Source organism: Micromonospora wenchangensis, from assembly GCF_002210435.1.
Classification (GTDB): Bacteria; Actinomycetota; Actinomycetes; order Mycobacteriales; family Micromonosporaceae; genus Micromonospora; species Micromonospora wenchangensis.
In genome coordinates, this window is sequence record NZ_MZMV01000014.1 from 1 (window position 1) to 57,101 (window position 57,101).

Consider the following 57,101-nt stretch of genomic DNA (forward strand, 5'->3'; position numbering starts at 1 on the left):
CCGCCGGTGACGGCGAGGAACCCGCCGAGGCCGACGGCGAGCACCAGCGCGGTGACCGCCAACCGGGTCAGGTCGCGCAGCCTCGACACCCAGACGGGCGGGGTGGAGGCTACGCGGATCACCCGTCCAACCTATCCCCGACCGGCCGTCCGCGCAGCGGCGGTGACCCGACCGGATGAGTGAGTCGGGCCACGGTGTGCCGTGTGGACGGACCACTCCCACCAGGGATACGGCCGCTGACCTGCGCCTGGATGCATCGACGGGAATGAGAATGCCGACAGTTTCCGGCCGGTGGGTCCGGGCAATTCCGCCGACGGCGCGACACCCCCGCCGCGCCGGACCGACAGACCGGAGGAGACACCATGGGAGTACGCCGTCAGGTCGTCACGGCCGTCGCGGTCGCCACGGCGGTGCTGGCCACCGCCGTACCCGCGCAGGCCGCGCCGACCGCCGTCGACACCGGACCGCTCACCCCGGTGGCCGACGTCGACGTCGAGCGTTACGCGGGTGACTGGTACCAGGTCGCCGCCATCCCGGCGATCTTCGAGATCCAGTGCTACAAGAACGTCACGGCGCGGTACGACGTCCAGCCCGACGGCACCATCGGGGTCCGCAACGCCTGCCGCACCATCGTCGGCACCACCAGCACGGTCACCGGGCGGGCGCGCAGCGAGAACCCGCCGGCCGACTCGGCGTTGACCGTGTCCTTCCTCAAGCTCGGCGGTAGGTGGATCTACCTGGGCGGGCCGAACTACGTGGTGATCGGGCTCGATCCGGACTACCGGTGGGCGGTCGTCGGCGACCCGGACCGCAGCAGCGGCTTCGTCCTCTCCCGGGAGCCGGCGCTGACCGGGGCCCAGACGGCGGCGGCGAAGGCGGTGCTCACCGCCAACGGCTACGACCTGTGCGACTTCCGCACCACCCGGCAGGACGGTGGCGGCGGAGCCGGCAGCTTCTGCTGACCGTCCACCCTCGACGGCCCGTCCCCGCCGGGGCGGGCCGTCGACGTGCGCCGGGCCGGCGGTGTCCGGACCTACCGGGCGGGCGGCGTCCGGGGCCGGACCGGGAGCGTCCGGGGTGGGCCGGCGGCGTCCGGGGCGTGCCGGCGGCTCAGGACTCGGCGTCGGCCGGGTCGGGGCTGAAGAGGGCGAGCAGGGCACCGACCTGGCGGTCGGCCTCGGCGGGGTGCCGGAAGTGGCCGCTCGGGTTGAGCGTGTACTCGTTGCGCCGGCCGACCCGGGTACGCCGCAGGTAGCCGCCGGCCTCCAGGTCGGCGACGATCGCCTGGGCGGCCCGTTCGGTCACCCCGACCTCGTCGGCGACGTCGCGGAGGCGGGCGGTGGGGTTGCGGGCGATGGCGAGCAGCACGTGGCCGTGGTTGGTGAGGAACGTCCAGTTCCGGGTGCTCGCCGTGCCGCCTGTCGCCATGACGGTCATGGTATGGCCCGTTCCTGGGAGACCCGTCGTCGGCCGCCCCGACGGGCCGATCCCGGTGGGCCGGGTCGGGCCCCACGGGTCGCCCGCCGGTCCGGTGCGCGCCCCGGGTCCGACACGCCGTCGACACCGCACCGACCGACGCCTGAAACGTGTATCACGAAATCTTGACGTACCTTTAGCTGCGTGTGACCGTGGGGACACGGCCGTCGTCGCCGCCGGCCGGCGTGACCAGGTGCGATTCCGGACCGAGGTGAGGCAATGGCCCCGATCACTCCGACCCAGGCGTTGGCCGAGTTGCAGGCCGGCAACAGGCGTTTCGTCGCCGGTGTGCCCCGCCATCCCAACCAGGACGCCGGGCACCGCGCCGCCGTCGCCGACGGCCAGCATCCCTTCGCCGTCATCGTCGGCTGCTCCGACTCCCGGCTCGCCGCCGAGATCATCTTCGACCGGGGTCTCGGCGACCTCTTCGTGGTCCGGACCGCCGGGCACACCGCCGGGCCCGAGGTGCTCGGCAGCGTCGAGTACGCGGTGACGGTGCTCGGCACCCCGCTGGTGGTGGTCCTCGGGCACGACTCCTGCGGTGCCGTGCAGGCGGCCCGGGACACGGCCCGTACCGGCACCCAGCCCCCGGGGCACCTCTACTCGGTGGTCGCCGCCGTCGGGCCGAGCCTGCGTCGCGCGGCCCAGCAGGGGGTGCACGACATCGACGGGATCGTCGACATCCACATCGCGCAGACCGTCGAGGTGCTGCTCGGCAACTCCCCGGTGATCGCCGCCGAGGTGGCCGCCGGCCGGTGCGCGGTGGTCGGCATGTCCTACCGGCTCGCCGCCGGTGAGGTCCACCAGGTCGCCCCGGCCCCCGAGCCCGCCCCGGCGTCCGGGCCCACGGCTGCGGCCCCCGCGCCCGCCGCCGCGGTGCCGGCACCGACCGTGCCGGCCGGTGCCGCGCCGGAACCCGTCGCCTCCTGACGCGCACGCGCGACGAGGGCCGCCCGGCTCAGCCGGGCGGCCCTCGTCGTGACCGGGCCCGATCAACTCGATCGAGCCGGTGGTGCGGCCGCTACAGCAGTGACACGTGGACGTGGTCGGTGTGGTTGGACGGCCCCGAGTACGAACTCCAGCCGTTGGCCGGGAACCAGATCTGCCGGTTCCAGATCACGTAGTAGATACCCAGCCGGTCCGAGTTGCGGATCAGGAACGCGGCGAGGTTGTTGCCGTACATCCGGGTGTCGTTGTTGTGCCACGGGGCGAACCCGCTGTTCTGCAACGACCAGTCGCACGCCCTGCCCTTGGGGTGCTCCCACGGCCCGCCGGGGCGGTAGCAGCCGACGAACCGGTTGAATCCGGCCCGCTTGACCTCCTTGTACATGTGCAGCGTGCGCGGGGTGATGCACCCGGACGTGGTCGGGTCGTTCTCGCTGCACGACTCCCCGCGCCAGTCGCCGTTTGCGGTCTGGCCGGGGGCGACGCGGGCCACCGGGGACGTCGCGTCGACCAGGCCGCCGGTGAAGCCCCGGCCGCCGACCAGGGCCAGCGCCTTGTCGGCCTCGGTCTTCTTCTTGGCCATCAGGTTGGCCTGCTTCTGCTGCTCACGGACCTCGGCGTCGACGGCGAGCTTGGCCTGCTCGGCCCGGTTCTTGACCTTGTTGACCTCGGCCAGCTTGCCGGCGTTGACCATGTTCAGCTCGTCCAGGGCGGCGGCCCGGCGGACGAAGGCGTCCGGCGCGTCGCTCTCCAGCAGCGCGGCGACCGCGCCGACCCGACCCGTCCGGTACGACTGGGCGGCGATCTCGGTGACCTGCGGGGCCAGCGCCGCCAGCTCCTGCTCCGCCTTCTCCACCTCGATGGCGTACTCGAGCTGGCGCTTCTTGGACTTCTCCAGCCGGGTCTTCGCCGCCGAGTACTCCCGGTTGGTGGCCTCGATGACGTCGGTGAGGAGCTTCGGCTCGTCGTCCTCCTCGTGCCCCGAGGGGGTGGGCGCGTTGGGCGCGGCCATCGCGGGGGCGGTGGCCGGTCCGGCGACGATCGCCAGGGCGGCGAGTACGGCCACTGCCGGCGTCAACCAGCGGTGTAGGGGTGCCGTCACAGTTTTCCCTTCCGTCGACCGCCGACCGGGTTAGCTGACGGGTTCGGGACGGAAGTGGCCCCTACCGCTGGCGCGGATTCACCCCAGGTGCTCGGTTCCCCGGCTCGCCGCACGGCGATTGGGCGGTGGCACCGCTGGCGCCGGTGGGCGCCTTCGGCGGTGACCGGCAGCGAGGTTACCCGAGAGTCGTACCGGGGATCTACGCCCGCAACCCGACCAAATGAGTATTTTCCCGATAGCGAGGGGTAATCAGTGACGCGACCGACAGCCCTGACCTCGCTTCCGGTGACGCAACGCAGTGTCACCATGCGGCGTCCGTGCTCCTTTCCGGGTCTGGCCACCGTGCGGGGGCCGGGGTGGACGGTTCGCCGTGCCGGGGCGCGCTCAACGCCTCCAGCGCCTCGGCACGGTCGGGGGCGGGACGTGGGGTGGGCGTCGGTCCGGCCGTACCGGCGTCGGCCGGTCCCCGCCCGGCGGTCACGACCAGCGCGGCCAACCCGGTGGTCAGCGGCACCGCCGCCACCAGGCCGAGGGTCGCCACCGCGCTGCGGACGATCTCCTGGGCCAGGAACTCGCTGGTGAGGATCTGGCTCACCGGGCGGCTGTCGGCGGTGAGCAGGAGCAGCAACGGCAGCGACGCGCCCGCGTACGCCAGCACGATCGTGTTGACCGTGGACGCGATGTGCGCCCGGCCGACCCGGGTCGCCGCCCGGTAGAGCTGCAACCGGGACAGCCCCGGGTTGGCGTGCGCCAGCTCGGTGACGGTGGCCGACTGGGTGACCGTGACGTCGTCCAGGACACCGAGCGAACCGATGATGATCCCGGCCAGCAGCAGGCCGTGCAGGTCCACGTCGCGTTGGTACATCGACAGCGTGGTGGCCTCCTCGCTGCCGTACCCGGTCAGGTGGGTGGCGGCGGTGGCCAGCGTGCCCAGCACGCCGGTCAGCACCAGGCTGCCCAGCGTGCCCAGCACCGCCACCGAGGTCTGCGCGGTGATCCCGTGGGTCAGGTACAGCACCACGAACATGATCAACGCGGCACCGGTGACCGCGATCGGCAGCGGCGCGCCTCCGGCGGAGATGCCCGGCACCACGAAGGTCAGCAGGATGGCGAAGCTGGCCCCGAGACCGGCCAGGGCGGCCAGCCCGCGCAGCCGGCCGAACGCCACGATCGCCGCCGCGAACAGGGCGACCAGCCAGAGCAGCGGCATGCCCCGCTGGTGCTCGGCGATGTGGTAGCTGCTCGCCGACGGATCGCTCGGGTCGACCAACGCGACCAGCACCACCTCGTCGCCGACCGCCACCGTCGGCGCTCCCGGCCCGGACGGCACCGGCGTCTGCACCTCCCGGCCCGCGTCCGGCCCCTGCTCGACGGCGACGGTCACCGTGCCGCACGGCCCGTCGGCCACCCCGGAGGGGCCGTCGGGGGTCTGCGGCGCGGGCGGGCACGCCTCGGTCACCACCCGGGTCACCGTGCCGTGGTGGCGGGGCACCTGGTCGCCCTGGTCGATCTTCGGGGTCTCGCCGGGCCAGAGCACCAGCGTGGCGATCACGGTGACCACGATGAGCGGCACCACCGTCATGACGAGGAGCCGCCGCACCCGCGGCGGGGTGGACGGAGCGGGATGGGTGTGGTCGGCGCCCATGTGTGCGAGTTCTCCCAACGATCCGGGACGGGATACGTGTCAGCCGGCCAACCGGTTCACCACGGGCGGCGGGTCGTCGTCGGACGATGGTAGCCACCACCCCGGCCCGCTCGCCCGGTTCGCCCTGCCCACGGTAGGTCGAGGGGGGAAGGTGGAGGTCATGGGACAGCACCGGCCGGCCCCGGCGGCCAGCCCGCACCCCGGCCATCCGGGGCCACCGGACCACGCCGACCACGACCCGGCGACGTTCCGGCATCGGTTCCTGGTCTGCCTGGCGCTGACCCTGCCGGTGGTGGCGACCGACCGGATGGTGCTGGCCTGGGTCGGTCACCCGCTGGAGTTCCCCGGCCGTGCCCTGGTCGGGCCCGTGCTCGGCTCGGTGGTCTTCTGGTGGGGCGGCCGGCCGTTCCTGACCGGGGCCGTCCGGGAGGCCCGCGCCCGCACCCCGGGCATGATGCTGCTGGTCGCGATGGCGATCAGCGTCGCGTACGCCGCCTCGGTCCTGACCTTCCTCGGCGTCTTCGACCTGGACTTCTGGTGGGAGCTGGCGGCGCTGGTGACCATCATGCTGCTCGGCCACTGGCAGGAGACGAAGGCGATCGGTCAGGCCCGGGGGGCGCTCGACGCGCTGGCCGCGCTGCTGCCCGACGACGCCGAACGGGTCGGCGCGGACGACGTCGTCGAACGGGTGCCGGTGACCGGGCTGCGCGAGGGCGACGTGGTGCTGGTCCGCCCCGGCGGCCGGGTGCCCGCCGACGGACGCGTCGTGGCCGGGGCCGCCGAGCTGGACGAGTCGATGGTCACCGGCGAGTCCCGGCCGGTGCCCCGGTCGACCGGCGACCGGGTGGTGGCCGGCACCGTCGCCACCGACCAACCCGTCCGGGTGCGGATCGAGGCGGTCGGCGAGGCGACCACGCTGGCCGGCATCCGCCGCCTGGTCGACCAGGCGCAGCGGTCCGGCGGGCGGGCGCAGGCGCTCGCCGACCGCTTCGCCGGCTGGCTGTTCTACGTCGCCACCGGCACCGCCGTGGTGACCGCGCTGGTCTGGACCGCGCTCGGCGAACCGGACCAGGCGGTGGTGCGGGCCGTCACCGTGCTGGTGATCGCCTGCCCGCACGCCCTGGGCTTGGCGATCCCGCTGGTGGTCGCGCTCTCCACCGCCCTCGCGGCCCGCTCCGGGGTGCTGGTCCGCGACCGGCTGGCGCTGGAGCGGATGCGGACCGTCGACGCGGTGCTCTTCGACAAGACCGGCACCCTCACCCGGGGCGAGCACGTGCTGGTCGGGGTGGCCGCCGCCGACGGCACCGACCGGGACGACGTGCTGCGGCTCGCGGCCGCAGTGGAGGCCGACAGCGAACACCCGCTGGCCCGCGCGATCGTGGCGGCCGCCGCCGACCGGGGCGGGCCGCTCCCGGCAACCGGGTTCCGCGCGCTGCCCGGCCGGGGCGTCCGCGCCGTGATCGACGGTACGGAGTACGCCGTCGGCGGTCCGGCGCTGCTGCGCGACCTGGGCCGGGACCTGCCGGGCGACCTGACGGTGGCGCAGCGGGAGTGGACCGGCCGGTCGGCGGTGGTGCTGTACCTGGTGCGTCTGCCCGACACCGTCGTCGGCCTGCTCGCCCTCGCCGACCAGGTGCGACCGGAGGCGCGGGCGGCGGTCGACGCGCTGCGGGCCGAGGGCGTCCGGACGATCGCGATGATCACCGGGGACGCCCGGCCGGTGGCCGAGGCGGTCGCCGCCGACCTGGGCTTCCGACCCGGGGTGGACGAGGTGTTCGCCGAGGTGCTCCCGGCCGACAAGGACCGGCAGGTGGCCGGGTTGCAGCGGCGCGGCCTGCGGGTGGCGGTGGTCGGTGACGGGGTCAACGACGCCCCGGCCCTGGCCCGGGCCGACGTCGGCATCGCCATCGGGGCGGGCACCGACGTGGCGGTCGAGTCGGCCGGGGTGGTGCTCGCCTCGTCCGACCCGCGCGGGGTGGCCGGTGTGCTGCGGCTGTCCCGGGCGGCGTACCGGAAGATGCTCCAGAACCTGGCCTGGGCGGCCGGTTACAACGTGGTGGCGTTGCCGCTGGCCGCCGGGGTGCTGGCCGGGGCGGGGATCACGCTGGGCCCGGCGGTCGGCGCGGTCCTGATGTCCGCCTCCACGATCGTGGTGGCGCTCAACGCCCAACTGCTGCGCCGGGTACGCCTCGACACCGGGTGACCCGTACCGGCCCGCCGGCCGGCCGGTGCGGCTAGCGTGGAGCCGTGCGGCGGGCGGGTACGGCGACGACGACCGGGCGGTGGCTGCGGCTGCTCCTGCTCGTCGGCACGCTGCTGGGGCTCTCCGCGATGCACACCCTCGGCCACGACACGCACCTCGCCGGGGGTGACCCCGTCGGCCACGACACCGCGACCGGCGGCCCGCACCGGTCCACCGCCGGGCACGACGCCCCGGCCGACCGGTCGTTGCTCCGCGAGCCGGTGCCGGCCGTCGGGGGCTGCGGGGACGGGTGCGCGGCGGCCCTGCCCGGCGGGTCGCCCGACAGCCCGTCGACGGCGTGGAGCGTCTGCCTGGCGGTGCTCGGTGCGTTCACGGTGACGGTGCTGGTGCTGCTCCTCGCCGTACGGTCCCGGCCGGCCGGGGTGTCCCGGCCGCCGTCGCGGCCCCGGGAGCCGCGCGCCCCGCCACCCCGCCCGCTCGGGCTCCGCCTCGCCACGGTGTCGGTACTGCGCAGATAGGACGCCCCGACGTGGCTCCGCCGCGTCCAGCGTCCCTGTCCGTCGTATCGAAAGGTCTGTCCGTGTCCACTCGTCGTTGCGCGCGCCGTGCCGTCCTGGCCGGCGTCGCCCTCAGCACCGTCGTCGCCCTGTCCGCCTGCGGTGGCGACCATTCCACCGACGGCGGCCACGGCCGCCCGGCCGCGTCCGCCGCCCCGGCCGCCTCCGCGTCCGTCGGGGTCGACCCGGCCGACGTGACGTTCGCCCAGATGATGATCCCGCACCACCAGCAGGCGGTACGCATGTCGGAGCTGGCCGGGAGCCGGGCCGCCGATCCGGAGGTGACCCGGCTGGCCGGGCGGATCCGGGCGGCCCAGGCCCCGGAGATCGCCACCATGACCGGCTGGCTCACCGCCTGGGGCCGACCCGTCCCGGCCGGCAGCCCGGCCGGCGGTCACCTGCCCGGGATGGACCACGGCATGCCGGGGATGATGTCCGACACCGACCTGGCCCGGCTGGAGGGGGCGACCGGTCGGGACTTCGACCGTCTCTTCCTCACCCTGATGATCGCGCACCACGAGGGGGCGATCACCATGGCCCGGCAGGAGTTGGCGGACGGCCGGCACGCCGGGGCCCGGGCCATGGCGCAGCAGATCGTCGCCACCCAGCAGGGCGAGATCGACACCATGCGGAAGATCCTCGCCCGGCTCTGAGCCCGACTCCGATCCTGCGCGGGCGGGCCGGTCCCGACCGGTCCGCCCGTCTCCGCCGGCGCGGGCGGTCAGCCGCGTTTCATCAGGCGGCCGACGGCGGCCATCATCTCGGCGGCCATCTCGTCGGCGCGGCCCTCGGCGGCCCCCTCGTGCATGCAGTGCCGGGCGTGGCCGTCGAGCAGCCCGAGGGCGACCTTGTCCAGGGCGGCCTGGACGGCGGAGATCTGGGTGAGCACGTCGATGCAGTACCGGTCGTCGTCGACCATCCGCTCGATGCCCCGGACCTGCCCCTCCACGCGGCGCAGCCGCGCGAGCAGCTGGTCCTTGCTGGCGGTGTAGCCCCGGACCGGGGTGCTCGGTGTGGTCATGGCGACCACGATAGCGTACCCCTGGGGGGTATGCTACGGTCGCAGGACGACGTACCCCTGGGGGGTATGTTGGACGAGTGGAGGGGAGAGCCGCATGATCACGAACTACCAGGTGACGGGCATGACCTGCGGGCACTGCGTCAGCGCGGTGAGCGCCGAGGTGGGTGCCCTCGACGGCGTCACCGACGTCCAGGTCGACCTGGCCTCCGGCCGGGTCGCCGTCACCAGCGACGGCCCGCTGGACACCGCGTCCGTACGGGCCGCCGTCGACGAGGCCGGCTACGACCTCGTCGAGGCGTGACGGTCCGGGGCGTGAACACGCCGACCAGGCTGGGCGGCTTCGCCCTCGCCCTCGCGGTGGTGTTCGGCGCGGCGTACGGGGTCGGCCAGCTGACCGGCCCCGTCACCCCGCCCGCCGAGACCCGCCACGACCCCGCGCACACCCCGGAACCCGTCCCCAGCACCGTCGTCCCCGAGCCCACCACCGACCCGACGCCGACAGTCACCGGCGGGGCCGGTCACACCCACGGTTGACCGGAGGTGCCGCGATGACCCCGACCATCCAGAACCCGCCCGCCGCCCCCCACCTGATCGAGCTGGCCATCGGCGGGATGACCTGCGCCTCCTGCGCCGCCCGGATCGAGAAGAAGCTCAACCGGCTCGACGGCGTCGAGGCGAGCGTCAACTACGCCACCGAGAAGGCCACCGTCCGGTACGCCGACGGGGTCACCCCGGACGACCTGATCGCCACCGTCGAGAAGACCGGCTACACCGCCGTCGTCCCGCCGCCGCCCGCCCCCGCCGGCACGGAACCGGCCGGTGCGCCGGTCGACGAGTTGGCCGCCCTGCGGACCCGACTGCGGGTGTCGGCCGTGCTCACCCTGCCGGTGATCGTGCTGGCGATGGTGCCGGCCTGGCAGTTCACCTACTGGCAGTGGCTGTCGCTGACCCTGGCCGCCCCGGTGGTCGCGTACGGCGGGCTGCCGTTCCACCGGGCCGCCTGGACCAACCTGCGGCACGGCGCGGCGACCATGGACACCCTGGTGTCGCTCGGCACCCTGGCCGCGTTCGGCTGGTCGCTCTGGGCGCTCTTCCTCGGTGACGCCGGGATGCCCGGGATGACCCACCCGTTCCGGCTGGACGTCGTCCGCACCGGCGGGGCCGGCAACATCTACCTGGAGACCGCCGCCGGGGTGACCGTGTTCCTGCTGGCCGGCCGCTACTTCGAGGCCCGGTCCAAGCGGACCGCCGGGGCGGCCCTGCGCGCCCTGCTCGAACTCGGCGCGCGGGACGTCGCCGTGCTGCGCGGCGGCACGGAGACCCGGGTCCCGGTCGACCAGCTCGTCGTGGGCGACCGGTTCGTGGTGCGGCCCGGCGAGAAGATCGCCACCGACGGGCGGGTCGACGAGGGCACCTCGGCGGTCGACGCCAGCATGCTCACCGGCGAGTCGGTGCCGGTCGAGGTCGGGCCCGGTGACCAGGTGGCCGGTGCCACCGTCAACGCGGGCGGCCGGCTGGTCGTCACCGCCACCCGGGTCGGTGCGGACACCCAGCTCGCCCAGATGGCCCGGCTGGTGGAGGCGGCGCAGACCGGCAAGGCCGCCGTGCAGCGGCTCGCCGACCGGATCTCCGGGGTCTTCGTGCCGGTCGTCATCGCACTGGCCGTCGGCACCCTGGGCTGGTGGCTGGGGGCCGGGGGCGGTCCGACCGCCGCCTTCACCGCCGCGGTGGCCGTGCTGATCATCGCCTGCCCGTGCGCGCTCGGCCTGGCCACCCCGACCGCGCTGCTGGTCGGCACCGGGCGCGGTGCCCAGCTCGGCATCCTGATCAAGGGGCCGGAGGTGCTGGAGTCCACCCGGCAGGTCGACACGGTGGTGCTGGACAAGACCGGCACGGTCACCACCGGCCGGATGACCCTGGTCGACGTCCGCCCCGCCGAGGGGCAGGACCGGGCCGGGCTGCTCCGGCTCGCCGGGGCGGTGGAGGCCGGCTCGGAGCACCCGATCGCCCGCGCCGTGGCGGCCGGTGCCGCCGAGGCCGGAGAGCTGCCGCCGGTCACCGGGTTCGCCGCCACCGAAGGGCTGGGCGTCACCGGCACCGTCGACGGCCACGACCTCGTCGTCGGGCGGCCGAGGCTGCTGCGCGAGCGGGGTCTGGACGTACCCGGGGAGGTGGTCCGGGCGGTGGCCGAGGCGGAGGCCGCCGGGCGTACGGCGGTGGTGGCGGGCTGGTCCGGGCGGGCCCGGGGGGTCCTCGCGGTCGCCGACGTGGTCCGACCCGACAGCCGGGAGGCGGTCGCCGGGCTGCGCGCACTGGGCCTGACCCCGGTGCTGCTCACCGGGGACAACGCGACCGTCGCGCAGGCGGTGGCCGCCGAGGTCGGCATCGACCGGGTGACCGCCGAGGTGCTGCCGACCGACAAGGTCGACGCGGTACGCCGGCTCCAGGCGCAGGGTCACACGGTCGCCATGGTCGGCGACGGGATCAACGACGCCGCCGCCCTGGCCCAGGCCGACCTGGGACTGGCCATGGGCACCGGCACCGACGTGGCGATCGAGGCGTCCGACCTGACCCTGGTCCGGGGCGACCTGACCGCCGCGGTGGACGCGATCCGGCTCTCCCGGCGCACCCTCGCGGTGATCAGGGGGAACCTGTTCTGGGCGTTCGCCTACAACGTGGCCGCCCTCCCGTTGGCCGCCGCCGGGCTGCTCAACCCGATGATCGCGGGGGCGGCGATGGCCTTCTCGTCGGTCTTCGTGGTCGCCAACAGCCTCCGTCTGCGCCGCTTCTCCACCGCCACCCTCCACCCCGGACGATCGAGTTGATCAGGAGGTTCGCGTCACCCGCGAGCCGGCGGGTGACGCGAACCTCCTGATCGACGGGCCGGAGCCGGTGGCGGGAGTGTTTTGGGGACGGGAGGTGGGGGTACCTGGGTGGCGTCGGAGGAAATGCTTAATTCGGGAGGCTCTCATGGGGTTCGACGACAAGATCGGCAACACGACCGAGAACACCGCCGGCAAGATCAAGGAAGGCGTCGGCCGGGCGACCGACAACGAGCGCCTCGAGGCCGAGGGCCGCAACGACCAGGCCAAGTCCAGCCTCAAGCAGGCCGCCGAGAAGGTCAAGGACGCCTTCAAGAGCTGAACCGCACCACCGTCACGCCGGACCGACCTCGTCGGGCCGGCGTGACGCGTGTCCGGGCCCGCCGGTGCCCGCCGATTCGATTTCCCGCCCGCCCGTGCGGCATCGTGTCGCGGTACGGCCGTCACACCGAACGGGGAAAGTCGATGCATCGCCGCTCCGCCACCGCACTCACCCTCGCCCTCCTCGCCGTCCTCGCCACCGGCTGCTCGGACGGTGGAACCGGCACCGGCACCGACGCCGCACCCGGCCCGTCCGCCACCGCCGGCACCGGGGAACCCACACCCCAGGCGGCGGCCACCACCGCCCCGGAGAGCGCCGCGCCGACCACCGGCACCGCCGCGAACACCGCCCAGGTCTGCCGCGCGGTCGATCAGTTGATCATCGACGGCAGCCGGCAGATCACCGCCGACTCGGCCGACGCCACCCGGGAGGAACTCACCCCGGAACAGCTCAACGGCAAGCTCAAGGGGCGGCTGAGCCGGCTCGCCGACGACGTCCGCGCGCAGGCCCGCAAGGCGCGCGACGACCGGATCAGGAAGCTGGTCGAGGAGACCGCCACGAAGATCGACGCCGGGGCGGCGGCCAAGAGCCCGGCGAGCTGGATGGGCACCGACTTCGTCGACATCCCGCCCCGGCTCACCCGCGACTGCCACGTCTGAGCCGGCGCCACGGCTCAGGCGACAGCTCAGCGTCGACCGGTCAGCGGGCGGGACGGCGGCGCGCTACCGGCGAGCGAGGCCCGGTCGGCGGCGGAGGTGCCGGACTGCCAGCCCTCGGCGTCCCGCACGGTCAGCCGGGCCCGGGTGACGCCGGGGAAGAGGGTGTCCATCCGCTCCCGGACCGCGCCGGAGCGGGCCGCGAGCACCGGCAGCAGCCGGTCCGCCCCGGTGTCCCGCGCCGCCTGCCGGTCCGCCGCGTCGGTCGCGGCCCGCAGCCGCTCACCGATGCGGCTGGCGAAGGCGTGCAGGAAAGCCTCGTCGTAGGCCTTCGTCCGCCGGCCGCCGCCGCGCCGTTCCCGCCGGCCGCGCAGCATCGCGGCGGTGGCCTGCACCAGCAGCGAGGTGTGCAGCAGTTCGACCGCCTCCAGATCGGCGGGGAAGCCGAGCACGGTGGCGAAGCCGAGATCGTCCGACCAGACCGACTCGCACCGGTTCGCCGCCGCCACCTCCTGCACCAGCAGCGCCTTCGCGCCCGCGTACGGGGCGTCGGTGCTGATCCGGACCCCGCCGGGCTGGTCCGGGTGAGCGGCCGTCGACTCGACCAGCGCCCGTTCCAGGCTGTGCCGGGCGATCAACTCCTGCGCCTTCCCGGTGAACGCCTCCGCCTCGGCGGGGAAGGTGGTGGACTCCGCCTTGGCCAACAGCGCGCGTACCCGGTCGAGGACGCGGGAGCCGGACGGCCCGGGCGCCCCGGTCACGGTCACGGCACCGACGCCGCCGGGCGGTGGGCGCAGCACCGCGACCGGCGGCAGGCCGGCCAGCAGCGCCAGCACCTCGACCGCGTCGCGCAGCGCGGCGATCCGGTCCGTGCCCTCGCGGGTCGCCCAACCGCCCAGCCAGCCCGCGTCGTCGTCCCAGCGGACCCGGGCGTCCAGGGCGGTCAACTGGTCGTCCCACCACTGCGGCACCGGGCCGGGCTGGGCCGCCCGGTCGGCGGCGAGGGCGTCGACGACCAGCCGGCCGGGGCGTGCGCCGAGCCGGCGGGCCACGATCCGGGCCACGTCGGCCGGTTGCCAGCCCCGGGGCCAGAGCCGGTGCACGGCGGCGACGAGCCGGCGCAACAGCGCGGCGTCCACCGCCGCCGGCCCGGCGGGAACGTCCCGGCCGCCGTCGTCGTCGGCCTGCGCCGGGGCGCTGCCGACCACCAGCCGGTCCAGCTTCCGCTCCGCGTCGCGTACGTCGGTGCCGCGCACCGCCGCGACCGCGGCGGTGATGAGGGCGTCGGCGTCCGGCACCTGTGGTCCTTCCTCGGGGACGACGGCCGGGTGGTGTCCGGATCGTCGGGAGTGTCTGCCCGGCAACGGTACCCGGGCCCGGATTGCCCCTGCCCGCCACTCATCCGTTCGTCGCCCGCGCCCGTACTCCTGCCCGGAGTGGACCCGGGTGGACCAGGAGGCGAACGGTGAGCACCCTGACGGTGAGCGAGTCCGTCGACCGTGGCCGGCACCGGGGGCGACGGCGGGGCGTGACCCCGGCCGGCGTCCTGACGGCGGTGCTGGTGGTGGCCGGGCTGGCCGCCGGCGGCGCGGTGGTGGCCCAGCGGCAGGGCGTCGACCTGGGCGCCCTCGTCGGCGACGTACGGCGGGAACCGCTCCGGCCGGCCAACGCGGCGGTGCCGCCCGGGGAGCAGGTGCCCGCCCCGCTCTCCTCCGCCGCGCCCCCCGCCGCCAGGCCCGCGCCGGTGGCGCTGCGCTATCCGCAACGGGGGACCGGCACCTGGCGGACGGCGACCGCCCAGGGTGCGGTGGCCGGGCGCGGCGGGCAGTTGCTGCGCTACCGGGTGGCGGTGGAGGGCGGCATCGACGACGTCGACCCGGAGCGGTTCGGGCGGGAGGTGGCGGTGGTGCTCGCCGACCGTCGGGGCTGGACCGCCGACGGCCGGTGGCGGCTGCAACGGGTCGGCGGCGACACCCCGGCCGACTTCACCGTGCTGCTGACCACCCCGGTCACCCGGGGTGAGCTGTGCGGGGACACCTCCGACAGGTACACCTCCTGCCGCAACGGTGACCGGGTGGTGGTCAACGTGGCGCGCTGGGCCCTGGGCGTCCCCGACTTCAGGGGTGATCTCGGTACTTACCGGGCGTACGTGCTCAACCACGAGGTGGGGCACCGGCTGGGCCGGGGGCACGAACGGTGTCCGGCGGCGGGCGGGCCGGCCCCGGTCATGCAGCAGCAGACCCTCGGCCTGCACGGCTGCCGGCCGAACGCCTGGCCGGTGGTGGGCGGCACCCTGCTCACCGGCCCGTCCGGCGAGTACGACGACCCGATCCCCACCGACGACTGACCCCGGCCGCCGGGCGGGCGTCGATCGGCTCGGGTGGGCCGATGATGCGCTGTCCCGGGCGGGCGAAGGCGCATCATCGGCCCTGTTGCTTCGCGTCCCCGTCCGCTCAACGGCGGGGGAAGGACGCCCAGATGTTCTTGGTGCGGTCGGTGGCGTACCAGCCGACCTTCAGCGAGACGGCCATGGCGATCTGGAGCCCGCGGCCCCCGGCGCCCATCGGGCGGGTGTCGGACAGTTCGGGGATGGTGCTGAGGTCGTGGTCGGCCACGTCGAGGATGAGCGAGTCGTCGACGGCCAGCAACCGGACGATGGTCGGCGGAATGCCGTGTTTGAGGGCATTGGTGGCGAGTTCGGTAGCTACCAGGACGATCAACTCGGGGACCTCGTCCATCCGTTGACCGTCGAGAAGTTGCTCACCGGTGAGGGCCTCGTGCAGAGAGGCGCGCAGGGTGCGCAGATCGGCGGGGTCGGCCAGTTCCCACCGGCGCAACTCGGCGGCCTGCGGCGGGGGCGGCGAGGTGAGAAGCTGTGCCATGATCCCGGTTTACCCTGCGTAGCGGTCTGCTATGCCCGCCCCCGGTGTCGGGGATTCGTCGCCACGCCACGCCGCCCGCCGCAGGCGCGCGGGGTGTGCTTCGGGCCACTGTCGAGGGTGGTCTGCCAGGCAGGAACGGGTGGGGTCACGGCGTCCCGCCGGGCATCGCGGAAATCATCCGATTCGGGGCCTGCGTCAGCCCCTGCGGTCGCGTAAAGTCCGCAAACTGAACGGGCCATGTCGGCGACGGAACGCCCCGCGAACGGGTGCCCGTCCGCACGGTTGGGCGCATCCCCGCGCCGGCTCACGGACCGCCTCAGGAAGAGCCATGACCGCCAGTACGAAGACCCCCAAGGTGACCGTCGTGGTCCCGGCGTACAACTCCGGGCCGCACATCGAGAAGCTCGTCACCTCGTTGCTGGGCCAGTCGCTGCCCGCCGGTGAGTTCGAGGTCATGTTCGTCGACGACGGCTCGACCGACTCGACCGGCCCCCGCCTCGACGAGCTGGCCGCCGCCCACCCGCACTTCCGGGTGCTGCACATCGACAACTCCGGCTGGCCGTCGCGCCCCCGCAACCTCGGCGTCGAGCACGCCCGGGGCGAGTACGTCTTCTTCGCCGACGACGACGACTGGTTCGGCGAGGAGGCGCTGGAACGCCTCCACGCCTGCGCCACCGAGCACGACGCGGACCTGGTGGTCGGCAAGATGGCCGGGCACCGCCGTTCGGTGCCGCGTGAGCTGTTCCGGCGCAACCGGTTCGACGCCACGCTGGAGAACTCACCCCTGATCGACAGCCTCACCGCGCACAAGCTGTTCCGGCGGTCCTTCCTCGTCGAGCACGGGCTGCGGTTCCCCGAGGGCAAGCGCCGGCTGGAGGACCACGTCTTCGTCACCCGGGCGTTCTTCCTGTCCAAGCGCACCTGCGTGCTGGCCGACTACGTCTGCTACCACCACCAGCGGCGGGTCGACGCCGGCAACGTCACGGCCACCGCGCTGGAGCCGGCCGGCTACTTCGTCAACCTGCGCGAGGCGCTCGACATCGTCGACGAGCACACCGAACCCGGCCCGCTGCGCGACCGGTTGCACCGGCGGTGGCTGCGCAACGAGATGGTCTCCCGGTTGCGCGGCCGGCGGCTGCTCAACGCGCCCGCAGACTGGGTGGACCAGCTCGTCGGCGAGGCGCAGCGGACGATCCGGGACCGGTTCGCCCCGGGCGTCGCGGCCGGCCTGCCGCCGCTGCAACGGATCATCACCCGGCTCGTCGAGCAGGGACGCACCCCGGACCTGCGCCGGCTCGCCGAGTGGGAGGCGGCCGTCCGGGCCGTGCCCACCGTGCGGCGGGTCGAGCGGGACGCCACCACCCTGACCGTCACCCTCACCGCCGAGCTGTTCTTCGGCGACCGGCCGCTCACCCTCACCGCCGACGGCGAGCAGCGGCTGCTGGTGGTGCCGGTGGACGACGTCCCGGCCGACCTGCGGGACGCCACCGCCCGGATCAAGCAGTCCAAGCTCGACGTGATCGCCCGGCGGCGGGACACCCGGGAGGAGTTCTTCGTGCCGGTCACCGGCACCGTCGAACTGGTCCCGGCCGCCGACGGCGAGCTGCGGCTGGTCCAGCGGGGCACCGCCCGCCTCGACGTAGGGGCGCTCAACGGCGGCCGGAGCAGGGGCACCTGGGACCTCAAGGCCCGGGTCACCTGCTGCGGCTGGACCGAGGACGCCGTACTCCCGGTGGCGTTCCGCTGCGCGACCGACGGGGCCCGCCCGGTTTCAGTGCCGTACCTGGGCAGCCTGCGTTTCCGGCTGCGGCGGGCGGTGGCCCGCCGGGTGCCCGAGTCGATCCGGCGGGTCATCCGCCGCTGACCCGGGCCGCCCCCGTAGCGGGGCGCGGACCGGCACCACCGTGACCACCGTCACCGCGACGGTGGCCGGCGTGAAGAACCCGTCAAGAAACCGTGGCCCCCCGTCACGGTCGCGTTATGGACCCTGTCCCGCCGGACGACGGCGCGTTGTGATTGCCCGGCGTGGCCGGTAGGCGGTCACGCGTACCCGTCCGGTTGGGGGAGTCCGCGTGTCTGACGTGGTGTTCGTGCTGGTGACGGTGGTGCTGTTCGCGGCGCTCACCCTCGTGGTGAGGGGCGTGGAGAAGCGGTGAACGCCGTCAACGCCGTCGGCCTGGTGCTGGCGATCGGTCTGGGTGTGTTCCTGGTCGTCGCGCTGCTGTTCCCGGAGCGGTTCTGATGACCACGGGGACAGCCGGCGTCGTCTTCGTGGCGTCCCTGGTGGTGGCGCTCGTCGTCGCGTACCGCCCGTTCGGTGACCACCTGTACCGGTCGGTCACCGGCACCCGTCGGTCCCGGCTGGAGCGCGGGGTGTTCCGGCTGGTCGGGGTGAACCCGGCCGCCGAACAGTCGTGGGGCGTCTACGCCCGCAGCGTGCTCGCCTTCTCCGCCGTCTCGGTCCTGTTCCTCTACGCCCTCCAGCGGTGGCAGAACCACCTGTGGCTGTCGCTCGGCTTCGACCCGGTGGTGCCGCACGGTGCCTGGAACACCGCGGTGTCCTTCGTGACCAACACGAACTGGCAGTGGTACGCGGGCGAGTCGACCATGGGGCACCTGGTGCAGATGGCCGGGCTGGCGGTGCAGAACTTCGTCTCCGCCGCGGTGGGCATCGCCGTGGCGGTGGCCCTGATCCGGGGCTTCGCCCGCAGCCGCACCGGCGAGGTGGGCAACTTCTGGGTCGACCTGGTGCGGATCGTGCTGCGGGTGCTGCTGCCGGTCGCGGTGCTCGGCGCACTGGTGCTGATGCTCGGCGGCGTGGTGCAGAACCTCTCCGCCGGCACCGACGTGACCACCCTGACCGGCGGGGCCCAGAGCCTCCCCGGCGGGCCGGTGGCCGGCCAGGAGGTGATCAAGGAGTTGGGCACCAACGGCGGCGGCTTCTACAACGCCAACAGCGCCCACCCGTTCGAGAACCCCACCGCCTGGACGAACTGGGTCGAGCTGTTCCTGATCCTGCTGATCCCGTTCAGCCTGCCCCGGGTCCTCGGCCGGATGGTCGGCCAGCAACGGCAGGGCTACGCCGTCGTCGCGGTGATGGCCGTCCTGGCGCTCGGCAGCATCGCCCTCACCACCGGGTTCGAGCTGGCCGGGCAGGGCGCCGTGCCGCAGGCGGTCGGCGCGGCGCTGGAGGGCAAGGAGGTCCGCTTCGACGTGTCGGACTCGGCGACGTTCGGGGCGGTCACCACGCTGACCTCGACCGGTGCGGTGAACTCGTTCCACGACTCGTACACCGCGCTGGGCGGGATGATGACGTTGGGCAACATGATGCTCGGCGAGGTCGCCCCCGGCGGCGTCGGTGCCGGCCTGTACGGGCTGCTGGTCCTCGCGGTGATCACGGTGTTCGTCGCCGGGCTGATGGTCGGCCGGACCCCGGAGTACCTGGGCAAGAAGATCGGCACCCGGGAGATCACCTTCGCCTCGCTGTACTTCCTGGTCACCCCGGCTCTGGTGCTGATCGGCACCGCCACCGCCTTCGCCACCGGCAACGACGTGACCGCGCTGAACACCGGCCCGCACGGCCTGACCGAGGTGCTCTACGCGTTCACCTCGGCGAGCAACAACAACGGCTCGGCGTTCGCCGGGATCACCGTGAACACCGCGTGGTGGAACACCGCGCTCGGGCTGTGCATGCTGCTCGGCCGGTTCCTGCCGATCGTCTTCGTGCTCGCCCTGGCCGGCTCGCTCGCCCGCCAGGCGCCCGTCCCCGCCTCCGGGGGCACCCTGCCGACGCACCGACCACTGTTCGTCGGGATGGTCGTCGGCGTCACGGTGATCCTGGTGGCGCTCACCTACCTGCCCGCGCTCGCGCTCGGCCCGCTGGCCGAAGGGCTGTGACCCGGATGAGGAACGAGGACATGTCCGTCGCGTCCGTGACCACCGACGACGACCGGCCGGCCGTCGACACCCCCACCCCGCGGGCCGGCGGCGGCCTGCTCGACCCCCGGCAACTGGCCAGGTCCCTGCCCGGGGCCCTGCGCAAACTCGACCCGCGCACCCTGTGGCGCAGCCCGGTGCTGCTGATCGTGGCGATCGGCGCGGCCTTCACCACCGTCCTGGCGGTCACCGACCCGTCGGTGTTCGGCTGGGCGATCACCGGCTGGCTCTGGCTCACCGTGATCTTCGCCAACCTCGCCGAGGCGGTCGCCGAGGGCCGGGGCAAGGCGCAGGCCGCCACGCTGCGTCGGGCCCGGCAGGACACCGTCGCCACCCGGCTGGTCGGCTGGGCCCCGGGCGCGCCCGCCGACGCGTACACCGACGAGGTGGTGCCGGCGCCGCAGCTACGGCAGGGGGACGTCGTCCTGGTCGACGCCGGCGGGATCATCCCCGGCGACGGCGACGTCGTCGAGGGCATCGCCAGCGTCGACGAGTCCGCGATCACCGGTGAGTCCGCCCCGGTGATCCGGGAGTCCGGCGGCGACCGCAGTGCCGTCACCGGCGGCACCCGGGTGCTCTCCGACCGGATCGTCGTGCGGATCAGCCAGCGGCCGGGGGAGAGCTTCATCGACCGGATGATCGCCCTGGTCGAGGGGGCCGACCGGCAGAAGACCCCGAACGAGATCGCGCTGAACATCCTGCTCGCCGCGCTCACCCTGATCTTCCTGCTGGCCGTGGTCACCCTCCAACCGTTGGCGATCTTCGCCAAGGGTTGGCAGGCCGCCGCCCCGGACACCGGGGCGGTCACCGGCACCGGGGTGACCGGGGTGGTGCTGGTGTCCCTGCTGGTCTGCCTGATCCCGACGACCATCGGGGCGCTGCTGTCGGCGATCGGCATCGCCGGCATGGACCGCCTCGTGCAGCGCAACGTGCTCGCGATGAGCGGCCGGGCGGTGGAGGCGGCGGGGGACGTCAGCACCCTGCTGCTCGACAAGACCGGCACGATCACCCTGGGCAACCGGCAGGCCACCGCGTTCCTGCCGGTCGACGGGGCCACCGCCGGCGAGGTGGCCGCCGCCGCGCGGCTGTCCAGCCTCGCCGACGAGACGCCCGAGGGGCGGTCGGTGGTGTCGCTGGCCGCGCGGGAGTTCGACCCGGGTGCGCCGGAGCCGGACCCGCTGCCGTGCGCCGAATTCGTGCCGTTCACCGCGCAGACCCGGATGAGCGGCGTCGACCTGACGCCACCTGACGCGCCGGCCCGCCAGGTCCGCAAGGGCGCGGCGACGGCGGTGCTGGCCTGGGTACGCGAGCACGGCGGCGAGCCCGGCACCGGGGTCGACCGGATCGTCGACGGGATCGGCGGACACGGCGGCACCCCGCTGGTGGTGGCCGAACACGTCGCCGGGGAACCCGCCCGCACGCTCGGCGTCATCCACCTCAAGGACGTGGTGAAGACCGGGATGCGGGAGCGGTTCGCCGAGCTGCGCCGGATGGGCATCCGGACCGTGATGATCACCGGCGACAACCCGCGTACCGCGCAGGCGATCGCCGACGAGGCAGGGGTGGACGACTTCCTCGCCGAGGCCACCCCGGAGGACAAGCTCGCCCTGATCCGCCGGGAGCAGGAGGGCGGCCGGCTGGTCGCGATGACCGGGGACGGCACCAACGACGCCCCCGCCCTGGCCCAGGCCGACGTCGGCGTCGCGATGAACACGGGCACGTCGGCGGCGAAGGAGGCCGGCAACATGGTCGACCTGGACTCCGACCCGACGAAACTGATCGAGATCGTCGAGATCGGCAAGCAACTGCTGATCACCCGGGGCGCGTTGACCACGTTCAGCATCGCCAACGACGTGGCGAAGTACTTCGCGATCATCCCGGCCATGTTCGCCGGCCTCTACCCGGGCCTGGACCGGCTCAACGTGATGCGGCTGGGCAGCCCCGAGTCGGCGATCCTGGCCGCGGTGATCTTCAACGCCCTGGTCATCGTCGCGCTCATCCCGCTGGCCCTGCGCGGCGTGCGGTACCGGCCGGCCGCCGCGTCGACACTGCTCGGCCGCAACCTGCTGGTCTACGGCGTCGGCGGCCTCGTCGCGCCGTTCGTCGGCATCAAGCTCATCGACCTGCTCGTCCAGTACGTCCCGGGGATCTCGTGATGCGCCTACCTGCCTGGCCCGCCCAACACCTCGCCGCCCTGCGTGCCCTGCTCGTGTTCACCGCGCTGCTCGGCGTCGCCTACCCGCTCGCCCTGGTCGCCGCCGGCCGGCTCCCCGGCCTCGACGCGAAGGCCGACGGATCGCTGCTGACCGTGGACGGCCGGGCCGTCGGCAGCGCCCTGATCGGCCAGTCCTTCACCGACGCCGACGGCAACCCCGTCCCGCGCTACTTCCAGTCCCGCCCGTCGGCGGCCGGCGACGGCTACGATCCGACCGCCTCCGCCGCCTCGAACCTCGGCCCGGAGAGCGTGGTGGACACCCTCGCCGCCGACCCGCGGCAGTCGACCCGGAGCCTGCTCAGCCAGGTCTGCGCGCGCAGCCGGGCGGTCGGCCTACTCGACGGCGTCGACGGGCGGCGGCCGTACTGCACGCCCGACGGGGTGGGCGCGGTGCTGGCGGTGTTCCGCGCCGACGGGCTGACCGGCCGGATCACCCGGGTGGTCAGCGTCAACCAGACCGCCCCGGCCACCCCGTTCGTCGCCTCCTGGCAGGGGGTGCCGGTGGAGCTGGCGCAGCCCGGGGAGGACTACCGGGCCGCCGGTGGGCTGGTCACCCCCGTCCGGGGGGACGCGCCGGAGCACCCCGCCGTCCCCGCCGACGCGGTCACCGCCAGCGGCAGCGGCCTCGACCCGCACATCAGTCCCGCGTACGCCGCGATCCAGGTGGCCCGGGTGGCGCGGGAGCGGGACGCGGACCCGGCGGTGGTGCGGCGGCTGGTCGCCGAGCACACCACCGGGCGGGCGCTCGGCTTCATGGGCGCCCCCGCGGTGAACGTGCTGGAACTCAACCTGGCCCTGGACCGGAACCTGCCCGCCCGCTGACCTCCGCCGCCGGCACCCCCGCCCGGGGTGCCGGCCCGGCGGTCGCGCCCCGGGGCGGTACGCACAGCGGGAGGATGGACGCGTGCCACGAGGTGAACTGCGCATCTACCTGGGTGCCGCCCCCGGGGTCGGCAAGACGTACGCGATGCTGGAGGAGGCCCGGCGGCGGGCCGAGCGGGGCACCGACGTGGTGGTCGGCCTGGTGGAGACGCACGGCCGGCCACAGACCGCCGCGATGATCGGTGACCTGACGGTGCTGCCCCGCCGCCCGCTGCGCTACCGGGGCACCGACTTCACCGAGCTGGACCTCGACGCCGTGCTGGCCCGCCGCCCGGAGCTGGTCGTCGTCGACGAACTGGCCCACACCAACGTGCCCGGCTCCCGGCACGGCAAGCGCTGGCAGGACGTCCAGGAACTGCTCGACGCGGGCATCTCGGTGCTGTCTACGGTCAACGTGCAGCACCTGGAGTCGCTCAACGACGTGGTCGCCCGGATCACCGGCACCACCCAGCGGGAGACCGTCCCGGACGCCGTGGTGCGCGCCGCCGAGCAGGTCGAACTGGTCGACATGACCCCGGAGGCGCTGCGCCGGCGGATGGCGCACGGCAACATCTACCGGCCCGACCGGATCGACGCCGCGCTGGGCAACTACTTCCGGGTCGGCAACCTCACCGCGCTGCGCGAGCTGGCCCTGCTCTGGCTGGCCGACAAGGTCGACGACCAGCTCGACCGGTACCGGGCCCAGCAGGGCATCTCCGCCACCTGGGAGGCCCGGGAACGGGTCGTCGTCGCCCTCACCGGCGGCCCGGAGGGGGAGACGCTGATCCGCCGGGCCGCCCGGATCGCCGCCCGGAGCAAGGGCGCCGACCTGCTCGCCGTGCACGTGGCCCGCAACGACGGGCTGGCCGGGGCGGACCCGGCCCAGCTCGCCCGGCAGCGGGTCCTGGTGGAGAGCCTCGGCGGCAGCTACCACCAGGTGCTCGGCGGGGACGTCCCGGCCGCCCTGCTCGACTTCGCCAGGGGGGTCAACGCCACCCAACTGGTGCTCGGCGCGAGCCGGCGCGGCCGGTTCGCCCACCTGTTCGCCCGGGGCGTCGGCGTCACCACCACGGCCCGCTCCGGGGCGATCGACGTGCACCTGGTGACCCACCCGCAGGCCGGGCGGGGCCGACGCGGGGCGGCGGTCCCGGCGGCGCTGTCCCGGCGGCGTCGACTGCTCGGGTTCGCGCTCGCCGGGCTGGGCCTGCCGCTGCTCACCCTGCTGCTGTCGGTGCTGCCGGACCTCACCCTGACCAACGACATCCTGATCTTCCTGGCCGGGGTGGTCGGGGTGGCGCTGGTCGGTGGCCTGTGGCCGGCGCTGGTCGCCGCGCTCGGCGGATCGCTGCTGCTGAACTGGTTCTTCACCCCGCCGTACCGCACGCTGACCATCGCCGAGGCGGACAACCTGCTCGCGCTGGGCGTCTTCGTCGCGGTGGCGGTCGCGGTGAGCGGGGTGGTGGACGTGGCGGCCCGGCGTACCCGGGAGGCGGCCCGCGCCGCCGCCGACGCGCAGACCCTGGCCACCGTCGCCGGCAGCGTGCTGCGCGGCGAGCGACCGTTGCCGGCACTGCTGGACCGGCTGCGGGAGACCTTCGCGCTGCGCGCGGTCAGCGTGCTGGAACTCGCCCCCGACGCGCAGGGCCGGCCCGGACGGGCCCACGAGGAGGGCGTGTGGCGTCGGGTCGCCAGCGTCGGGGTGGACCCGGCGGGCAGCCCCGGCGCGGGGGAGACCACGGTGCCGGTCGACGAGCGGCTGACCGTGGTGCTCAGCGGCCGTCGGCTGGAGGCCGCCGACCGGCGCATCGTCGAGGCGTTCGCCGCGCAGGCCGCCGTCGCGCTGCGTCAGGAACGGCTCGCCGAGGAGGCCGCCACCGCCCGGCCGCTCGCCGAGGCCGACCGGTTGCGCACCGCGCTGCTCGCCGCCGTCAGCCACGACCTGCGTACGCCGCTGGCGTCGGCGAAGGCGGCGGTGAGCAGCCTGCGCAGCCCGGACGTCGAGTTCGACCCGGAGGACCGGGCCGAACTGCTCGCCACCGCCGACGAGTCCCTGGACCGGCTCGGCCGGCTGGTGGCGAACCTGCTCGACATGAGCCGGTTGCAGGCCGGCGCGCTGGGCGTCACCCGCACCGCGGTCGGGCTGGAGGACGCCGTACCGCTGGCCCTGGACGAGCTGGGGCCGGCCGCCGCCGAGGTGCGCACCGACATCCCCGCCGACCTGCCGGCCGTCGACGCCGACCCGGGCCTGCTGGAACGGGTGCTGGTCAACGTCGTCGCCAACGCGCTGCGGCACAGCCCGGCCGGCCGGCCCCCCACGATCACCGCCAGCGCCCACGCCGGGCAGGTGGAGCTGCGGGTCATCGACACCGGACCGGGCATCCCCGAGGACCGCTGGGAGCACGTCTTCCTGCCGTTCCAGCGGCTCGGCGACCGGGACAACCAGACCGGGGTGGGGCTCGGGCTGGCCCTGTCCCGGGGGCTGGCCGAGGCGATGGGTGGCAGCATCACCCCGGAGACCACCCCCGGCGGAGGGCTGACCATGGTGCTGCGGCTACCCGCCGCCGACGAGAGGCCGGACCGGTGACCCGCATCCTGGTCGTCGACGACGAACCGCAGATCCTCCGCGCGCTGCGGATCAACCTGCGCGCCCGGGGGTACGACGTCGAGGTCGCCGGGACCGGCACGGCCGCGCTGAAGGCCGCCGCCGGCCACCCGCCGGACCTGGTGGTGCTCGACCTGGGCCTGCCCGACCTCGACGGCGTGGCGGTCATCCGGGGCCTGCGTGGCTGGACCACGATCCCGATCATCGTGCTCTCCGGCCGGGCCGGCAGCGCGGACAAGGTCGCCGCCCTCGACGCCGGCGCCGACGACTACGTCACCAAGCCGTTCGGGGTGGACGAACTCCTCGCCCGCATCCGCGCCGTCACCCGCCGCCTCGCCAGCTCACCCGTCGACGCGACGGCGACCGCCCGGGTGGGGCGGCACACAGTCGACCTCGCCACCCGCACCGTCACCCGGGACGACGGCACCGAGATCCGGCTCACCCCCACCCAGTGGGCGGTGCTGGAACGGCTGCTGCGCCACCCCGGGAAGCTGATCAGCCAACGCCAGCTCCTGCACGAGGTGTGGGGGCCGGAGTACCAGCAGGAGACCAACTACCTGCGGCAGTACCTGGCGCAGTTGCGGCGCAAACTGGAGGACGACCCGGCCCGGCCCCGGCACCTGATCACCGAGCCGGGCATGGGCTACCGCTACCGCCCCTGACCGGCGCGGCCCGGTCTCAGGCCGCGCCCCGGCCGAGCGCCTCGGCGGCCACCGCCGCGACGACCATCAGGCCGTCGGTGTTGCTCTTGCGGCTGGACCCCCGGATCACCATCACGGAAGGCAGCATCGTACGAAGACATCACCGAGCGTCGCTGTCCCCCTCCTATCCGAGGCTGAGGCCGACCGCCAGGGCGACGACGGCGAGCAGCGGGGGGAGGAGCTGCTTGAGCGCGGCGCTGGCCTTCGAGGGTGCCGAGACCAGCAGCACCAGACCGGCGGCGACCATCGACCCCGCGCCGACGAAGACCAGGGTCGCGCCGACCGGGTGCGCGCCCACGGCGTACGCGACGATGCCGACGACCACCGCGACGGCCAGGAAGAGGTTGTAGAAGCCCTGGTTGAAGGCGAGCTGCCGGGTGACCTCCGCCTCCTCGCGGCTGGTGCCGAAGACCGCGCGGGCCCGTGCACCGGTCCAGACGACGGACTCCAGGTAGAAGATGTAGACGTGGATGAGGCCGGCGATGCCGGCCAGGACGAGCCCTGCGACGACCACGCCGCTGCCTCCCTCGTTCGTGCGGACGGAGATGTCCGCCACCGGCATTCTCCCTGTCCGCTGTGCCCCCGTATCGGCCGGTGGCGGGTTGCCCCCGGGACTCCTACGGTGTGGAGGACAACGTGGGGGAGGCTCAGCTAAATGGTCGACGCGGGTGACGCGGTGCGTTGGCTCCAGCTCGCCGCACCCCGGGGCGGGCCGGACGACCTGCCGCTGCTGGTGAACCGCGTCGCGCCGGCCGTGGACGCCACCGAGATCGTGATCTACCTGGCGGACTACCAGCAGGCCAGCCTGGTGCCGCTGCTCGGCGCCGGGCCGGTCCGGGAGAGCCTGTCGATCGAGACGACCCTCGCGGGTAGGGCGTTCACCGGTCTCGACGTGCAGCGGGCGACCGACAACCCGGACCGGATCTGGGTTCCGTTGCTGGTCGGGTGCGAACGGATGGGCGTCCTGGAGATCGTCTCACCGGCCGCAGGTGACCGTGCGTTGGACGGGCCGGCGCGGGAACTGGCGACCTGCGTCGGGCAACTGGTGGTGAACCGCCGACCGTACGGTGACGTGGTCGAACGGCTACGACGGCGGCTGCCCATGCAGGTGGCCGCCGAGATCCTCTGGGGGCTGCTGCCGCCGCTGACCTTCGCCACGGACGACATGGTGCTCACCACCATCCTCGAACCGTGCTACGACGTCGGCGGCGACGTCTTCGACTACGCGCTCAACGGCGACGTGCTCAGCGTGGGGCTCTTCGACACCTGCGGGCACGGCATCAAGGCCAGCACCCTCGCCTCCCTCGCGGTCAGCGCCTACCGCAACGCCCGCCGCTGCGGCCTCGACCTGGTCGACACGGCCCTCAGCATCGACAAATGGATACGCTCCGAGCACCCGCACCTGTTCGCCACGGCGCTCCTGGTCGAGCTGGAGCCGAGCACCGGACGACTCCGGGTGATCAACGCCGGCCACCCGGGCGCACTGCTGCTGCGCGACGGAAAGGCGATCCGGGAGCTGCCGGGCCCGACCGCCCTCCCGCTCGGCCTGGGCCACCTGGCGACCCGCCGCCCCGAGGTGTACGAGGAGGAGTTGCACCCCGGCGACCGCATCCTCGCCTACACCGACGGCATCACCGACGCGCGCGGCCTGGACGGGGAACGGTTCGGGTTGACGCGGCTCGTCGACTTCGTCGACCGCGCCCTCAACGACCGGTTGGCCACCCCGGAGACGATGCGCCGGTTGGTGCGCGCGGTGGTCGCCTACCAGGAGGGGCAAGTCGACGACGACGCGACGGCGCTGTTGCTGGAGTGGCGTCCGCCGGTGACGCCGCTGCCCCACCTGCCCGGGGGCCCGACGCGGGATGGGTGAGCGCGGCCGTCGCGCGGGGCGGTGGCCGGCTGGCCCGGCACCGGACGACGGGGTCACCCGGCCGGGTCGGTGTCCCGGTCGCTCGGGCGGGGCACCGGCACCGGGTCGGTCCGCTGGGGCCGGTCGGGCTCGGTGAGCTGGAGCAGGCGGTACATGGTGCGCCGCAGCAGCGCCGCGGCGTCGCCCGGGCGGGCGGTCAACGCGCCCAGCACCGCCGCCGGGTCGATCCCGCCGGTGAGAGCGAGCTGGGGCAGCAGCGGCCGGTGCGGGTCCAGCCGGGGCGCGTGGAGGGCGAGCAGATGTTGCGGCGTACCGGGGGCGGGCGTCGGCCCCGGGGCGGGGAGCATCAGGGTCCGACGTCCGACGGCGGCGGCGTAGGCGGTGACGGAGCCGTGGTCACCGATGACGTGGTCGGCGGCGACCACCGGGGGCCGCCAGTCCTCGCTCGGTCCGGGCAGCAGCAGCCCGGCGTCGAGGCAGCTCCGGAGCCAGGCGCGGATCTGGCGGTGCCCGTGGGCGGCCCAGATCGCCGGGTGCAGCAGCGCGGCGACCCGGTAGCGCTCGGCCGGGAGCTGTGCCATCACCTGCGGTAGCAGGTCGGGCCAACGTCCGAAGCTGCCGTCCGGGCCCCAGGTGGAGGCGACCACCACGAGTTCCTGGTTTTCGTCCAGCCCCATGGCCCGCCGGTAGTCCGGGCGGCGGGGCAGGCTGGCGACGAGCCGGTCGACGCAGGGGTCACCGACGACCACCGCCGTCCCGAGCGCCTGCGGGCACTGCCGTCGCAGCACCTCCACCTCGTATTCGTGGGAGAGGGCGAGAGCCGCCGGGAGCACCCGTCCGTCGTGGGTGAGCCGTTGCGCGTCGAGACCGTAGACGGGGCGGTCGGCGGGTGCCGGTCCAGCGGTCGGGCCGGAACGCACCCGCTTGCTGCGCCCGGCTCCGTGGGCCAGCAGCAGCAGGGGCGCGTGGAGTTGGTGCAGTCCGCCGTGGGCGGCGGCGAGGCCGAGGTCGAAGCGTTCCCGGACGGCCTGCTGCCAGGGCAGGACGAGCGCGCCGAGCCCGTCGAGGAGTTGTTCCACCCGGTGGTTGAAGACGTCCGGGGCGATGGTGAAGACCACCTGCACCCGGGGGTCGCTCTCGACGTATCCGATGACGTCGAGCAACCGGTGGCAGCTCGCGAGGGTGTGGGTCACGACGAGCACCGTGTGGCAGCCCGACCGGGTCACCCAGCGGTCGGCATCGATCCCGACGGGAGCGGGTGACCACGCCGACGTCATGGCTCGCCCCTTCGGTCGTCCTGTCCTACTGTCCGATCAGGACGGTACCGTCGACGCGGGGTTCCTAGCAGCTTCGGGCGGTCCACGCAGACGGCGACGGCCGGCCGACCCGCGACGCGAAGCGGCCGGGACCGCCACGGCGGTCCCGGCCGCGTCCCCCGCCGGGCCCGGGTCACCCGTCCAGCGGTTTGATCCAGATGTTGCGGTACTGGACGGGGTTGCCGTGGTCCTGGAGCCGGATCGCGCCGGCCGCCGGGCCCTCGGGCCGGCTGCCGCCGGTCGGGCCGAGGATCTCCACGTCGTCGTGCACGGTGACGCCGTTCCACACCACGGTCACCCGGGGGTTCGCCACCTTGACGCCGGCCGCGTCGTAGCGGGCCTGGCGGTACTCGATGACGTACGTCTGCCAGGTCTGCGGCGGTCGGGCCGCGTTCACGTCGGGCGCCTTCTGGGTGTAGATGGCGGCGGCGTCGTTGTTCTGCGGCGGGTCGATGCCGAACGAGTCGAGCACCTGGATCTCGTAGCGGTCCTGGAGGTAGACGCCGCTGTTGGCGCGCTGCTGGCCGGTCACCTCCGGCGGGTAGAGCGGCAGGTTGAACTCGACGTGCAGCCGGAAGTCGCCGAACGCCTGCACGGTACGCAGGTCGCCGCCGCGTACGGTCATGGTGTTGCCGTCGAGCGTCCACTCCGGTTCGCGCCCGTCGGTGTGCTGCCACTCGGTGAGGTCACCGCCGTCGAACAGGGTGATCCGTTCCCCGCGTGGCCGGACGGCGAGCACGTCGAGGTTGACGTGCCCGGAGTCGGCGCTCTCCTTGCGGTACTCGACGATGTTGCGTCCGCGCCGCAGGTGCGCCTTCGTGGTGACCGTGCCCCACTCCTCCCAGGTGACGGTGGACGGGAAGACGGTCTGTTCGATCCGCTTGCCGTTGACGTACAGGCTGAGTTGCTTGGGGCCGGAGAACGGGTTCGGGCCGTTGCTGTAGCGCATCGCCAGGTCGTGGTTGCCGGCCTCGGGGACGTCGACGGAGATCCGGGTCGACGCGCCGTCGTCGGCGAACCCGGCGGCGAAGCCGGCACCGGAGTAGGCGGCGTGGTCGGTGGCCATCCCGACGCCGACGGTGCGACCCTCCTCGGCCTCGAAGAACGTCTGCGGCTGGGCCACCCGGCCGGGGATCTCGTTGAGCGTGTACCAGGCCTCGGTGTTCCACAACTGCTCGCCGTCGGCGGCGGAGAACGGGCGCGGCGAGCGGACGTGCACCACCCGGTTCTCCTTGAGGCCGGGGATGCGCAGCCGGACGGTCCGCCCGTTGGCCGCCAGCACCGCCCTGGTCACTGTGAGTTTCTCCAGGTCGAGCTTGGGACCGCCGTACTGGCTGGTCGCCCCGTAGCGCCACTGCGTCACCTGGTACGCCTCGGCGAGCCGGGCGGCGGTCTCGGCCGAGACCGGCTCGGTGTACTCCAGGTCGAACCCGTTGGCGGTGGCCCGCATCTGCTTGACCTCGAAGGTCGAGGTGCCGTTGGGGGTGAGCTTCTGGAGGCCGTAGCTGAGTTTGCCCTCCTGGCCCCAGTTGCCGCCGGCACCCACGCCGCCTACGTAGAGCGCGCCGTCGGGGCCGAGGGTGACCTCGTTGACGCCGGCCTCCAGGCCCTGGGTGTGCCGGAACACCGCCCCCTGGTACTGCCCCTCGACCTCGTCGAGGTACACCCGTTGCAGGCCGCCGTAGGTGACGTCGCCGACGACGACCTGCCCGGCGTACGGGCCCTGGGTCAACAGCACCGGGCTGGACGGGGAGTTGCCGATCTCGTTCTGCGGGAGCCAGACGATCGGCCGGCTCACCGGCTTGTCGTCGTACGGCCCGTCTGGGGTGGTGTAGTGGTTGAAGAACGCCCCCTGCTGGATCTGGACCAGCTTGGACGCGGGCAGCCAACCGCCCTGGTTGTCGGTGACGAGGACCTCGCCGCGCGGCCCCCAGCCGATCCCGTTCGGGGTGCGCAGTCCGCCGGCCACGTACGTGATCTTGCCGGTCCGGGCGTTGACCTTGATCGAGGTGCCCCGGTTCGGCGCGGGCTGCGGCACGGTGGTGGCCCCGCCCTGGTTGATCGCGACCGACAGGTTGAGGTGGAAGAACCCGTCCCGGTAGAGCAGGCCGAACGCGAACTCGTGGAAGTTGCCGCCCCACGGCCAGGTGGCGACCGTACGCCGGTCGTCGGCGACGCCGTCGTCGTCGGTGTCGCGCAGCGCGGTCAGTTCGTGCTTCTGGCTGACGTAGACGGTGCCGTCGACCACGGCGACGCCCTGCGGCTCGCGCAGCCCGTCGGCGAACCGGCGGTAGGTGACCTGGTCGGGACCGGTCGCGTCGGTCGCCCCCTCGGCCACCCAGATCTCGCCGGTGGCGTTGTCGGTGCCGCCCCAGGTGCTCAGCACCAGCGCGCCGTCGGGCCGGAACGCCATCCCGGTGACCTGCGGCCGGAACCCGTCGGGGCGCATGTCGGTGAGGGTGTAGCCGGGGTGCACCCGGTCGAGCGGCAGGCCGTCGCCGGCCGAGTCGGTGGCGCCCTCGCAGTACTTCCAGCCGGGCGCGGTGACCCGGACGACCCCGGCGTCGGTGCTCAGCGCGGAGGTCGGGACGAGGGTGAAGTCGGTGCTGCCCGGTGGACGCCACTCCAGCCGGAGCACCTGGCCGCCGCCGTCGTCGAAGTGCTCGATGCGCAGCGGGTGCCGGCCGGCGGTGAGGGTGGCCGACCCCTCCCTGGCGGTTTCCCCGTGCAGTCCGTCGTGGTCGACGACGACGGTGTCGCCGATCCTCAGTCGGGAGCCGTCGTCGCTGGTGAGGCGGAAGGCGTAGGTGCCGTCGACGGGTGCGGCGAGGTTGCCGGTGACGTGGCTGACGAACCGGTCGGAGAGCCCGAAGTCGTCGGTGCTGCTCCAGTTGACCTGCGGCATCAGCTTGTCGACGTTGGGCGTCTGGGCGGGCTTGAGGGTGCACAGCGCCGACAGCGGGGTGCCCATGTCGTACGTACGCAGGGTGACGCCGGGTTCCTGGGGTGGCAGGTCGGCGGCGGGGGCGGCGGTGGCCGGGGCGACGGACCCGGTGGCGAGGGCGGTCGCCAGGGCGGTGCCGGCGGCCACGAGCGCGGATCTGCGCCGCCGGTGCGGGGTGGTCATGGTGCCTCCAGTGGTGGTGGGCCCGGCCGGGGGACCGCGCCACTTTCTCCCGTTGGCGGTTCGGTATGGAATGCGTCACACCGAAGATTGATCGCAGACACTAGCACTTTGGATCGATTCGGGGAAACTTTTCGATGGTTGTGCAAAAGTCGACCGGGGGTGGGTCGAATCCACCGGCTCGTGGGCTGGTGGGCGGGGTCGGGGGTGAGGCACTATGCCCATGGAATCCGCGCAGCTCAAGCCAGGACTGGTAGGTGAACCGTGCCGCTGCCCCGTCGCGTGGTCGTTTCCGGTGTGGTCGCCACGGCCGTCCTCGGCACGGCGGTGGGCGTGGCCGTCTGGGCCGGTCGGGACGACCCGGCGTACCAACCGCCGACGTCCCGGGTGGTACAGCCCGGCGCACCCGGGCAGCCGGGCCGGCAACTGTCCGGCACCGACCTGTCGCAGGTCTCGCCGCCCGGGTTCACCGCCGCCGACAGCCGGTTCGTGCAGGGCATGATCCCCCACCACACCCAGGCCCTGGCGATGACCGCGCTGCTGGCCGGGCGCACCACCAGCCCCGACGTGACGCTGCTGGCCAAGCGGATCGAGGTGTCGCAGGGCGACGAGATCGCCCGGATGCGTACCTGGCTCGCCGAGCGCAACGTGCCTGCCGCCGGCCCGCACGACGGGGCGGCGCATGACGCGCTCATGCCGGGGATGCTCACCGCCGCCCAGTTCGAGCAGCTCAAGCAGGCACGCGGGACGGAGTTCGACAGGCTCTTCCTCACCGCGATGATCCGCCACCACCAGGGCGCACTGACCATGGTGGAGCAGTTGTACGCCGCCGGTGGTGGCCTGGAACCGGCGAGCGACCAGTTCGCCCGGGAGGTCAACGCCGACCAGGGCATCGAGATCCAGCGCATGCAGCAGATGCTGGCCAAGCTCGGCTGACCGGGTCGCCGGCCCAGGCCCGGTCGCCGGCCAAGGCCCGCCGGCCCGTGCCCGGTCGCCGGCCAAGACCCGTCGGCTCCTGCCCGTTCGCCGGTCCAGCCCCCGTCGCCGGCCCGTGCCGGAACGGCCGGGGCCTGCCCAGCATCACTGGGCAGGCCCCGGGTTCAGGCGGTCCGTGGGCCCGGTCGGGCCGGGCGGGTCACCTGTCGAACTGGTCGATCAGCGCCTGGGCGTCGCGGACCAGCAGGTTGCGCGCGCCGATGGCGTTGAGCGCGCGGGCCTGGTCGAGGAAGGCGGTCAGCTGGGTGACCGCCTCCGCCGGCTGGCCGCTACCGGCCGCCGCGGCGGCCTTGCCGAGGCTGGTGGTCAGCTTGTCGGCGTTGCCCGCGCTGACGGTGCCGGCGGACCGGTAACCGTCGACGAGGGCCTGCAGGTCGGCGAAGGACGTCGTGGTGGTGAACGTGACGGACCGGTTGGTGGTGTTACCGGCCTTGTCCTTCGCGGTCACCGTCAGGGTGTGGCTGCCCAGCGGAAGGCCGGACAGGGTGACCGTGGCGCCCCGGGCGACCCGCTTGCCGTCCAGCAGCGCGCTGTCCGGGTTGATGCCGGGCCCGGAGCCGGTGTCGGTGACCGTCCAGTCCACCGTCACCGTGCCGGAGTCGCCGTACGCCGTGCCCTCGGTCAGCCCGGACACCTGCACCTCGGGGGCGGTCCGGTCGATCTTGAGCCACTGGCTGCCCTGCCGGGAGGTGTTGCCGGCCGCGTCGACCGCCCGGTACCGCACCGACCCCTTTACCTCGGCACTGATCGTGGCGACGCCGCTGGCCGGCACGTCCACCCAGGTCACGCCGTCGTCGACGGAGTACTGGCCGGTCCACATGCCGGGGATCAGGCCGGCCAGGGTGAGCGTGACGGCATCGGTGTACCAGCCGTTGTTACCGGTCGGCTCGGCCGGGCCCACCGTGGCGGAGACCCGGGGGTTGAAGGTGTCCGCGAGGTCCACCAAGGCCTGGCGGAGCGTCCCGTACACCGTGGCGTCGAGCCGGTCGGCGAGGGTCCGCAGTTGGGTCTCGGCGGCGAACCGCCTGCCCTCGGCGGCGAACCCGCTGGCCCGGCCCAGGGCCGTGTCGACCTCCGCGCTCAACGCCTGGTCGATCGCGCCGGCCCGTACCCCCTGGTCGTGGTAAGCGCGGACGAGCGCGAAGCTCGGCGTCCAACTGATCTTCGGCTGCCCCTGTGCGTTGAACCCGGCGAGCTTCACCTGGGCGGCTGCCTCGATCTCGGCCGCCGACAGGTGGGCGCTGGGCTTCAGCGCGAACACGTCGAAGCCCCGGGCGATCTCGTTGCCGTACAGGTTGCCGTTGTACCAGTACGCCGACCAGAAGCCACCCAGCACGAGGGCGTTCGGGTTGACCGGGCCCCGGTCGAAGTATGCGATCTCGTGCGGGTTCCTGGAGTCGGTGAAGTCGAACACCGAGATGCCGCCCTGGTACCAGGCCTGCACCATGACGTCGCGGCCGGGCACCGGGATCAGCGAGCCGTTGTGCGCGACGCAGTTCTCCTGCAACGACTGGGGCACCGGCAGCTTGTAGTAGCTGGCGAAGGTCAGCTTCCGGTCGACGATGTCGAAGATGGCGTTGGCGCCCCACTGCGGCAGGTCGGTGTCCCGGCAACGCGCGCCGCTACCACCGCCCCACTCGTCGGTGAAGATCACCTTGGTGCCGTCGTTGTTGAACGTCGCCGAGTGCCAGTACGCGAAGTTCGGGTCGGCCACCTCGTCGATCCGCTTCGGGTTCGCCGGGTCCGAGATGTCGATCAGGATGCCATTGCCCTGGCATGCGCCGGCCGCCAGCCCGATCTCCGGGTACGCGGTGATGTCGTGGCAGGCGTTGGTGTTCGGCGTCGGCGACCAGGTCGACCCGGACGGGTGCCGGGGCGTGACCGGGCCGTTCTGGAGGCCGTCGACCCGGCCGGTGACCGGGTCCTGGAACAGCCTCGGCTGGTTCACCACGGCGGCGTCCTGCGGCGCGGCCAGCGGCACCTTGATGACGTCGATCCGCCACCGCGACGGGTTCTCCCCGTCGGCGGCGTTGTTGTTGCAACCCTCCATCGTGGTCGCCGGGCGCACCGAGGTGGTGCCGGAGACGTAGACGTAGATGTTGTCGGCGTCGCGGGGGTCGGTCACCACGGAGTGCGTGTGCGAGCCACGGCAGAGTTGGACGGCCGCCACCTGCACCGGGCTGCGGACGTCGCTGATGTCGAAGACCCGCACCCCCTGGAACCGGGTGCCGACGTTGGGGTTGGTGCCGCAGTCGACCCTGCCCCGGCTCTCCTCGACCGACATGAACAGCAGGTTGCCGTGCACGGAGAGGTCGCCCTGCCCGCCGGGGCACACGACGCTGGTGACCAGCGTCGGCTCGGCCGGGTCGGCGATGTCGACGACGGTGAACCCGTTGTAGTTGCCCTGGAAGGCGTACCGGCCGCCGAAGGCGAGATCCGAGTTGTAGTACCCGCCGTTGCCCGGGTTCGTCGGGTCGACGAATCCGGCGGGCTTGTCGCGGTGCGCGACGTGTTCCAGATTGCTGACCGCGGACTGTGCGTCGAGCCAGCCGCCGCCGAGGCCGACGCGCGGATCGGGGTCCGCCGCCGCCGCGGTGCCGGGGAGCGCGCCGGCCAGCAGCAGCCCCGCGGCTATCAGGCCGAGGGTCCGTCGACCCCGGCGTGCCCTGGTGGTTGGGGGAATTGTCATGTGTCGCCTTCCGATCGAAGACCAGCCGCGACGTCCACATCGGGAGAAACGCGTCGCGTGAGTAAGGACCGTACCGACGATGCGGTGCTGGTCAAGACGTCCAGGTGAGCTATGTACGCGTTTGCGCGGCAAGCCGTACGCAATTGCTCCCGGGGGCTCACGCAGGTCACGACAGTCGTAGGAGCCGCGGCCCCGGTCCTTACGCCACTCGTCGAGTCGCCGGCTGCCGCCGGGACGTACCCGGCGGACGTCTCCGAGCGCTCATGTTCGGTTTCTGGCACCGTGGGTACGAGGTACCGCGTCACCGGATGTCCGGTACGCTCGACGAAGGGGGTTCAGGTGGGATTCGCGCTGTCGACCCGCCGGGAGGGGGCCGGCGCGGTGGTCGAAGTCGTCGGCGACCTGGACATGAGCACCACGCCCCAGTTGCGGGAACGGTTACGCGAAGTGGTCGAGGGCGGCACCCGGGTGGTGGTGGTCGACCTGACCGGCGTCGGGTTCATGGACTCCAGCGGCCTCGGCGCGCTGGTGGTCGCCTATCGTGAGCTGCGGGAACGCGGCGGCTGGCTGGGGCTGGCCGGGGTGCGCCGGTCGGTCCGCACGGTGTTGTCGATCACCTCGGTCGACCAGGTCATCACCGTCTTCGACACGGTGCGCGACGCCGAGGCGGCGGCCCCGGCGGCGTGAGCGTCCTCACCCGGGCCGGGAACTGGCCCGGCCGGTGTCCGCGCCGGCGGAGCTGCGGCGCGGCCCGTGGTCGCCGTACCAGTCGATGATCATCAGGGTGGCGTCGTCGGCCAGGGTCGGGCCGGCGATGGCCAGCGCCGCGTCCGACAGCGCCCGGACCGCCTCGCGGGGGTGCAACGACGCGACGTCGTGCAGGGCGGCGGGCAGGTCGAGATCGGCGGCGTTGCGTTCGCGCATCCCGTCGGTGACCACGACCAGCCGGTCGCCGGGCCGCAGGACGACCTCCCCGCTGCGGAACCCCGCCTCGGGGAACATGCCAAGCGGAAAGTTGCCGGGCAGCTCCAGCAGCGTGGTCCGGCCGTCGCGGACCAGCATCGGCGGGACGTGCCCGGCGTTGAGCAGTTCGCAGCGCCCGGTGGCCAACTCGATGCGCCCCAGCACCGCCGTCACGTACGCGCCGCGGACGTTGGCGTTCTCGGCGATGGCGCGGTTGGCCTCGTCGGCCTGCCCGGTGAGGCCCAATCCTCGGCGGCGGGTGTTGCGCAGGCTGCCCACCCCGAGGGTGGCGGTCAGCGCGCTGGCGACCCCGTGCCCCATCGCGTCGGTGACGCTCAGGTGCAGCACGTCCCGGGCCACGCTGTAGTCGAAGGTGTCCCCGCCCACGCTGGCGGCCGGCTCCAACCAGCCGGACAGGGCGAACGCCCCGGCCTCGCAGGTGAACGAGGCGGGCAGCAGTCGACGCTGGATCTCGGCGGAGAGGGTGAACGGGGTGCTGCGCTGCCCCCACTCGAACAGGTCGGTGTGCCGCCGGTTGGCGATCACCACGAACGCCAGCGCGTGCGCGGTACGGGCGACCCGCTCGATCACCTCGGCGTCCGGCTCGTCGGGCAGGTCGATCTCCAGCAGGCCGATGGCCTCACCACGCTCGGTGACGGGGGCGAGCAGCGTCCACCGGCCGTCGCCGGGAAGCACCCGGGGGACCTGGTGGCGGACCGCCTGCTCGTAGGGGCCGCCGTCGAAGGGCAGCAACTCGGCGAGTTCCTCGCCCTGGCGGCGGCCCGGCCCGGCGACGCCCGGCTGGTGGGTCAGCCGGACCAGGGCCCGACCGCTGAGATCGGCGATCAGCAGGGAGACACCGAGCGCGTCCAGCGCCGTGGCGATCGCCCCGGTCACCGCCTCGACCGCCTCGACCGGCGCGGCGTCCTCGGCCGACTGCAGCATCTCGGCCAGCACGATCTGCTCGCTGTCCTCCACGCGTCGAGCATATGCACTCCCGGTGCCGGCCGCCTCACGGCGACCGGACGGGCGGCGGTCACGCCCCGGCCACCGTACGGGCGGTGGCCCGACCGACGTGGCCGGATGGTCGGTCCGGTCAGCGGCGGTTCAGCGCGGACTCCAGCCGGCGGATCAGCGTCGTGCGGCCCTTGCCCCGGCGCTCGGCGCGCAGGGCGGCCCTGAGCTGTGCGGTGTCGAGATCGCGGACGTGCTTCGTCGCCTCGGCCACGGTCAGCTCGGTCAGCGAGCCACCCGAGGTGACGTTGCGGCGTGCGCGTCTGGCCGGGCCGGTGTTGGCCACGTACTGCCGGCCGGAGGTCGACGCCCGGCGCTTGCGCGCGTCGGTGGCCCGTTGCTGCTGCGGGGAGAGCTGCTTCCACGCCTTGTCGGGCAGGTACCTGTCGGTCTCACCGTCGTGCCGGGCCCGGGTGGTGCCCTGTCTGGTCCGCCACTTCTGGTCGCCCCAGCGGCGCAGGGACTGCTGCCGCTCGTCCCGGGGGCCCTGGTAGCCGCCACCGCGCTGCTGGTACTCGCGGGTCAGCAGTTGCGACTTGCGGGCCGACCACTGGCCCGGTCGTCCGCCCCGGTCGCCGGCCCGGATCTCCTCCTTGAGCTGCTCGCGCAGCTCGGGTTTCGTGTAGCGCGCCATGGGCGCGGATTACCCGTGGTCGCCGGCCGTACTCACCCGTCGGTGAGTCGGCCGCGCAGGGTGGCCAGCGCCCGGCCGATCAGCCGGGAGACGTGCATCTGGGAGATGCCGACCCGGTCGGCGATCTCCGACTGGGTCAGGTTGCCGTGGAACCGCAGGGTCAGGATCAGGCGTTCGCGTTCCGGCAGGGCGGCGAGGGCGGGACCGAGGGCGACGTGGATCTCGACGAGTTCGAGGTCGTGGTCCTCGCCGCCGAGGGTGTCGGCGAGTTCCATGCCGCCGTCGGTGCCGATGGGGGTGGACAGCGAGGTCGCCCGGTAGGCGCGGGCCCCCTCCAGGCCCTCCAGGACGGTCTCCTCGGACAGGTCGAGGTAGCCGGCGATGTCGGCGACGGTCGGCGACCGCCCCAGCGTGTGGGCGAGGGTGCCGTTCGCCTCGCTGATCGCCAGGCGCAGCTCCTGGAGCCGGCGGGGGACCCGCACCGACCAGGTGCGGTCCCGGAAGTACCGCTTGATCTCACCGATGACGGTGGGCACGGCGTACCCGGTGAAGGCGACGCCCCGGGCCGGGTCGAAGTGGTCGACCGCCTTGATCAGCCCGACCGCCGCGGTCTGGGTGAGGTCGTCGTCCTGGACGCCGCGCCCGGAGTAGCGGCGGGCCAGGTGCCGGGCGAGCGGCAGCCACGCCTCGATGGCACGGGCCCGCAGCGCCGGGCGACGCGGATCGTCGGCCGGCAGGGCTGCCATCGTTGCCACCAGGTCGTCGGCGGCGGTGCCGTTCGGGTCGAGGACCGGTTCGGAGGTGCTGAGCATGCTGGACCTTCCGCAGGTGCCCGCTGATCGGAGGCGACTCATCGGCTGACGCCGGAGCACGCGGACGGGCTGCGCGCTGTCGCAGGGTCACGATCACGGGCATGGTCACCGCGTCATGTAGTCCATTTGTTGGACGCGACGCTACCCGAACGGATGTGGAATTGCCAGCCGAACGGTGGATGTCGAGCTGGTGGGTCGCCCGACGCCCCGGTCACCGGCTGAACGCCTCCCGCCGGCACGCCGTCATCTTGGGCGACTGGAAGTCACCGTTCGGGCCGACCTCGGTGAGCCCGAACTCGCCGTCCTCGTCGGGCGCGGTCAACCGGTAACCGGCCTGCTTGGCGCACTTGTACCACTCGCGCTGGTTGTCCCGGAACGCCGCGTTGTCCGTACGCTTCTGGCGCTCCTCGAAGAACTCCGGCTCCGACGACCGGCACGCCGCCCGTACCCGCTTCGCCTTCGGGTCGTTCTGGCTCTCCTTCCAGATCACGCTCCGGCCGTCCTCGTAGCCGGGGCCGCCCTCCTTCGCCACACACCGCCCCCAGGCCGCCCGCAGGGCCTCGATCTCGTCGTTGGTGGCGTCGAGGGGGATCAGCGGGCGCTGGTCCTCGACGTCGGCGGGGCCGCCGGCGCGGGCGGTCGGGCTCTGTACCGAGGCCACCCGTGAGCCGTCGGCCCGGTCGTCGGTCGGTGCGGCGGAACAACCGGCGAGCAGGCAACCGAGCACCAGTGCCGGTAGGGCGAAGCGACGGGCCGTGGTGACGAACGTGTGCGACATGCTGCCCACGGTCGGGGCGGGATGTCAGGAACCCGTGTGGAATCCCCGGACCTGACAGGTTTCTGAAGAACCGTCGCCATGCTCGCGGCGTGTCAACAGAACAGTCACCAGCACAGAGCCCACCGCGCCGTACCGGTCGACGCGTCGTCGTCCCGGCCGTGCTGACCCTGGTGGTGGCGGTCGTCGCCAGCGGCGTCGTCTGGTCCGTCCACCGTGGTCCGGCCACGGCCGGCGGGGACCCGCCGGTACCGGTGCAGACCACCACCGTCGTGCGGACCGACCTCGCCACCACCGTGTCGTTGACCGGCACCCTCGGGTACGGGCGGGCGGAGCCGGTGAAGGGCGGCCGGAGCGGGACGGTCACCTGGCTGCCGCCGGCCGGCGCGACGGTCACCCGGGGCAGGCAGCTCTACCGGATCGACGACCAGCCGGTGCCGCTGTTCTACGGCGGCCTGCCGCTCTACCGCGACCTGGCCGAACCCGGCACGGTCGGCCGCGACGTGCGGGTCGTCGCCAGCAACCTCAAGGCGCTGGGATACGAGATCGGCTACCAGCCCGTACCCGGGGAGAAGGTCTCCCGACCGGTGAAGTCCGCCGCCTCCGCCCCGCCCGCCGGGCAGCAGACGGCACCGGAGCCGGGCAGGGGCACGTCCGGGCAGGGCGCGGCGGCCCCCATGCCGACGGCTGCGGCCCCGGCCCGGGTCGTCGTCCGCAAGGGCGAGGGGGTGCTGACCGGCTCGCTGATGCGGGCCATCAAGCGGTGGCAGCAGGACGCCGAACTGCCGGTGACCGGCCGGATCGCCGTCGGCGACGTGGCCGTGCTGCCCGGCGCGGTCCGGGTCGACGCCGTCACCGCGCTGCGCGGGGACCCCGCCGAGACGCCGCTGTTGACCGTCACGCCGACCGCGAAGGTGATCACCGTCCAGGCCGACGTGGCCGAGGCCGGCACGATCCAGCGGGGCGACCGGGTGACGGTGACGCTGCCGGGCGACAAGACCGTCGACGGCACCGTCTCGGCGGTCGCCACCGCCGTCACCCAGGACGACCCCGGCCCGACCGCCACGCCGAAGCGGGCCGTCACGGTGACCGTGGACGACGACCTGAGCGGGATCGACGCCGCCGACGTGCAGGTCGACCTGGCCGGCGAGACCCGGGAGGGCGTCCTCGCCGTACCGGTCGGCGCGCTGGTGGCGCTCAGCGAGGGCGGCTACGCGCTGCAACTGGCCGACGGTGGACGGTTCGTCGCCGTCACCACCGGCATGTTCGCCAAGGGCATGGTGGAGGTCTCCGGCGACGGGATCACCGAGGACCTCGCGGTGGTGACCGCCTCGTGACCGTGCTGGCCGTACGCGACGCCGCCATGCGCTACCCGGGCGGGGTCACCGCCCTCGCCGGCGTCTCGCTCGATATCACCGAGGGTGAGATGCTGGCCATCGTCGGCCCGTCCGGCTCCGGCAAGTCGACCCTGCTGCACATCATGGGCACGCTGGACCGGCCGACCTCCGGCACGGTGCACCTCGGCGGTCTCGACGTCGCCGGGCTCTCCGACCGGCAGTTGTCCGCGCTGCGCGGGCGCTGGCTGGGCTTCGTCTTCCAGCAGTTCCACCTCACCGCCGGGCTCACCGCCGCCGAGAACGTCGCCACCGGCCTGCTCTACGCCGGGGTGCCGCGCCGGGACCGCCGGCCGCTGGCCCTCGCGGCGCTGGACCGGGTCGGCCTGGCGCACCGCGTCACCCACCTGCCGCACCAGCTCTCCGGCGGGGAACGGCAGCGGGTGGCGATCGCCCGTGCCCTGGTCCACCAGCCGGCGCTGCTGCTCGCCGACGAACCCACCGGCGCGCTGGACACCCGTACCGGCCAGGCCGTCCTGGAGCTGCTGTACCGGCTGCACGCCGAGGGCACCACCATCGCCGTGATCACCCACGACCGGGACATCGCCGCCCGTCTGCCCCGCCGGGTGGAGCTGCGCGACGGCCACCTGGTCGCCGACTCCGGCCGGGTGGTGACGCCCCGATGAGCACACCCACCACCGGGGGTACGCACCGGGCGCATCCGGGTACGGCCCGCGAGGCCGCCCGGCCGGTCCGGCTGGCCGTGACCGACCTGCTCGGGCTGGGGCTGCTCGGCATCCGTACCCGGCGCACCCGGGCCGCGCTGTCGGCGCTCGGCATCGCCATCGGGATCGCCACGATGATCGTGGTCACCGGCATCCCCGCCTCCAGCCAGGCCCAGCTGATGCGGGAACTCTCCGCGCTCGGCACGAACATGCTGGAGGTGCGGGCGCTGCCCGACCAGGACCCGCCGGCGCTGCTGCCGACGGAGTCGACCGCCATGGTCCGGCGGGTGGGGCCGGTGACCAGCGTCAGCGCGGTCGCCAACACCCACCGGTTGGTCCGCCGCTCCGACCGTACCGACCCCGACGACGGCTCCGGTCTGACGGTGCTGGCCAGCCGGCTCGACCTGCTCCCGATCATCAACGCCCGGGTCCAGCACGGCAGCTGGCTCACCCCGGCGACAGAGCGTTTCCCCACCGTGGTGCTCGGCGCGGTCGCGGCGGCCCGGTTGGGCGTACGCGACGTGCCCGCAGGGGGTGGGCCCGGCCAGCAGGTGCTGATCGGCGACAGGTGGTTCACCGTGGTCGGCATCCTGGCCGCCGTCCCGCTGCTGCCGGACATCGACCGGTCGGTGCTGGTCGGCTGGCCGGCCGCGCAGTCCGAGCTGGGCTTCGACGGGCATCCCACGGTGCTCTACGTCCGGTCGCTGGAGCCGGCGGTGGAGCAGGTCCGGGCGGTGCTGCCCGAGACGGTCAGCCCGCAGAGCCCGGCCGACGTGCTGGTCAGCCGCCCCTCCGACGCGCTGGCCGCGAAGCGCGCCACCGAGAACGCCTTCTCGTCGCTGTTCCTCGCCCTGGCCGCGGTGGCGCTGCTGGTGGGTGGGATCGGGGTGGCCAACACGATGGTCATCTCGGTGCTGGAACGGCGGGCCGAGATCGGCCTGCGGCGTGCGCTCGGCGCGCACCGGGGGCAGATCCGTAGCCAGTTCCTCACCGAGTCGGTGGCCCTGGCGTCGCTGGGCGGGATCGTCGGGACGCTGCTCGGGCTGGCCGTCACCGCCGGCTACGCCGCCTACCACCAGTGGCCGGTGGTGATTCCGCTCGGCTCGACGCTGGCCGGGCTGGGCGGTGCGGCGGTGGTGGGCGTGGTGGCCGGCGTCTATCCGTCGATGCGGGCCGCCGCCCTGCCGCCGACCGAGGCGCTCGCCAGCAACTGAGCCGGGCCGGCGGCGGGTGCGGTCGGGTGGCCGGACCCGCCGCCCGGTCGGGCGTCCGTCCCGACCGGGCGGCTGCCGGGTCGCCCGCGAGCGGCTGCCCGCCGCCGTTAACGGTCACATGCGTCGGCCGGGGCCGGATCCAGAAAGTTACGGGCCGCCCCGCCGATAGTTTCGACGGCCGCTGTCGGTCCCGGGGCCGGTCGAGCCGTTCCGGTGCGGGTCCGTCCCGGTCGCCGACGGGGCGGTTCGAGGGTGTGCCCGGCGCTCGCCGATCCGCTGGTGGTCCCCGATGGCATGGCCGCTGACCAGCAGGGACGGTGCCGCCGGGCCGACGGCGGGCGGGTCGTCGCGGGTGGACCGGGCCGGTGCGCCGGCTCCGGCCGGGCGGGGGATCCGGTTGGTCCCGCGGTGCGGCGACACACCCGCTCCGGCGACCGGAACCGCCCGTCCGGTTGAGTATGTTATCGATAACCTGCTATCTTTCGGCCGGGAGCGAAGGGCACGCTTCCCGTCGTCGGAGTCCGTTGGCAGCGGCACACGAGGGCACCCCCTCGCGCCGCCCTGCCGGTCGACGACCAGATCCGGGCCGCTCCACCGAGCCGTCGTGCCGTCCGCGCCGAACGGGCGCGTCCGCCCACCCGAGTCGCCCCGCCCGGGGCGAGGAGACGGGGTGCGGGTGTCCACCGCATCCTGCCGTCCCCGCCGGTCATCGCCGGGTCGACTCCGCGTATCACCACCGGGACTCCAGACCCATGGCAAGGAGCCAAGCAATGGTCAGACACAGACACCTACTCCCGACCATCGCCGCCGCGGCCGTCCTGCTCGCGGCGACCGTCGGCGGCGCGCTGAACGGCGGCCTCTCCGCGACGGCGGAGGCGGCGACGAACGGCACCCTCGCGGCGACGGCGGGCTGCGGCAAGGCCCCCACGTTGAGCAACGGGACGCGCACGATCACCAGCAGCGGGCAGAACCGCAGCTACATCCTGCGGATTCCGGACGGCTACGACCGCAACCGCCAGTACCGGCTGGTCGTCGGCTTCCACTGGTTGAACGGCTCGGCGCAGAACGTCTCCTCGGCCGGCTACTACGGCCTGCTGCCGCTGTCCAACAACAGCACGATCTTCGTCGCCCCGCAGGGCATCGACGCCGGCTGGGCCAACACCAACGGCCGGGACCTGACCCTCTTCGACGACATCCTCCGGCAGGTCGAGAACGACCTGTGCGTCGACACCACCCAGCGGTTCGTGCTGGGCTGGAGCTACGGCGGCGCGATGAGCTACGCGGTGGCCTGCGCCCGGCCCACCGTCGTGCGCGCGGTCGCCGTGCTGTCCGGTGCCCAGCTCAGTGGGTGCAACGGCGGTACCCAGCCGGTGCCGTACTTCGGCATCCACGGCACCCACGACAGCGTGCTGAACATCTCGATGGGCCGCTCGCTGCGCGACACGTTCGTCCGCAACAACGGGTGCACCGCACAGAGCCCGCGCGAACCGGCCCTGAACAGCTTCACCCACATCACCACCGTCTACTCGGGCTGCCGTTCCGGCTTCCCGGTGCAGTGGGCCGCGTTCGACGGTGACCACACCCCCAGCCCGGTCGACGGGTCGGGCACCCCCAACGACTCGCGGACCTGGACCTCGGGGGAGATCTGGCGCTTCTTCAGCCAGTTCCAGTCCACCACGCCGCCGACCACGCCCCCGCCGACCACCGCTCCGCCGACGACCCCGCCGCCCACCACCGCCCCGCCGACCACCCCTCCGCCGACCACGCCTCCGCCCACCAGCGGGCCCGGCGGCTGCACCGCCACCTACAAGGCGGTCAACAGCTGGCCCGGCGGTTTCCAGGGTGAGGTCACCGTGGCCAACACCAGCTCCGGCGCGATCACCGGCTGGGCCGTGGGCCTGAGCCTGGGCAGCGGCCAGGCGATCAGCAGCGTCTGGAACGGTGTCAACACCGGCACCACCGGCAACGTCACCGTCCGCAACGCCGCCTACAACGGCGCGCTGGCACCCAACGGCTCGACCACGTTCGGGTTCACCGCCACCGGCAACGGCACCCCGCCGCCCGGCAACATCACCTGCGCCATCTCCTGACCGCGGACGCCCTCAGGGCCCGGAGCCAGCCGGCTCCGGGCCCGCCGTCCGTTCCGGGTCCGGTCGGTATCGCGGACGCGCCGTCCGGCCGGCCTTATTGCCAAGAGCTGGCAATTACGCGATAGTGGCAGCAGTGGCGGGTACCCGGGCCTGCGATGATCCGACCTGGCCCGAGTGCCCGCCCCTGCGTCGATCCACGACCCGAGGGAGCTGCCGGTGGGGCCCAGGCGCACGGACGCGATCTCCCCGGAGCACGTCACGTCCCGGTCCGTACGCGTGCCGGCGTTGCTCGGCATCGTCCTGGCCGTCGTCGCCGGCTGCGCGTCCCCGACGCCGTCGTCGACCGGCCGTACCGGCAACGGCCCGGTCGTGGTGGCCACGGCGGGCGAGCCCGACACCCTCAACCCGGTGCTCAACTACGGCCCCGATGGCGCGTCGCTGATCTTCGATGGGTTGGTCGCCCGGGACGCCCGCAACCAGCTCGTGCCGGCCCTGGCGCGGGAACTGCCGACGGTGTCGGCGGACGGCCGGACGGTCACGGCGACCCTGCGCGAGGGGGTGCTGTTCCACGACGGCAGCCCGCTCACCGCCCGGGACGTCGTCTTCACCTACCAGGCGGTGCTGGACCCGAAGGTCGACTCCACGCTCCGCTCCGACCTCGACATGCTCGCCTCCGTTGCCGCCCCAGACCCGGGCACCGTGGTGTTCACCCTGAAACACCCGTACGCGCCGTTCGTGCAGCGGCTGGCGCTGGGCATCGTGCCGGCGAAGGCGTTCGAGGGGCAGGACGTCAACCGCGCGGAGTTCAACCGCAGGCCGATCGGCACCGGGCCGTACCGGATGACCTCGTGGACGCCGGGGGACCGGCTGGTGCTGGCGGCGAACGAGCGGTACTGGGGCGGCAGGCCGGCGAACCCGGGCGTGGTGGTGGCGTTCGTCGCCGACGACAACGTCCGCGCCCAGCGGATGCGGGCCGGCGAGTTCGACGCGGCCGAACTGCCGCCGAAGCTGGCGACCGGATTCGACGGCCAGACCGCCCAGCGGGTACACAAGGTCCCCACCGCCGACTACCGGGGCGTGATGCTGCCCATGGGCAACCCCGTCCTGGGCGACCTGGCGGTCCGCCGCGCGTTGCACGCGGCGGTGGACCGGCAGGCCATGGTGACCGGGGTGCTCGGCGGGGCGGGGGAGCCGGCGTTCGGCCCGGTGCCGCCCACCTCCGAGTTCGCCGAGCCGTCGGTCACCGGGCGGCCCACCGCCGACCGGGCCGCCGCCACCGCGCTCCTCGACGCCGCCGGCTGGACGCCCGGCCCGGACGGCATCCGCGCCAAAGCCGGGCGGCAGGCCGCGTTCACGCTGATGTACCCGGCCACCGACAGCCTGCGCAAGGAACTGGCCCTGGCGGTCACCGCCGACGCCCGCAAGATCGGCATCGCGGTCACCCCGCAGGGCCTCACCTGGGACGCGATCACCCCGCAGATGAAGACCGACGCGCTGGTCATGGGGTACGGCACCCCGTACGACCCGGACTTCGTGTCGTTCAAGCTGTTCGGTTCCGCCTTCGCCGGGCAGGGCTTCTTCAACCCCGGCTCCTACCGGTCCGCCACCGTCGACGCCGCCCTACAGGCCGGCCGGGACAACACCGACCCGGCCGCCCGACGGGCCGCGTACGCCACCTTCCAGCAGCAGCTCGCCGCCGACGTGCCGTGGGTGTTCCTCACCTACCTGCAACACACCTACGTGGTGCGGGACACCGTGACCGGGGTGACGCCCCGGGTCGAGCCGCACGAGCACGACGTCGCCAACAGCCTCTGGTGGAACGTGCACACCTGGGAGAAGAAGTCGTGACGGCACCGGCCCCGCCGCCGGTGCGCCGCCGACGGCTGGCCGGGGCCGGGGTCATGATCCGCCGCCGGCTGCTGGTCGCCGTACCGGTGCTCGCCGCGACCAGCATGGGCATGTTCGCCCTCGGCGCGGCCTCCCCGATCGACCCGGCCCAGCAGTACGCGGGCGCGGCGGCCTTCACCACCAGCGAGGAGAACCTCGACCAGCTCCGCGCGAACTGGGGCGTCGACGACCCGCTGCCGGTGCAGTACGCCCGCTGGGTGGGCAACCTGCTGCGCGGTGACCTCGGCTGGTCCACCAGCCGCCACGAGCCGGTCACCTCGGTGCTGGCCGCCCGCGCCGGCTGGACCCTGCTGCTCGTCGGCCTGGCTCTCGCCCTCGTCCTGGTGGCCAGCGTGCTGCTGGGCACCCTCGCCGCGTACCGGCGCGGCGGCTGGTTCGACCGTGCCCTGCGGTCCTTCGCGTACGCCGTACAGTCGATGCCGGTGTTCTGGCTCGGGCTGGCCGCGATCGCCGTGTTCGCCCTCACCCTGGGCTGGCTGCCCGCCGGTGGGCTCACCGACCTCACCGCGACCGGCACCGACCCGGCCGACGTGGCCCGGCACCTGGTGCTGCCGGTGACCGTGCTGGCGATCTCGCAGGCACCGTGGTTCGTGCTGTTCGTCCGGGACGCCGTCGCCGAGAGCCTGCGCGACGACCACGTGCTGGCCGCCCGCGCCCGCGGGCTGCCCGGCCGTACCGTCCTGTTCGGCCACGCGCTGCGCACGGCGCTGCTGCCCTTCCTCACCCTGGTCGGCACCCACCTGCCCGAACTCGTCGGCGGCGCGGTGCTGGTGGAGACCGTGTTCTCGCTGCCCGGCCTCGGCGCGGTCACCGTTGCGGCGGCGTTGGGCGCGGACTTCCCGCTGCTGGCCGCCACCACCCTGGCCACCACCGTCGTGGTGCTGGCCGCGAACCTGGCCACCGACCTCGGCTACGCCGCCGCCGACCCCCGGGTACGCCTCGATGACTGACCTCGCCCCACCACCGGCCGCCCCGCCCGCCCGACGCCTGCCGCCGCGCCGGCCGGCCATCCTGCTGCGGGGCGGGCGGGCCGGCGTGGGGACGGCCGCCGCCGTGCTCGTCGTCGCGGTCCTCGCCTGCCTGCTCGCACCACTACTGTGGCCGCTGGACCAGAGCGCGGTCGACCTCGCCCGGACCCGGCTCGCGCCCTCGCCCGAACACCTGGCCGGCACCGACGACCTGGGCCGGGACGTGGCCCTGCGCAGCCTCTACGGGCTGCGCGTCTCGCTGCTCGTCGGGGTGGTCGCCGCGCTGGTCGCCACCGTCATCGGTGGCCTCGTCGGCGCGGTCGCCGGCAGCGTCGGCGGGCGCGTCGACCGGGTGCTGATGCGGGTCGTCGACACCGTCGCCGCCCTGCCGCACCTGCTGCTGGGCATCTTCATCGTGGCGATGCTGCGGCCGAGCCTCGGCGCGGTCGTCGCCTCGATCGCGTTGACGCACTGGCTCTCCACCGCCCGGATCGTCCGCTCCGAACTGCTCAGCCTGCGGTCCCGCCCGTTCGTCGACGCCGCGATCTCCGGCGGGGCGAGCCGGGCCCGGGTGCTGACCCGGCACCTGCTGCCGCACGTGCTGCCCCGGCTCGCGCTGGCGACCACGCTGATGGTGCCGCACGCCGTCTGGCACGAGACCGCGCTGTCCTTTCTCGGGCTGGGCCTGCCGCCGCACCTCGCCTCGATCGGCAACATGATCAACGACGGTCAGCGGTCCCTGCTCACCGGTGCGTGGTGGGCCAGCATCGTCCCCGGTCTGGCCCTGGTCGCCGTCACCCTCGCCCTGGCCGTGCTCACCGGCCGCTGGCGGGACCGCCTCGACCCCCGCGTACGGGCGGAGCTGCACCTGTGACCGCGAGCGCAACCGGCACCGTGCCCACCGCCGCCGGCCGCCGGCCGGCGCTGCTGACGGTCGACGGGCTGACCGTCAGGTTCCGGCTCCCCGACGCCGTCGTGCACGCCGTCACCGACCTGCGCCTCGCCCTGCACCCAGGTGAGCTGCTGGCCGTGGTCGGCGAGTCGGGCTGCGGCAAGTCCGTCCTCGCGCACGCCCTGCTCGGCCTGCTGCCCCGCAACGCCACAGTCACCGGGCACGCCCACCTGCACCCGGCGGACGGCGCCCCGGTCGACCTGGTCGCGGCGGGCGAACGGCACCTCGCCCGGCACGTCCGGGGCCGGGTCGTCGGCCTCGTCCCGCAGAGCCCGGCCACCGCCCTCACCCCGGTGCGCACCGGCCGGCTGCTGCTGGAGGAGACCCTGCGCGCCCACGGGCACCCCCGCCGCGGCGTCGCCGACGCCGTCGGGCGGGCCGCCGCCGACGTCGGCCTGCACCCCGCCGACCTCGACAGGTATCCGCACGAGCTGTCCGGGGGGATGGCCCAGCGGCTGGCCACCGCCCTGGCGCTGGCCCCCGACCCGCCGCTGCTGCTCGCCGACGAACCCACCAGCGGTCTCGACCGGCCGCTGGTGGAGCACACCCTGGACCTGCTGCGCCGCCGCTGCGACGCCGGGGCCGCCGTCCTGCTCATCACCCACGACCTCGCCGCCGCCCGCCGCGTCGCCGACACCGTCGCCGTCATGTACGCCAGCCGCGTCGTCGAACACCGGCCCACCCCGGACCTGTTCGACAGGCCCGCCCACCCCTACACCGCCGGGCTGCTCGACGCCCTGCCCGACCGGGCGTTCACCCCGGTGCCCGGTCACCCGCCGATGCTCACCGACCTGCCCGACGGCTGTGCGTTCGCCCCGCGCTGCCCCCGGGCCACCGACACCTGCCGTACCCCGCCCCGCCCGGCGGCCGACGGCACCGGGCAGGTCGCCTGCCACCACCCGCTCACGCCGGGAGCAGCGGCATGACGACCACGGCCGACCATCCGCCCGCCGGGCTCGCCGCGCACCAGGTCACCGTCCACCACGGACGGCAGCGCGTGCTCGACCGGGTCGACCTGCACGTTGCGCCCGGGGAGACGGTCGGCCTGCGCGGCCCCTCCGGCAGCGGCAAGTCCACCCTCGCCCGGGTGCTGGCCTTTCTGCACGCCCCGGACGGCGGCCGGATCACCCTCGACGGCGAACCCGTCGCCGGGGTCCGGCACCGGCTGCCCGCCGCCGTACGGACCCGGGTGGCGATCCTGTTCCAGAGTCCCCGCGCCGCCAGCGACCCCCGGTTGAGCCTGGCCGACCTGATCGCCGAACCGTTGCGCGCCACCGGGACGCCGGCCGGGCAGGTGGCGGCCCGGACGGCCGAGCTGGCCGACCTGGTCGGGCTCACCCCCGACCTGCTCACCCGGCGTCCGCACGCGGTCAGTGACGGGCAGTTGCAGCGCGCCTGTCTGGCCCGCGCCCTCGTGCACCGCCCCGACCACCTGCTCTGCGACGAGGCCACCGCCATGCTCGACGCCTCCACCCAGGCCCACGTCGCTGCCGTCGTCACCGACTACCAGCGTCGGCACCGGGCGGGCGTGCTGCTGATCACCCACGATCCGGCGCTGCTGGCCCGCTGGGCGACCCGGGTGGTGGACCTGCCGGGGCCGTCGGTGGCGGCGGTGCCCGACCCGGCGACGGCTACCGGGCGGGGCCGGTCCGCAGGTAGGTGAGGACGGCGAGCCGCCCGATCGACAGGGGGCCGGCGACCGGCAGGGTGGTGACGAGGTAGGCCAGCGCCCGCCACGGCCACGGGGAGAGCAGGTGGTCGCGTCGGCGCAGCGCCGCCGCCAGGTGCAGGGGTACGTCCGGGGTCATGGTCGAACCCTGTCAGGGCGACGCCGTCCGACCCAGGCGGCGCTACGCAGCGTGACCCGGAAACTACCTGACCGGGCCGTGCAACTCCCCGGGCCGGTGGCTCCGTTCTACCTCCGGCACAAGGAGGCAGTCGACGTGAAAGCCGAAGACGAACAGGCGTTCCGCGAGTTCGTGACGTCCCAGATGGCGTCGCTGCGCAAGCTGGCGTACATGACCTGCGGTGACTGGCACGCGGCCGAGGACGCCGTGGCCAACGCCCTGGTCAAGCTCTATCCCCGCTGGCGGAAGCTGGAACGGCCCGATCTCTACGTCAAGACCATGGTCTACCGGGCGGCGGTCGACGAGACCCGGCGGCCCTGGCGGCGGGAGCGGTCGTCCGGTGACGCCATGCCGGACGTCGCGCTGCGCGATCCGGCCGACGCGACCGACGAGCGGATGCGCCTGCGGGCGGCGCTCGACGCCGTACCGGCCCGGCAGCGGGCGGCCGTGGTGCTCCGGCACTACCTGGGCCTGAGCCTGGAGGACACGGCCGGCGTCCTCGACTGCACGGTGGGCACCGCCAAGAGCCAGGTCTCCCGGGGCCTGGCGAAGCTGCGCGAGTCGCTCGCCGCCGAACGCATCAGTCTCACCGGGAATTCGATCGAGGAGTGGACCAGTGCAGTTGCATGAATTCGTGGACGCGGTGACCGGTCAGGAGCCACCGATGACCCGTACCGCCGACGACATCGTCGCGGCGGGGCGGCGGGCGCAGCGGCGTCGCCGGGCCGGGTTCGCCTCGGCCGGCGCGGCCGGCCTGGTCGTGGTCGCGGTCGCCGGCGCGTTCGCGCTGCCGACCCTGGGCGCCGGGCGGGACACCACCGCCGCGCCACCCCCGGCGGGTACGGCGGCCGCCGCACCCGCGGAGGCCCGCTGGTCCGACGCGCCGCCGTTCACCTTCACCTTCCGGGGGTACGACGCGGGCCCGCTGCACGTGCAGGACCCGATCGTCGCGTCGGTCGGCTACCAGATCGCCTCGGTCTACTCCGACGGCCACGTCTCGAACGACAAGCCGGTCACGGCCGACGAGGTCGAGGCGGGCGGCGACCCCGTGGAGCAGAAGAAGCGGGCCGCCGGGGGCAAGCCGAGCCTGTGGGCGTACCTGACCGTGTACCGGCCGGGCGTCTTCGACCCGGCCGGGATCAGGAACGGCCGGAAGGTCACCGTGGCCGGGCACCGGGCCGTGCAGGCGACCCTGCCGGTCGGCCTCGACCCGAGCAAGCCGCTCGACGAGGGCAACAAGCTGCTCGCTTGGGAGTACGCCCCCGACGCCTGGGCGGCCGTGACTTCCATCTCCAGCTCCGTGGCCTCGCCCAGCTTCCAGGACCTCGGCGGCCTCGTCGGCGGTCTGAAGCCGAGCCGGCCGAAGCCGGCCACGGTGCCGTTCACCGTGGGCTACGTGCCGGCCGGCTACCGGCCGTTGCAGTCCGGCACGCACGCCATGCCCGGCCTCAGCGGCATCGCCGCGGCCCGCGCCGGTGACTACGGCGGCGCGACGTACACCCGGCCGGCCGCGCCCACCTCGGGCCTGACCGCGCCCTACGACCAGGCCGAGAACGGCATCAAGGACGGTTTCCACATCTTCGTCACGCCGGCCGGCAGCTCGAACCAGTCCCCGGAGCCGGGTGTGACGAAGTGCTACCCCGGCTCGGACCGGCGGGCCCCGGGTGACGGTGCCGGAGGCGGCGGCTTCTGCAACATCTGGAACGCCGACGGCACGGTCGTCCTCCAGGTCAGCGGGATGGGCCTGGGCAACAAGTTGCCGCTGGCCGAGCTGGAGAAGGTCGCCAAGGGCATCAGGGTCGCCGACGTCAGGGACGAGTCGACCTGGACCCCGGCCGCGCAGGCCCTCCGGCCGTAACCGAACCGTCCACGCAGGCGGTCGGCACCCGGCAGGGGTCGGGGCCGACCGCCCCCGGCGACAGCGGCACCGCGCACGACGGCGGTGCCGCTGTCGCCGTTCCGGGGTGCCGTCGCCTCCCGTTCCCGTCGCCGGGCCCCGCACCGGCGGTACGCTGCCGCCCGGCCCGTCCGGCCGGTGAAGTCGGTCGATGTCTTAATGGGCGGGCCGTACGTCTTGGCAGCGGCGCACGCCTCGGCTACCGTCGTGGGAACGCTCCCATGTAGAAACATCTATGTGATCAGGAGGCAACACGTCGTGGCTACCCTCTCCTCGCTCCGCCGCAGATCGGTGGCGGCCTTCAGCGTGGCGGCCGTCGCGGGCGTCACCGCCGCCGGCGTGGTCCTCGCCGGTGGCACCGCCTCCGCCGGGACGATATCCGGACCGCTCTACCGCGACCCGACGACGGCCGTCGTCCGCTGGGTCGCCGCCAACCCCGGCGACTCGCGGGTCGGCGTCATCCGTGACAAGATCGCCAGCCAGCCGCAGGCCCGGTGGTTCGCCAACTTCAACCCGTCGACCGCGCAGTCCGAGGCCGCGTCGTTCGTCGGTGCCGCCAACTCCGCGGGGCAGATCCCGGTGCTCTCGATCTACGAGATCACCAACCGGGACTGCGGTGGGGCCAGCGCCGGTGGCGCGCCCGACCTCAACCAGTACCAGACCTGGGTGTCGAACTTCGCCCGGGGGCTGGGCAACCAGACGGTCATCATCATCCTGGAGACCGACTCGCTCGCCCTGCTGACCTGCCTGAACAGCAACGAGATCAACGCCCGTAACCAGGCGATCTCGACGGCCACCCGGACCCTCAAGGCGGCCAACCCCAACGCCAAGGTCTACCTCGACGGCGGCCACTCCACCTGGAACAGCGCCAACGAGACGGCCAACCGCCTGCGGGCGGCCGGCGTGCAGTACGCCGACGGCTTCTTCACCAACGTGTCGAACTTCAACCCCACCTCCAGTGAGGCGAACTTCGGCCGGAACGTCATCTCCGCCCTCAACGGCATGGGCATCTCGGGCAAGCGCCAGGTCATCGACACCAGCCGCAACGGCGGTGCCAGCGGTGACTGGTGTGGCGACGACAACACCGACCGCCGCATCGGGCAGTACCCGACGACCAACACCGGCGACAACAACATCGACGCGTACCTCTGGGTGAAGCCGCCGGGCGAGGCCGACGGCTGCCGCTACACCGCCGGTTCCTTCCAGCCGGACCTGGCCTTCAGCCTGGCCAACGGCGCACCCAACCCGCCGGTGACGACCCCGCCGACCACCGCGCCGCCCACCACCGCCCCGCCGACGACCCCGCCGCCCACCACGGCTCCGCCGACCACGGCTCCCCCCACCACGCCGCCGCCGGCCGGCAACGGCTGCACCGCGTCGGTGGTGGTCAACCAGTGGAACGGCGGCTTCACGGCGAGCGTTACGGTCACCGCCGGTGACAGCGCCCTCAACGGCTGGAACGTCAGCATCAGCCTGCCCGGCGGTGCCAGCGTCACCAGTACCTGGAGCGCACAGTCCAGCGGCACCAGCGGGACCGTCCGGTTCACCAACGTGAGCTACAACGGGCAGGTCGGCGCCCGGCAGTCGACCAACTTCGGCTTCCAGGGCACCGGCACCGGCCCCGGTGCCACGGCCACCTGCACGGCCAACTGACCCGGTCCGACGGCGACGGCCCGGCGCGGAGCACCCTTCCGCGCCGGGCCGTCGCGCGTCCACCGTCCGCCCGCTCCGGCCCGGCCGCGGGCTAGGCTGGAGAGTGGACCTCAGACACCAGGAAATCTTCCAGCGGTACGTCTACGCCGGTGCGGTCACCCGGAACCCGGACGCGGTCGCCGCCCTGTTCACCGAGGACGGCGTGTACGACGCGCCGCTCGTTCCCGAAGGTCACCCACTGTACGGCCGCCTGGTCGGGCGGGAGGCGATCCGGGCCGGGCTCCGCGCGTACCACAGGCAGTTGGCCCGGCCGGGCACGGTGGACACGCGACACTCCACCCACCACCTGCACGACACGGCGGACCCCGACGTGTTCGTCGCCGAGATCGACGTCGCCGTCGACGAGGCCGACGGAAGGCGTACGACGATGTCGCTCGTGCAGGTGTTCCGGCTCCGCGCCGGGCAGATCGCCCTGCTGCGCGACTACTTCACCGAGCCACCCACCGGTGCCTCCGGCCGCCACCCGCGCTGACGTCACCGGCGGCCGGCGACCCCCGCCCCGGCGGGGGCGGAGGGGACACCGGCCCGGTGGCCTCACTTCCGGGCGGTGAGCACGTCGATCTCGCACCCCGGAGCGGCCGGGTCGAAGCCGTGTTCCGTCAGCCAGCGGATCGTCAGCAGGCTGCGCGCCGACCACCACGCCCGGATGACGTCGACGTCGACCTCGGTGCCGTAGCCGGCGACGACGTCACCCAGGTGCTCCTCGTGACCGAGCGTCAGGATGGCGAGGTCGTACAGGGCGTCGCCGGGGCCCGCCTCGGACCAGTCGAGCACGCCGGTGACCTCGTCGTGCTCGACGAACACGTGCGCGGTCTGCAGGTCGCCGTGCATGAACACCGGGGTCCACGGCCGCAACGCGGCCTCGGCGACCCGACGGTTACGGGCGACCAGATCGGCGGGGAGGACGCCGTTCGTGACGAGCCACCGGCACTCCCCGTCGAGGCGTGCCGCCAGGTCGTCGAGGTGACGACCGGGCCAGGGCGGCAGCGGGGCGTCGTGCAGCGTGCGTACGGCGGCACCGGCCGCGGCCCACGCGGCCGGCGACGCGGTCGACGGTTCGCCGAGCTGCCCGAGTGGCCGCCCGGGAAGGGCGGCGAGCGCGAGTACGGGCGGCCTGTGCCACCGGATCTCCGGCGTGGGGACCGGTGCCAGCGCCATCGCCTCGACCTCGACGGCGGTGCGCGTCGGATCGGCGTCGATCTTGACGAACAGGTCGCCGACGCGCAGGGTCGCGCGTTCCTGATGGGCGACGACCACCTCGACCCCTGCCACGCCGGTCAGTCTCGCGTAGACATCCGTCGACGTCACCTGGTTTGTGCCGCCGGCAGGACGGTCGCCCTCAGGCCGTGAGGACGACCGTCTTGCCGGGCAGCTCACCCGCGCCGGCCCGGGCGTGCAGCGCGGGCAGCTCGGCAAGCGTCACCCGCTGGGCCACCTCGACGTGCAACTCGCCGGTGCCCACCCGCGCCGCCAGGTCGGCGAGCTGGTCGGCGTCGCTGCGGACGAACAGGTCGATGCCGCGTACGCCACGCGCCCCGTCGGAGGGGGCGGGCATCCAGACGGTGGTGTTGACCAGCGTCCCACCGTCACGGATCAGCGTGACCAGGGCGGCGAGCTGCTCCGGGGCGACCGGGGCGAGGTTGAGCACCAGGTCGACCGGCTCGGTCACCGCCGCCGTCACGTCGGTGCTGGTGTGGTCGACCACCTCGTCGGCCCCGGCGGCCCGGACCCGGTCGGCGCTGCGGGGGCTGGCCGTGGCGATCACCCGGGCACCGGCCTCCTTCGCCAACTGCACGGCGTATCCGCCGACCGCACCGCCGGCCCCGTTGACCAGCACCCGCTGGCCGGCGGTCAGCCTGCCGTGGTCGAACAACGCCTGCCACGCCGTCAGCCCCACCAGTGGCAGCGCCGCCGCATCGGCCAACGGGATGTTCCCCGGCGCCCCGGTCAGGATCTCCGCCGGCGCGATCACGTACTCCGCCGCCGCCCCGGTCCCCGTCATCGGCAGGAAGCCGATGACCCGGTCACCGACCGCGAAGTCGGTCACCCCGGGACCGACCGCGTCGACCGTGCCGGCGACGTCGAGGCCGGGAGTGTGGGGCAGCTCGACCGGGATCGGGCCCTGCATGAAGCCCGCGCGGATGTTGCCGTCGACACCGTTGAACGACGTCGCGGCGACCCGGATGCGGACCTGACCGACACCGGGGACGGGCTGCTCGACGTCCTCGTAGCGGAGCACCTCGGGGCCGCCGAACTCGTGAAAACGCACTGCCTTCATTGCCTGACCTGCTTTCCTGGACGCCGTCGGTGAGCC

Annotated in this window: 51 protein-coding genes and 1 riboswitch; of the genes, 34 read left to right on the forward strand and 17 right to left on the reverse strand. The window is 73.9% G+C overall.

The features are described 5' to 3' along the window. Window positions 1-362 precede the first annotated feature (362 nt). Window positions 363-962 (forward strand): lipocalin family protein, encoded by a 600-nt coding sequence (locus B5D80_RS10740; protein WP_088643683.1) that lies wholly within the window; start codon window positions 363-365, stop codon window positions 960-962. 148 nt (window positions 963-1,110) lie between these two features. On the opposite strand, the gene B5D80_RS10745 is transcribed toward B5D80_RS10740, so the two are convergent. Then, window positions 1,111-1,437: a helix-turn-helix transcriptional regulator gene (locus B5D80_RS10745; protein WP_088643684.1), complete on the reverse strand. Its 327-nt coding sequence runs from the start codon at window positions 1,435-1,437 to the stop codon at window positions 1,111-1,113. A gap of 258 nt (window positions 1,438-1,695) precedes the next feature. Here B5D80_RS10745 and B5D80_RS10750 point away from each other — a divergent pair, with 258 nt between their 5' ends. Further along, entirely contained in the window at window positions 1,696-2,406 is a 711-nt protein-coding gene (locus B5D80_RS10750; RefSeq protein ID WP_088643685.1) for a carbonic anhydrase, read from the forward strand. A gap of 91 nt (window positions 2,407-2,497) precedes the next feature. Here B5D80_RS10750 and B5D80_RS10755 read toward each other — a convergent pair whose 3' ends face one another. Both B5D80_RS10755 and B5D80_RS10760 read right to left on the reverse strand, forming a co-directional pair. After that, the gene (locus tag B5D80_RS10755) at window positions 2,498-3,523 is read right to left on the reverse strand and encodes a coiled-coil domain-containing protein (protein ID WP_088643686.1); all 1,026 of its coding nucleotides are present in this window, start codon (window positions 3,521-3,523) and stop codon (window positions 2,498-2,500) included. A gap of 3 nt (window positions 3,524-3,526) precedes the next feature. Then, window positions 3,527-3,658: riboswitch (cyclic di-AMP (ydaO/yuaA leader) on the reverse strand. A 166-nt stretch (window positions 3,659-3,824) separates the two neighbouring features. Continuing rightward, window positions 3,825-5,168 carry a YibE/F family protein gene (locus B5D80_RS10760; protein WP_088643687.1) on the reverse strand — a complete coding sequence of 448 codons (1,344 nt, stop codon included), beginning with the start codon at window positions 5,166-5,168 and terminating at the stop codon, window positions 3,825-3,827. A 160-nt stretch (window positions 5,169-5,328) separates the two neighbouring features. Between B5D80_RS10760 and B5D80_RS10765 the strand changes: the two genes are divergently transcribed. The 3 genes from B5D80_RS10765 (at window position 5,329) to B5D80_RS10775 (ending at window position 8,581) form a co-directional block, all read left to right on the forward strand. Continuing rightward, on the forward strand, window positions 5,329-7,371 hold the full coding sequence (locus tag B5D80_RS10765; RefSeq protein ID WP_088643688.1) for a heavy metal translocating P-type ATPase: 2,043 nt from the start codon (window positions 5,329-5,331) through the stop codon (window positions 7,369-7,371). Window positions 7,372-7,415: 44 nt separating this feature from the next. Continuing rightward, window positions 7,416-7,889, forward strand: a complete 474-nt coding sequence (locus B5D80_RS10770; protein ID WP_088643689.1) for a hypothetical protein — start codon at window positions 7,416-7,418, stop codon at window positions 7,887-7,889. Between the two features lie 62 nt (window positions 7,890-7,951). Continuing rightward, on the forward strand, window positions 7,952-8,581 hold the full coding sequence (locus B5D80_RS10775) for a DUF305 domain-containing protein (RefSeq protein ID WP_088643690.1): 630 nt from the start codon (window positions 7,952-7,954) through the stop codon (window positions 8,579-8,581). 68 nt (window positions 8,582-8,649) lie between these two features. On the opposite strand, the gene B5D80_RS10780 is transcribed toward B5D80_RS10775, so the two are convergent. Further along, a complete protein-coding gene (locus B5D80_RS10780) occupies window positions 8,650-8,949 on the reverse strand; it encodes a metal-sensitive transcriptional regulator (protein ID WP_088643776.1) in 300 nt (99 codons plus the stop codon). 94 nt (window positions 8,950-9,043) lie between these two features. Here B5D80_RS10780 and B5D80_RS10785 point away from each other — a divergent pair, with 94 nt between their 5' ends. The 5 genes from B5D80_RS10785 (at window position 9,044) to B5D80_RS10805 (ending at window position 12,752) form a co-directional block, all read left to right on the forward strand. Continuing rightward, window positions 9,044-9,250 carry a heavy-metal-associated domain-containing protein gene (locus B5D80_RS10785; protein ID WP_088643691.1) on the forward strand — a complete coding sequence of 69 codons (207 nt, stop codon included), beginning with the start codon at window positions 9,044-9,046 and terminating at the stop codon, window positions 9,248-9,250. Between the two features lie 11 nt (window positions 9,251-9,261). After that, window positions 9,262-9,483 carry a hypothetical protein gene (locus B5D80_RS10790; RefSeq protein WP_144081635.1) on the forward strand — a complete coding sequence of 74 codons (222 nt, stop codon included), beginning with the start codon at window positions 9,262-9,264 and terminating at the stop codon, window positions 9,481-9,483. A gap of 14 nt (window positions 9,484-9,497) precedes the next feature. Next, window positions 9,498-11,774: a heavy metal translocating P-type ATPase gene (locus B5D80_RS10795; protein WP_088643693.1), complete on the forward strand. Its 2,277-nt coding sequence runs from the start codon at window positions 9,498-9,500 to the stop codon at window positions 11,772-11,774. A gap of 145 nt (window positions 11,775-11,919) precedes the next feature. After that, window positions 11,920-12,093 carry a CsbD family protein gene (locus B5D80_RS10800; protein WP_088643694.1) on the forward strand — a complete coding sequence of 58 codons (174 nt, stop codon included), beginning with the start codon at window positions 11,920-11,922 and terminating at the stop codon, window positions 12,091-12,093. A 143-nt stretch (window positions 12,094-12,236) separates the two neighbouring features. Continuing rightward, window positions 12,237-12,752, forward strand: coding sequence for a hypothetical protein (locus B5D80_RS10805; RefSeq protein ID WP_144081636.1), 516 nt, complete (start codon window positions 12,237-12,239; stop codon window positions 12,750-12,752). 26 nt (window positions 12,753-12,778) lie between these two features. On the opposite strand, the gene B5D80_RS10810 is transcribed toward B5D80_RS10805, so the two are convergent. After that, complete coding sequence (locus B5D80_RS10810) at window positions 12,779-14,047, reverse strand: DUF2786 domain-containing protein (RefSeq protein ID WP_088643696.1); 1,269 nt, start codon at window positions 14,045-14,047, stop codon at window positions 12,779-12,781. Between the two features lie 167 nt (window positions 14,048-14,214). On the opposite strand from B5D80_RS10810, the gene B5D80_RS10815 reads away from it, so the two are divergent. Further along, a complete protein-coding gene (locus tag B5D80_RS10815; RefSeq protein ID WP_245854440.1) occupies window positions 14,215-15,096 on the forward strand; it encodes a DUF3152 domain-containing protein in 882 nt (293 codons plus the stop codon). 106 nt (window positions 15,097-15,202) lie between these two features. Here B5D80_RS10815 and B5D80_RS10820 read toward each other — a convergent pair whose 3' ends face one another. Continuing rightward, complete coding sequence (locus B5D80_RS10820; RefSeq protein ID WP_088643697.1) at window positions 15,203-15,631, reverse strand: ATP-binding protein; 429 nt, start codon at window positions 15,629-15,631, stop codon at window positions 15,203-15,205. Between the two features lie 328 nt (window positions 15,632-15,959). On the opposite strand from B5D80_RS10820, the gene B5D80_RS10825 reads away from it, so the two are divergent. The 7 genes from B5D80_RS10825 (at window position 15,960) to B5D80_RS10855 (ending at window position 25,907) form a co-directional block, all read left to right on the forward strand. Beyond that, window positions 15,960-17,495 carry a glycosyltransferase family 2 protein gene (locus tag B5D80_RS10825; RefSeq protein ID WP_088643698.1) on the forward strand — a complete coding sequence of 512 codons (1,536 nt, stop codon included), beginning with the start codon at window positions 15,960-15,962 and terminating at the stop codon, window positions 17,493-17,495. A 288-nt stretch (window positions 17,496-17,783) separates the two neighbouring features. Then, complete coding sequence (gene kdpF, locus B5D80_RS10830; protein WP_088643699.1) at window positions 17,784-17,873, forward strand: K(+)-transporting ATPase subunit F; 90 nt, start codon at window positions 17,784-17,786, stop codon at window positions 17,871-17,873. Then, the gene (gene kdpA / locus B5D80_RS10835; RefSeq protein ID WP_088643700.1) at window positions 17,873-19,528 is read left to right on the forward strand and encodes a potassium-transporting ATPase subunit KdpA; all 1,656 of its coding nucleotides are present in this window, start codon (window positions 17,873-17,875) and stop codon (window positions 19,526-19,528) included. The genes kdpF and kdpA overlap by 1 nt, the downstream gene beginning before the upstream one ends. Window positions 19,529-19,548: 20 nt before the next feature. Beyond that, window positions 19,549-21,723: a potassium-transporting ATPase subunit KdpB gene (gene kdpB, locus B5D80_RS10840; RefSeq protein WP_088643701.1), complete on the forward strand. Its 2,175-nt coding sequence runs from the start codon at window positions 19,549-19,551 to the stop codon at window positions 21,721-21,723. Then, window positions 21,723-22,604, forward strand: coding sequence for a potassium-transporting ATPase subunit C (locus tag B5D80_RS10845; RefSeq protein ID WP_088643702.1), 882 nt, complete (start codon window positions 21,723-21,725; stop codon window positions 22,602-22,604). Before kdpB ends, B5D80_RS10845 begins: the two co-directional genes overlap by 1 nt. 82 nt (window positions 22,605-22,686) lie before the next feature. Then, the gene (locus tag B5D80_RS10850) at window positions 22,687-25,227 is read left to right on the forward strand and encodes a DUF4118 domain-containing protein (RefSeq protein ID WP_088643703.1); all 2,541 of its coding nucleotides are present in this window, start codon (window positions 22,687-22,689) and stop codon (window positions 25,225-25,227) included. Then, window positions 25,224-25,907, forward strand: coding sequence for a response regulator (locus tag B5D80_RS10855; RefSeq protein WP_088643704.1), 684 nt, complete (start codon window positions 25,224-25,226; stop codon window positions 25,905-25,907). Before B5D80_RS10850 ends, B5D80_RS10855 begins: the two co-directional genes overlap by 4 nt. A gap of 163 nt (window positions 25,908-26,070) precedes the next feature. Here the strand turns inward: B5D80_RS10855 and B5D80_RS10860 are convergent, their stop codons facing one another. Next, window positions 26,071-26,502 carry a DUF1304 domain-containing protein gene (locus B5D80_RS10860; protein WP_245854442.1) on the reverse strand — a complete coding sequence of 144 codons (432 nt, stop codon included), beginning with the start codon at window positions 26,500-26,502 and terminating at the stop codon, window positions 26,071-26,073. A 99-nt stretch (window positions 26,503-26,601) separates the two neighbouring features. Between B5D80_RS10860 and B5D80_RS10865 the strand changes: the two genes are divergently transcribed. Beyond that, entirely contained in the window at window positions 26,602-27,816 is a 1,215-nt protein-coding gene (locus B5D80_RS10865) for a PP2C family protein-serine/threonine phosphatase (protein ID WP_088643705.1), read from the forward strand. Between the two features lie 53 nt (window positions 27,817-27,869). Here B5D80_RS10865 and B5D80_RS10870 read toward each other — a convergent pair whose 3' ends face one another. Together B5D80_RS10870 and B5D80_RS10875 are read right to left on the reverse strand one after the other, a co-directional pair. Continuing rightward, window positions 27,870-29,009, reverse strand: coding sequence for a hypothetical protein (locus tag B5D80_RS10870; RefSeq protein WP_144081637.1), 1,140 nt, complete (start codon window positions 29,007-29,009; stop codon window positions 27,870-27,872). Window positions 29,010-29,265: 256 nt separating this feature from the next. After that, a complete protein-coding gene (locus tag B5D80_RS10875; RefSeq protein ID WP_088643707.1) occupies window positions 29,266-32,259 on the reverse strand; it encodes a 3-keto-alpha-glucoside-1,2-lyase-like domain-containing protein in 2,994 nt (997 codons plus the stop codon). 261 nt (window positions 32,260-32,520) lie between these two features. Here B5D80_RS10875 and B5D80_RS10880 point away from each other — a divergent pair, with 261 nt between their 5' ends. Beyond that, window positions 32,521-33,192: a DUF305 domain-containing protein gene (locus B5D80_RS10880; protein ID WP_144081638.1), complete on the forward strand. Its 672-nt coding sequence runs from the start codon at window positions 32,521-32,523 to the stop codon at window positions 33,190-33,192. 199 nt (window positions 33,193-33,391) lie between these two features. Here the strand turns inward: B5D80_RS10880 and B5D80_RS10885 are convergent, their stop codons facing one another. Beyond that, on the reverse strand, window positions 33,392-35,941 hold the full coding sequence (locus B5D80_RS10885) for an FIMAH domain-containing protein (RefSeq protein ID WP_088643709.1): 2,550 nt from the start codon (window positions 35,939-35,941) through the stop codon (window positions 33,392-33,394). A gap of 339 nt (window positions 35,942-36,280) precedes the next feature. Here B5D80_RS10885 and B5D80_RS34260 point away from each other — a divergent pair, with 339 nt between their 5' ends. Continuing rightward, on the forward strand, window positions 36,281-36,628 hold the full coding sequence (locus B5D80_RS34260) for an STAS domain-containing protein (RefSeq protein ID WP_245854444.1): 348 nt from the start codon (window positions 36,281-36,283) through the stop codon (window positions 36,626-36,628). A 6-nt stretch (window positions 36,629-36,634) separates the two neighbouring features. Here the strand turns inward: B5D80_RS34260 and B5D80_RS10895 are convergent, their stop codons facing one another. The 4 genes from B5D80_RS10895 to B5D80_RS10910 all read right to left on the reverse strand — a co-directional run bounded on the left by B5D80_RS10895 (window position 36,635) and on the right by B5D80_RS10910 (window position 40,142). Then, on the reverse strand, window positions 36,635-37,882 hold the full coding sequence (locus B5D80_RS10895; RefSeq protein WP_088643711.1) for a PP2C family protein-serine/threonine phosphatase: 1,248 nt from the start codon (window positions 37,880-37,882) through the stop codon (window positions 36,635-36,637). 118 nt (window positions 37,883-38,000) lie between these two features. Then, the gene (locus tag B5D80_RS10900) at window positions 38,001-38,552 is read right to left on the reverse strand and encodes a hypothetical protein (RefSeq protein WP_088643712.1); all 552 of its coding nucleotides are present in this window, start codon (window positions 38,550-38,552) and stop codon (window positions 38,001-38,003) included. Between the two features lie 32 nt (window positions 38,553-38,584). Then, complete coding sequence (locus B5D80_RS10905; RefSeq protein WP_245854447.1) at window positions 38,585-39,364, reverse strand: SigB/SigF/SigG family RNA polymerase sigma factor; 780 nt, start codon at window positions 39,362-39,364, stop codon at window positions 38,585-38,587. 211 nt (window positions 39,365-39,575) lie between these two features. Then, window positions 39,576-40,142, reverse strand: coding sequence for a hypothetical protein (locus tag B5D80_RS10910; protein WP_088643714.1), 567 nt, complete (start codon window positions 40,140-40,142; stop codon window positions 39,576-39,578). Window positions 40,143-40,231: 89 nt separating this feature from the next. Between B5D80_RS10910 and B5D80_RS10915 the strand changes: the two genes are divergently transcribed. The 9 genes from B5D80_RS10915 to B5D80_RS10960 all read left to right on the forward strand — a co-directional run bounded on the left by B5D80_RS10915 (window position 40,232) and on the right by B5D80_RS10960 (window position 50,993). Further along, on the forward strand, window positions 40,232-41,476 hold the full coding sequence (locus B5D80_RS10915) for an HlyD family secretion protein (RefSeq protein ID WP_211291456.1): 1,245 nt from the start codon (window positions 40,232-40,234) through the stop codon (window positions 41,474-41,476). A 26-nt stretch (window positions 41,477-41,502) separates the two neighbouring features. Beyond that, window positions 41,503-42,159: an ABC transporter ATP-binding protein gene (locus tag B5D80_RS10920; protein ID WP_088643779.1), complete on the forward strand. Its 657-nt coding sequence runs from the start codon at window positions 41,503-41,505 to the stop codon at window positions 42,157-42,159. Continuing rightward, entirely contained in the window at window positions 42,156-43,412 is a 1,257-nt protein-coding gene (locus B5D80_RS10925; protein WP_088643715.1) for an ABC transporter permease, read from the forward strand. Before B5D80_RS10920 ends, B5D80_RS10925 begins: the two co-directional genes overlap by 4 nt. A 770-nt stretch (window positions 43,413-44,182) precedes the next feature. Continuing rightward, complete coding sequence (locus tag B5D80_RS10935; RefSeq protein ID WP_245854449.1) at window positions 44,183-45,502, forward strand: cellulose binding domain-containing protein; 1,320 nt, start codon at window positions 44,183-44,185, stop codon at window positions 45,500-45,502. A gap of 216 nt (window positions 45,503-45,718) precedes the next feature. Continuing rightward, complete coding sequence (locus B5D80_RS10940) at window positions 45,719-47,350, forward strand: ABC transporter substrate-binding protein (RefSeq protein WP_245854451.1); 1,632 nt, start codon at window positions 45,719-45,721, stop codon at window positions 47,348-47,350. Continuing rightward, the gene (locus tag B5D80_RS10945) at window positions 47,347-48,360 is read left to right on the forward strand and encodes an ABC transporter permease (protein WP_088643718.1); all 1,014 of its coding nucleotides are present in this window, start codon (window positions 47,347-47,349) and stop codon (window positions 48,358-48,360) included. Before B5D80_RS10940 ends, B5D80_RS10945 begins: the two co-directional genes overlap by 4 nt. Continuing rightward, window positions 48,353-49,252, forward strand: coding sequence for an ABC transporter permease (locus B5D80_RS10950; protein ID WP_245854453.1), 900 nt, complete (start codon window positions 48,353-48,355; stop codon window positions 49,250-49,252). Before B5D80_RS10945 ends, B5D80_RS10950 begins: the two co-directional genes overlap by 8 nt. Beyond that, a complete protein-coding gene (locus tag B5D80_RS10955; RefSeq protein WP_245854454.1) occupies window positions 49,249-50,256 on the forward strand; it encodes an ABC transporter ATP-binding protein in 1,008 nt (335 codons plus the stop codon). Before B5D80_RS10950 ends, B5D80_RS10955 begins: the two co-directional genes overlap by 4 nt. Further along, on the forward strand, window positions 50,253-50,993 hold the full coding sequence (locus B5D80_RS10960) for an ABC transporter ATP-binding protein (RefSeq protein ID WP_088643719.1): 741 nt from the start codon (window positions 50,253-50,255) through the stop codon (window positions 50,991-50,993). The genes B5D80_RS10955 and B5D80_RS10960 overlap by 4 nt, the downstream gene beginning before the upstream one ends. Here B5D80_RS10960 and B5D80_RS32885 read toward each other — a convergent pair. Continuing rightward, complete coding sequence (locus tag B5D80_RS32885; protein WP_211291462.1) at window positions 50,962-51,138, reverse strand: hypothetical protein; 177 nt, start codon at window positions 51,136-51,138, stop codon at window positions 50,962-50,964. The genes B5D80_RS10960 and B5D80_RS32885 overlap by 32 nt on opposite strands. Window positions 51,139-51,273: 135 nt before the next feature. Between B5D80_RS32885 and B5D80_RS10965 the strand changes: the two genes are divergently transcribed. The 4 genes from B5D80_RS10965 to B5D80_RS10980 all read left to right on the forward strand — a co-directional run bounded on the left by B5D80_RS10965 (window position 51,274) and on the right by B5D80_RS10980 (window position 55,259). Then, window positions 51,274-51,807: a SigE family RNA polymerase sigma factor gene (locus B5D80_RS10965; protein WP_088643784.1), complete on the forward strand. Its 534-nt coding sequence runs from the start codon at window positions 51,274-51,276 to the stop codon at window positions 51,805-51,807. Next, a complete protein-coding gene (locus B5D80_RS10970; RefSeq protein ID WP_088643720.1) occupies window positions 51,794-53,035 on the forward strand; it encodes a hypothetical protein in 1,242 nt (413 codons plus the stop codon). Before B5D80_RS10965 ends, B5D80_RS10970 begins: the two co-directional genes overlap by 14 nt. Window positions 53,036-53,332: 297 nt before the next feature. Then, window positions 53,333-54,727 carry a glycoside hydrolase family 6 protein gene (locus B5D80_RS10975; RefSeq protein WP_245854461.1) on the forward strand — a complete coding sequence of 465 codons (1,395 nt, stop codon included), beginning with the start codon at window positions 53,333-53,335 and terminating at the stop codon, window positions 54,725-54,727. 103 nt (window positions 54,728-54,830) lie between these two features. Beyond that, window positions 54,831-55,259 carry a nuclear transport factor 2 family protein gene (locus B5D80_RS10980; RefSeq protein WP_088643722.1) on the forward strand — a complete coding sequence of 143 codons (429 nt, stop codon included), beginning with the start codon at window positions 54,831-54,833 and terminating at the stop codon, window positions 55,257-55,259. A 62-nt stretch (window positions 55,260-55,321) separates the two neighbouring features. Here the strand turns inward: B5D80_RS10980 and B5D80_RS10985 are convergent, their stop codons facing one another. Together B5D80_RS10985 and B5D80_RS10990 are read right to left on the reverse strand one after the other, a co-directional pair. Further along, window positions 55,322-56,059 carry a phosphotransferase family protein gene (locus B5D80_RS10985; RefSeq protein ID WP_088643723.1) on the reverse strand — a complete coding sequence of 246 codons (738 nt, stop codon included), beginning with the start codon at window positions 56,057-56,059 and terminating at the stop codon, window positions 55,322-55,324. Between the two features lie 67 nt (window positions 56,060-56,126). After that, complete coding sequence (locus B5D80_RS10990) at window positions 56,127-57,065, reverse strand: NADP-dependent oxidoreductase (RefSeq protein WP_088643724.1); 939 nt, start codon at window positions 57,063-57,065, stop codon at window positions 56,127-56,129. Between the last annotated feature and the right edge of the window lie 36 nt (window positions 57,066-57,101).

Coding starts and splice junctions, on each gene's coding strand:
- B5D80_RS10865 (WP_088643705.1), top strand. CDS start 26,602: ATGGTCGACGCGGGTGACGCGGTGCGTTGGCTCCAGCTCGCCGCACCC.
- B5D80_RS10760 (WP_088643687.1), bottom strand. CDS start 5,168: ATGGGCGCCGACCACACCCATCCCGCTCCGTCCACCCCGCCGCGGGTG.
- B5D80_RS10920 (WP_088643779.1), top strand. CDS start 41,503: ATGCGCTACCCGGGCGGGGTCACCGCCCTCGCCGGCGTCTCGCTCGAT.
- B5D80_RS10905 (WP_245854447.1), bottom strand. CDS start 39,364: ATGCTCAGCACCTCCGAACCGGTCCTCGACCCGAACGGCACCGCCGCC.
- B5D80_RS10750 (WP_088643685.1), top strand. CDS start 1,696: ATGGCCCCGATCACTCCGACCCAGGCGTTGGCCGAGTTGCAGGCCGGC.
- B5D80_RS10910 (WP_088643714.1), bottom strand. CDS start 40,142: ATGTCGCACACGTTCGTCACCACGGCCCGTCGCTTCGCCCTACCGGCA.
- B5D80_RS10885 (WP_088643709.1), bottom strand. CDS start 35,941: ATGACAATTCCCCCAACCACCAGGGCACGCCGGGGTCGACGGACCCTC.
- B5D80_RS32885 (WP_211291462.1), bottom strand. CDS start 51,138: ATGACCCCGGACGTACCCCTGCACCTGGCGGCGGCGCTGCGCCGACGC.
- B5D80_RS10950 (WP_245854453.1), top strand. CDS start 48,353: ATGACTGACCTCGCCCCACCACCGGCCGCCCCGCCCGCCCGACGCCTG.
- B5D80_RS10825 (WP_088643698.1), top strand. CDS start 15,960: ATGACCGCCAGTACGAAGACCCCCAAGGTGACCGTCGTGGTCCCGGCG.
- B5D80_RS10935 (WP_245854449.1), top strand. CDS start 44,183: ATGGTCAGACACAGACACCTACTCCCGACCATCGCCGCCGCGGCCGTC.
- B5D80_RS10765 (WP_088643688.1), top strand. CDS start 5,329: ATGGGACAGCACCGGCCGGCCCCGGCGGCCAGCCCGCACCCCGGCCAT.
- B5D80_RS10960 (WP_088643719.1), top strand. CDS start 50,253: ATGACGACCACGGCCGACCATCCGCCCGCCGGGCTCGCCGCGCACCAG.
- B5D80_RS10845 (WP_088643702.1), top strand. CDS start 21,723: ATGCGCCTACCTGCCTGGCCCGCCCAACACCTCGCCGCCCTGCGTGCC.
- B5D80_RS10900 (WP_088643712.1), bottom strand. CDS start 38,552: ATGGCGCGCTACACGAAACCCGAGCTGCGCGAGCAGCTCAAGGAGGAG.
- B5D80_RS10785 (WP_088643691.1), top strand. CDS start 9,044: ATGATCACGAACTACCAGGTGACGGGCATGACCTGCGGGCACTGCGTC.
- kdpB (WP_088643701.1), top strand. CDS start 19,549: ATGTCCGTCGCGTCCGTGACCACCGACGACGACCGGCCGGCCGTCGAC.
- B5D80_RS10925 (WP_088643715.1), top strand. CDS start 42,156: ATGAGCACACCCACCACCGGGGGTACGCACCGGGCGCATCCGGGTACG.
- B5D80_RS10780 (WP_088643776.1), bottom strand. CDS start 8,949: ATGACCACACCGAGCACCCCGGTCCGGGGCTACACCGCCAGCAAGGAC.
- B5D80_RS10820 (WP_088643697.1), bottom strand. CDS start 15,631: ATGGCACAGCTTCTCACCTCGCCGCCCCCGCCGCAGGCCGCCGAGTTG.
- B5D80_RS10800 (WP_088643694.1), top strand. CDS start 11,920: ATGGGGTTCGACGACAAGATCGGCAACACGACCGAGAACACCGCCGGC.
- B5D80_RS10805 (WP_144081636.1), top strand. CDS start 12,237: ATGCATCGCCGCTCCGCCACCGCACTCACCCTCGCCCTCCTCGCCGTC.
- B5D80_RS10875 (WP_088643707.1), bottom strand. CDS start 32,259: ATGACCACCCCGCACCGGCGGCGCAGATCCGCGCTCGTGGCCGCCGGC.
- B5D80_RS10795 (WP_088643693.1), top strand. CDS start 9,498: ATGACCCCGACCATCCAGAACCCGCCCGCCGCCCCCCACCTGATCGAG.
- B5D80_RS10740 (WP_088643683.1), top strand. CDS start 363: ATGGGAGTACGCCGTCAGGTCGTCACGGCCGTCGCGGTCGCCACGGCG.
- B5D80_RS10745 (WP_088643684.1), bottom strand. CDS start 1,437: ATGACCGTCATGGCGACAGGCGGCACGGCGAGCACCCGGAACTGGACG.
- kdpA (WP_088643700.1), top strand. CDS start 17,873: ATGACCACGGGGACAGCCGGCGTCGTCTTCGTGGCGTCCCTGGTGGTG.
- B5D80_RS10990 (WP_088643724.1), bottom strand. CDS start 57,065: ATGAAGGCAGTGCGTTTTCACGAGTTCGGCGGCCCCGAGGTGCTCCGC.